This is a genomic window from Clostridium thermobutyricum (assembly GCF_000371465.1).
Lineage (GTDB): Bacteria > Bacillota > Clostridia > Clostridiales > Clostridiaceae > Clostridium > Clostridium thermobutyricum.
Window position 1 is genome coordinate 1 of record NZ_KB850956.1, and the last position, 57,671, is coordinate 57,671.

Below are 57,671 nucleotides of genomic sequence, written 5' to 3' on the forward strand. Positions count from 1 at the left end.
AGCATGGTAACATGTTCAGCTGACTAATACTAATAGATCGAGGGCTTGACCAATAAAAATATCAACAGAATTTGATGTGCAATTTTCAGAGAACATCTGATAATTTGGTGATGATGGCATAGAGGGTACACTCCTTCCCATTCCGAACAGGAAAGTTAAGCTCTATAACGCCGATGGTACTGCATGGGAGACTGTGTGGGAGAGTAGGAAGTTGCCAAGTGAGAACTTAGAAGAGTCAGTAGATTTATCTACTGGCTTTTTTTTATTAGAATATTTAAATATTCTAAAATAGAAATTTTTATGTTTTAGGATATTTAAATTTTACAAATATATATGGTTATAGTGTAAAATTTTATTTTAAATAATAAATTTTATTTATTTATTTTATAGTTACTAAATAAATAAAAAGATAAAATTTTTAGATTAGAAATTGAATAGTAACAATATGCTTCTTATTAAAATAAATATATGGTATTATTTATATGTAAGGGGGATAAGTTATGAGATATTTATGGAGTTGTATAGGAGTATTAGCTGTTATTTATTTTATAGTTATTAATATATTAGGTGGAAGGATTTATTTTAGTGAGGTATTTTTAATTTTAGGATTAATTGCAATAGTGATATCAGTTTTCTATAATAAAATACTAAATGCAGATTTTATAAAAAAACATATAAAATTTATTAGGGGATTAATTGTTGCATGTATTTCTATTTTTGTTATTTTTGAAACTATGATAATAATGTATCCCAAAAAAAGTTTGGAAAAATCAAATGTTATAATTGTTTTAGGAGCAGGACTTAGAGGATCTATTCCAAGTTTGACATTGAGATATAGATTAGATTCTACTATTGAATATGTAAATAAAACAGATTATAATGGAAAAATAATTGTAAGTGGAGGGCAAGGTCCAGGTGAGGATATTACTGAAGCTGAGGCAATGAAAAATTATTTAATTGATAAAGGAATTTCTTCTGATAGAATAATAAAAGAGGATAAATCTACTAGTACAAGTGAAAATTTAAGATTTTCAAAGGAAGTAATTAAAAATAATCTTAATTATGATGTAGGTAAAAATATAAAAACAACAATAATAACAACTGATTTTCATGCTATGAGAAGTAATATGTTAGCTAAAAGGAATGGATATGAAAATGTTGAATTATATACAACTAGTACTGAGTGGTATTTAATTCCTAATATGTATTTTAGGGAGTTTTTTGCTTTTATAAAATCATTAATTTTAGATAGGTAATGCCAATGAAGAGAGGATATTTTTATGAATAGAAACATTGAAGATTTAAAAGGAAAAGTAGTAAAACATTTTAAAGGAAAATTATATCTTGTAATAGATATAGTTAAACATAGTGAAACAATGCAAGAATTAGTTTTATATAAAGCTCTATATGGAGAGTTTGGATTATTTGTAAGACCTAAAGAAATGTTTTTAAGTGAGGTAGATAAGATTAAATATCCAAACTGTAATCAAAAATACAGATTTCAATTAATAAGTGAAATAGATATAGATAATATAAAAAATTCTATAATTGAGTAATTTAAAATTTATAACATAAAATAAGCTGTCTTTAATTTTTAGACGGCTTATTTTTTATGTTAAAAATAAAATGATCAATATTTAACATAATATATATTCATACAATTAAAATAATAAATTAGAAATAGATATAATATACATTTGTATAGATATAATATGTATTTATATTTAGCTAAAAAGAAGAAGAGTTAAATTGTCAACTTTTTATATAATTATAGTTGACAATTCAAAAAAAACAATATAACATTTTAATATAGTTTGATTATCAAAATATTATAATTATTTTTTATATAAAAGTTATTAGATGTTAATAGTGTTATTAGATGTTAATAGTATAGAAAACTTTATAATTTTTATTATGAATATATTTTTTTGTTAAATTAAGTAATAAAAATCCATTTAAATAAGATATAAAAAAATAATATTTAATATATGAATTTTATTTTTAAGAAAAATGAGGAGAAAAGTTTATGAGTTTAAAAACTAGAGATTTAGTTTTAATTTCAATTTTTGCGGCTCTTACTGCAATAGGAGCATTTATAAGAATACCATTACCAATGGTACCATTCACTTTGCAATATTTCTTCTGTGCTTTAGGAGCAATATTATTGGGAGCAAAAAAAGGCGCATTGGCTCAAGTACTTTATGTTGGAGTTGGATTAATTGGATTTCCTGTATTTACTCAAGGTGGAGGAATTGGATATGTTGTTCAACCTACTTTTGGATATTTAATAGGATTTATTTTTGGAGCATATGCTATTGGAAGAATAATAGAAAGAATGAAAGAACTTAGTGCTTTAAAAATTTATTTTTCTGGATTCATAGGACTTATGATTATTTATTTTTTTGGAGTTATATATATGTATTTCATTTATAATGGATATCTTGGGCAAGCTATGAGTCCTTGGAAGGCTGTTATAGTCGGAATGATAGATTTTCTTCCTAGTGATTTATTATTAACTTTGATAATATCATTAGTTGGAATCAGAGTAGTACCAAGAATTAAAAAATTAGGATATGTCTAAATAGACTAGGAATAATAATGAAAAAGTTGATAAAAAATAAAGACCTAATTGGAAAAGAAATAAATAAGAAGATTTAAATTTATATAATTCAGGTTTGGTGAAATGTTTTTAGTAGCAAATGATATAAGAGAAAAATTTTGTGATAATAATATTAATTTATGTTTGATTAGTAATTGGAAGATGAGATAGTTCTCTGAAAATTGAGTTTATTGTTTTTAATTGAAATATTTTGAATTAATAGAATTGTATATAAAAGCAGTTCTAATTAATTTGTTTACAGTAATAACAGATGAGAAATGGGGCATTAAAATAAGAAGTTCTTAGTATAATAGAAAGTTTTATATTTATAAATTTAAAAGTAAATGCAAGACTTTTAAGATGAAGTAATATTGGAAGTAATTAAGGAATAGAGAAAAAGTTTATAATTTAATTTTTGCAACTAATGAGAATATAATGATAAGTTTATTAATTACCTTTGGAAATAATATAAAAAAGATAAAAACAAAAAAAGTAGTTTATTTAAATAATATAATTAATTAAAAAGGCTGTAGAAATACTTGTTTTATTACAAATATTTTTACAGCCCTTTTAAATTATAATTTAAAAATATTAAAGTAACTAATATTAAATTATATCAGCTAAAGTATATTTAGAGAATTCATCAAAAAAGCGAGATAATGAAGTATTTATTATTCCTTTCAATTTACAGTTTTCTGAAAAATAAGGACAACAATCATTATTTTTAAAACATTGAACTATATTTAAATTTTCTTCTGTTATTTTTAAAATATCTCCTAAGTTTATTTCAGATGGGGATTTACCAAGTTTTACTCCACCATTTCGACCTTTTATAGAAATTATATAATCTGTCTTAGCTAATTTATTAATAATTTTTTTTAGGTGATGTTCAGATATTTCAAGGTTAGTTGCCATTTCTTCTATATTACAAAGTTTTTCACTATTTAAAGCAAGAAACATTAATGATCTAAGAGCATAGTCGCTAAATTTAGATAGTTGCATATTATTTGCCTCCTTAAATTAATATAAAGTTATATAACTATTATAAGAGTTTTTGTGGAAAAAGAAATAGAATTGATATGGTAAAATTTAAAAGAGTATTTTATTTGCACATTTTAAAGAAATATGATAATATTATTTTAGAAAATAATTATTAATTAATATGATTTATTAAAAACTTAGAATAAATAGAAATATAGGAGATAGAATTATGTTAGATCAAAAAACAAAAGATATAGTAAAAAGTACAGTTCCAGTTTTAAAGGAACATGGAGTTGAAATAACAACTGAATTTTATAAGGATATGTTCAAACGTTATCCTGAAGTAAAAAATATGTTTGATATGAGCAAACAAAAATCAGGAGAGCAACCAAAAGCTTTAGCTATGACTGTTCTTGCAGCAGCTCAAAACATAGATAATTTAGAAGTTTTAGCTCCAGCTGTTGAGAGAATAGGAAAAATACATGTTGATGCTAAAGTTAAAGCTGAGCATTATCCAATAGTAGGAGAATGTTTATTAAGAGCAATAAAAACTGTATTAGGAGATTCAGCTACAGATGAAATAATAGAAGCTTGGGGACAAGCTTATGAAGAAATTGCTAAAATTTTTATAAATGTAGAAAATAAAATGTATGAAGCAAAATAATTTTTAAATAATTACCACATAATAAAATAAAATTTTTCTCAATAAATAATAAAAAATAAGTACATAATAAATGTATAAAATAGGTGTATAAAATAAGTGCATAAAAAAGTCTAGATAATTAATATTCTAGACTTTTTATTTTTATTAGAATTATTGTATATAAAAAGTGTCACAAAATTATTGAGGAATTTTGTGACACTTTTCATTAATTGATAATTTTATTTTTTTCTGCTGTAAAATCTTTAAAATTATCAGTAAAGAAGCTATGATTACTAGTTAAGATATAATATAAATATTTTGTGCTATTAGGCTTTAATGCAGCTTCTATTGCTTGTTTTCCAGGGTTACAAATTGGTCCAATTGGTAATCCTTTATTTAAATAAGTATTATATGGTGATTGTGTTTTTAAATCTTTATTATAAACTTTAGTTACATTTTCACCAAGTTTATCCATTGAATATAAAACTGTATCATCCATTTGTAATGGCATATTAGCTTTTAATCTATTATCTATAACTGAAGAAACATTTTTCATTTGTTCAGGAGTTTTAGCTTCTTTTTCTATTATAGATGCTTTAGTAACAGTTTCATTAATTTGAGCTGGAGTAATTTTAACACCTGTTTCTTTTATAGATGCATCTAATTCAGTAACAAAAGTATTAATCATAGTTTCTATAACTGTATTAACTGATTCACCTTTTTTGAAAGCATAAGTAGTTGGGAATAAATATCCTTCAAGTTGATATTTTCTTCCTTGAACTGGTTTTATAAACTCTGGTAATTTATAATTATTTACTGCATTTATAAAATCTTGTTTGCTGAACATACCAATTTTATCAAATATTCCTGCTATTTGATTTACAGTATATCCTTCAGGAATTACAACAGTTATAGTTTTTTGATTCTTTAATATATTTAAAAATTGTTTTACAGTTACTTTTGAATTAATAGTATATTGCCCTGGCATTACATTAGGTTTACCAGTAACATTAGTATACATTTCAATAAGACTTTTATCTTTTATAATATTTTTTTCTGATAAGTCATTTAAAACATCATTAAAGTTTTCTTTTGTGTTTATTACAAAACTAACATTAGGTTTGTTTGTATTAAATGGTTTAACAGAAGGTATTATAAAGAAGAAAGCAGAAACAGTTATAATAATGATTACTACAATAGCTATAATTATTCCGATAATTAATTTTTTCTTTTTCAAAATAACAACCTCCAATTTAGATTTTAACTTAATTATACATTAATTTTAACAATGTTAATCTTAATAGAGTTATAATTAACAATAATTACATATTTTAAAAAAAATTGATTCTTATATATACTAGACATATATAGTGGAAAAATTTTTTAAGCAAATTTTATATAATTTTATAAAATTTTTATAATTATATTATTTGATTTTTATAAGGAGAGAATATAATTACATCATAAACAAAAGCGAAAGCTTAGGAGGTAGTGGAATGAATAAATTAGAAGTATTATATAAAATGTCAAAGGCTATGAAAGAAAAAGAAAAAATTTCAGGAACAGTAAATTTAGTAGGAGTTTCAGAAAAAGGTGAATTTGCTAATATAACAAATAATTTTGAGAAAGATATAAAAAATAAAAAAATGAAGGTAGATGCTAAATTAAATGTAAATACAGATGAACTTAAAGCAGAAAAGAATGTTGTAAAAGAATTTGATTTTGGAAAATTACATGAAGCACATCATGGAAAAAGTGAACATCATTGTGCAAAAGGTCATATGCATGGACACAAAGGATTTGGAAATAAATTTGAGAAATTAGAATTTTTATTTAAAACTTTAAATGATATGGAACTTTCAGAAGAAGGAGATTTAAAAGTTATAACTTTAGATATAAAAGATATTCTTAAAAAGAAAAAAGAAAAAATGAAAGAGTTCCACAGAAATCATGAACATCATGGACATCACCATCATATGGAAGATGGCAAATGCGAAGATTTAAAAGAAGTATTTAAAATCAAACATGCAATCTTCAAAGAGATTTTAAGTTGCGAAGCTGATAAAGCGGTATTAAGATTAATTATAGATAAAGATTTTACAATAAAGAGTGTTGAAGTAAAATCTGAAGGGGATAAAAAAGTAGAATTTAAAGCAGATTTAAATTACTAATATGATTTTTAGGCTATATCTTTTGGTATAGCCTAATTTTATATTTTGAAAGGAGATTATTTTGAAAGATAATTTTACGAAAAAAGATTTAATTATAGAAATGGAAAAAAGGCATAGAGAACATCGCATGCATCATCAAAAAAATTATGGACATCATAGAAAACATAATATGCATCATAGAGAATTTCATAAAGAAATGGTTGATAGGAAATTGAATGAGTTATTCTTTTTGCATAAATATATGAAAATATTTAGGAAGATAACTCTTATAGTAAGTATAGTTATTATATTATTTTTATTAAAAGTAATTGGATTTAAAATGGCTACATGGATTATAATATTAGTTCTAATAATAAATGAAGGAACAATAGTTTATATGATATCCAGAATGGAAAAAAGATTTGTAAAGCCAATGGAAAAGCTTCAATCAGGAGTAAGAAAAATTGCAGATGGAGATTATACTGTTAGATTAGAAGCAGATACGAAAAATGAAATTGGAATTTTAACTAGAGAATTTAATAAAATGGCTTCGAAGTTAGAAGAAGGAGAGAAGATAAAAATGGAATATGAAGAGAATAGAAAAGCTCTTTTAGCAAATGTGTCTCATGATTTAAAGACTCCTATAACTTGTATAAATGGATATGTAGAAGGACTTTTAGAAAATGTTGTTTCAAAAGATAATGTAGACAATTATTTAAAGGTAATAAAAAGTAATGCAGAGTATATGAACAGATTAATTGACGATTTATTCTTATTTTCTAAGTTAGATATGCAAAAGCTAGATTTTAAATTTGAAAAAACAAATATAAAATTATATTTAAATGATATAGTTGAAGAATTTAGTTTTATATTAGATGAGAAAGAAATTAAATTTAGTTATGAGGAAAGTATAGATACTGAAACTTTTGTTAATATAGATGGTAAAAGATTATATAGATCAATACGAAATATTTTAGATAATGCAATTAAATATGGATTAGGCAAAGAAAATTTAAAAATTGAAATGATGCTTTATAAAGATAAAGATAGTATATTTATAGGTATAGAAGATAATGGATTTGGTATAGAAAAAGATAAGGTTGATAAAATATTCCAAAGATTTTATAGAGTAGATAAAGAAAGAACAAAAGATCTAAATAGTACAGGGCTTGGACTTGCAATAACTAAAGAAATAGTAGATGCACATAAAGGAGAGATATATGTAAGTAGTGAGGTTAATATAGGAACAAACTTTACTATAAGATTACCTATATTTAAGGAGGACAAAAATAATGGGGAGTAAAATATTAATAATAGAAGATGATTTAAATATAGCAGAGCTAGAAAAAGATTATTTAGAGGTAAATGGATACTCAACTGAAGTAGTAACTGATGGCGCAGTTGGACTTAAAAAAGCTATGTTAGGAGTTTATGATTTAATAGTTATAGATTTAATGCTTCCTAATAAAAGTGGATTTGAGATAGTTAAGGAAGTTAGAAAACAGTTTGAAATTCCAATAATAATAGTTTCGGCTAAAGTAGAGGATATTGATAAAATAAAAGGTCTTGGATATGGAGCAGATGATTATTTAACTAAACCTTTTAGTCCAAATGAATTAGTTGCAAGAGTTAAATCACATATATTTAGATATGAAAGACTTATGGGAAAGAGAGTAAATCATGAAATTATAAGTATAAAAGCTCTTGAAATCCATAGAGATTCTCATAAAGTTTATCTTGGAGGAAAAGAAATAGTTTTAACAACAAAAGAATATGAACTTTTAGTATTTTTAGCTTCAAATCCAAATATAGTTTTTACGAAAGAACAGCTTTTAGAAAATATTTGGGATGAGAATTATTATGGTGATACAGCAACTATTGCAGTTCATATTCAAAAGCTTAGAAAGAAAATAGAAAAAGATTCATCTGATCCAGAATATATAGAAACTATATGGGGAACTGGGTATAGATTTAATAGTATATAAAATGAATATTTAATTTTAAAAAAGATATCACTAAAAATTATTATAGAGTGATATCTCTTTTTATTTATTTAAAAACATAAAAAAGTTATAGTTAATAAAATTTTAATAATAAAAATAATATAAATATCATAAATGTAACTTATGTTACAGAAGAGAAGCTTAATAGGGGGTATACTAAGAGCATAAGTTAAATAAAAAAACACGAAAGTTTTACATACATAGGAGGAATTTTAAGATGGGAATGTTTTGTTTTCAATGTCAAGAAACAGCAGGATGTAAAGGTTGTACAGTAAGAGGAGTTTGTGGAAAAACTGAAGATGTAGCTAAAATACAAGATTTATTAGTTTATGTTACAAAAGGACTTGCAACTGTAGCTGTAGAAGGAAGAAAAGTAGGAGTAGTTAGTAAAGTAGTAGATAAATACATAGTAGAAAACTTATTTATAACAATAACAAATGCTAACTTTGATTTTAAAGCTATTGAAGCTAGAGTTAAAGAAACTTTATCTTTAAGAGAAGAATTAAAAGAAGAAGTTTCAGCTAAAGGTGGAAATCCAGTAGGAGCAGACTTAAAAGGATGTGCAACTTGGATTGGATCTACTTCAGAAGAATTCTTAAATAAAGCAAATGAAGTTGGTGTTTTATCAACAGAAAATGAAGATATAAGAAGTTTAAGAGAACTTATAGTTTACGGATTAAAAGGTATGTCAGCATACATGAAACATGCTATGAACTTAGGTTTTGATGATGATAATATTCACGCATTTATGGCAGAAGCTTTAGTTAAAACTTTAGATGATGCTTTAACTGCAGATGAATTAACAGCATTAGCTTTAGAAACTGGTAAATATGGTGTAGATGGAATGGCTTTATTAGACAAAGCTAATACAGAAAGCTATGGACACCCTGAAATAACTAAAGTTGATATCGGAGTTAGAAAAAATCCAGGAATATTAATTTCAGGACATGACTTAAGAGACTTAGAAATGTTACTTGAACAAACTAAAGGAACTGGAGTAGATGTTTATACTCACGGTGAAATGTTAGCAGGTCAATATTACCCAGCATTCAAAAAATATGATCACTTTGCAGGTAACTATGGAAATGCTTGGTGGTTACAAGATAAAGAATTTGCTACATTCAATGGTCCAATATTAATGACTACAAACTGTATTACACCAGTTAAAGATTCATATAGAGGAAGAATATTCACAACTGGAGCAGTTGGATATGAAGGATGTACTCATATAGAAGCTAAAGAAGATGGAACTAAAGATTTCTCAGAAATAATAGAATTAGCTAAAAAATGTGAAGCACCAACAGAAATCGAAAAAGGTGAAATTATTGGTGGATTTGCTCACAATCAAGTTATTGCTTTAGCTGACAAAGTTGTAGAAGCAGTTAAATCTGGAGCAATAAGAAGATTCTTCGTTATGGCAGGATGTGACGGAAGAGCTAAATCAAGAGATTACTATAGAGAATTTGCTGAAAAATTACCACAAGATACAGTTATATTAACAGCAGGATGTGCAAAATACAAATATAACAAATTAAATCTTGGAGATATTGGTGGAATTCCAAGAGTTTTAGATGCAGGACAATGTAATGACTCATATTCATTAGTTGTAATAGCATTAAAATTACAAGAAGTATTTGGATTAAATAGTGTAAATGAACTTCCAATTTCATATAACATAGCTTGGTATGAACAAAAAGCTGTAATAGTATTATTATCATTATTACACTTAGGAGTTAAAAACATCCACTTAGGACCAACACTTCCAGCATTCCTTTCACCAAATGTAGCTAAAGTTTTAGTTGATAATTTCGGAATTGCAGGAATCGGAACTGTTGAAGATGATATGAAACTTTTCTTATCATAATATAAATTTTAAACCTTACTAGCTTAGCTAGTAAGGTTTTTTATTTATATTGATTTAAATAAATTTAATAAATAGATTAGTTAATATAATAGTGAACATTTATAGAAAATATTGTATAATATACAAAAATATTAATTTAAAATTAAAGGAGTTTTATATATGAATTTTTTTGATAAAATGAAGGATTTAGCTGAAGATGCTAGTAAAACTGTATCTACAACTTCTAAAACATTAACAGCTAAAGCAGATTCTAAGCTAAAAATAAGTTCATTAAATAAAGAAATAGAGGAAGCGAGAGTTAGCATAAGAAAAGTACATGAAAAAGTTGGGAAAGCCTTTTTAGATGAATATAGAAATCAAAATAAAATGGAAGATAATTTTATAATTGATTCTATAAATGAAATTAGTGGATATGAAGATAAAATTATTAAAGCAAAACTTAAAATAGAAGAAGAAGAAAATGCATTATATGAAAAACTTCAAGATATTGAAAGAGATAAGTATGATAATTAAAAATTAATAACTATAATTATTAATTAACAATTTATTTATTGAAAAAAATAATATCTATATACTATAATGAGTATAGTAATAAATGAATTTTATAGGTCATGGAGTTGACCTTTAACCGCTTTCAAAGCTGATGACTCCTGTAGAACTTTTATGTATTCTATGGGGGTATTGGCTTTTTTTTATTACATAAAATAATAATGAGGTGAAGACATATGCAAAAATTAACATTCATACTATTGGTTGGATGCGGAGGCTTTATAGGAGCCGCTTTTAGGTACATAATTTCTCTAGGTGCTACAAGAGCATTTGGAGCACATTTCCCATATGGGACATTAATAGCAAACATATTAGGAGCAATAATTATAGGATTTGTTATGAAATTAAGTTTAGACACAAGCTTAGTATCACCAAATACTAAATTATTCTTAACTACAGGAATGATGGGAGGACTTACAACTTTCTCAACATTCTCTTATGAAACAATAGGAATGCTAAATGGAGGAGAAATTGGGCTTGGAGTAGTAAACATAGGATTAAACCTAGGTCTAAGCTTAATAGGTGTTGTAGTTGGTATGGCAATTGCAAGACTTGTAGTATAAAATTCTATAAAGTTTTTAGGAGGGTTTTGTAATGGAAACTGAATATACAGGGAAACTAATTAAAATATTTATTGAAGGTAGCGATAAATATGGGCATGAGCTACTGTATAAATCAATAATAGAAGTCCTTGAAAAGTGTGAAGTTTCAGGTGCAACAGTTATACGTGGAATTGAAGGCTTTGGAGAAGAGAAAAAAATACATGAAGATTTTTTAGAAGTTCTATCAAGAAATTTACCAATAGTAATAGAAGTTGCAGTAAAAAATGAAAAAGTAGATGAGGTTATAGAAAAACTTTCAAAAATGATAACATCAGGTAAAATTGTTATTGTAGACAATGTAAAGATGATATCTTTTGAATAAAATTTAGTAAATTATAAGAAGAGCTTTCATAAGAAACTATTTAGTTTTTTATGAGAGTTCTTTTTTTAAAAAGAAAATAAATGTTAATTTATTGTTAATAAACTGGAAAGCATAATAATTAAATTGAAATTTTAGTATTAAAAGATTTAAAATCAAAATAAAAAATCTTATTTTTATTAAGGGGAGAATATGAAACGAATAGATAAAATTTATAATTATATAAAGCAAAGAAGTAACAAGTACACAAAAGATGACTTAAAAAGCAGAAAAGGAATTGATGCTATTGAGATATCTGAAGCATTAAAAATTTTAAGAAATAATGTAAATAAAGAACTTGAAGAGCTTTTGAGTAAAGGTAAAATAGTACGTTTTAATGGTAATCCTGAAAAATATTTTGATAAGAATAGATTAGAAGAAATGCTAGGTACATCTATAAATGAAATTTCATTAAATTTAGAAGATGTATTTAATATGATGAGTAGTAAAAAAAATAATATAGATAATGACCCTTTTGAATATTTAATAGGTGCTGAAACAACATTAAAGAATCAAATAGAAAAAGCAAAAGAATCAATACTACATTTACCAAAGAGTCTTCATACTTTAATAATTGGAGAAACTGGTGTTGGAAAAACACTATTTGCAAATAAAATGTATGAATATGGTAAGTATAAAGGTAAATTTACAGATGAATCTCCTTTTATAGTTCTTAATTGTGCAGATTATTATAATGATCCTCAATTATTGTTATCTCAGCTGTTTGGGCATATAAAAAGATCTTTTGCAGGAGCAGATAAAGATAGAGTTGGAGCTTTAGAAAAGGCAGATGGAGGAATTTTATTTTTGGATGAAATACATAAATTACCTCCTGAAGGAAAAGAAATGCTATTTTATTTTATGGATAAAGGGAAGTTCAATAGATTTGGAGAAACAGAAGGCGATAGAAATGCTAATGTTTTGATAATTGGATCAACTAATGAATCTAAAGATTCGAATTTAATAAAACCTTTTTTAGAAAGAATTCAATCAAATATTTTTATTCCAAATTTTTCTGATAGAGATATAGATGATAAATTAAAAATAATAAAAGGGCTATTACAAAATGAAACACTTAAAATAAATAAACCTATAAAAATAACAGCAGAAGCTATAAAAGCTCTTATAGGAATAACTAGTTTTGGGAATATAGCACAATTAAAATCAAATATACAAGTATTATGTGCAAAAGGGTTTTTAAATAGCATTAATGAAGATGGAGTAATAAGTATAAATCTTAGCATGATGCCAAGCAATATAAAAGAAGGGCTTATAACTATTAATGCAAGGCAAGAAGAAAATGATAGATTAACAAAATTATTACCAACAGAAGTTTTAGTATATCCAAATAAAAATTATGTTAGTTTAGAGAATGATGAAAAACAATTAAATTTATATAAAATAATTAGTGATGAAGTAATAATTTTAAAAAATGAAGGAATGGACAGTGATGAGATAAAGAAATTTATAACTGCAGATATAAATGTTCACGTTAAATGCCTTTATGATAAATTTAAAAATGACAAGTATTCTAAATATAATTTATATAAGATAGTAGATGCAAAAATTATAAGATTTTCAGAAGAGATAAAAAAATATGCAGAGAAAAAATTAGATAGAGAATATAATGATAGAATTTTATATGCATTAAGCTTACATTTAGCAGTGTTATTTAATAGGATAAATAATATTGATTATGAAGAAACACACGAAAATGTTTTAGATATGACATTAAAAGCACCAAAAGAATATGAAATAGCAAAATATGTTTGTAAAGAAGTAGAAAAAAGATTTGGTGTAAGAATGCCTGAAGAAGAAGTTTTATATATAACATTAATTTTAACCTCAGTTGAAGAAAAAAATAAAAAAGGTAAAATAGGAATACTTGTGATGGCTAATGGAAATAGTACAGCTAGTAGTATGGTAGAAGTAGCTTTAAACTTATTTGATTGCAATAATATAGAAGCTATAGATATACCTTTTGATGTTAAGCCTAGAGAGATAATAAACATTGCAAAAGAAAAAGTAGAAAAAGTAGATAATGGAAGAGGCGTAATACTTTTAGTTGATATGGGTTCATTAGTTAAGTTTGGGAAAATACTTTCAGAAGAAACAGGCGTAAAAATAAAAGCTCTAGGAATGGTTTCAACACCTACTGTTTTAGAAGCAGTTAGACAATCTGAGGCTAATGAAATGAATGTAGATAGGTTATATGATTATTTAAAATCTTTTAAAGGATATTATTCTTATGGTGAGGAAAATAATTAAATTTTGGTTATTATTATTTCTTGATTTTATTGAATTTTTAAAATACAATATAGCTTGGAAATAAAATAAACAGATTGACAGTTCGAAAGCCTCCTGTCGTTAAATAAAACTAAGGCATGTAATTTATAATTTAGATTATTATGCGTAGAGTCCCTCTACCTTTTTATTGATTTTTAGACCACAAAATCAATAGATAATAGTTATATTATCTTTATTTTGGAGGCAGTTAAGAAGTTCAATCTCTTATTAGGGGGAATTTTTTAATGAATAATAAAACTAAAAGAATAGTGTATTCAGCTATGATAGCTGCAATTTATGCTTTAGGGACATTATTATTAGCACCAATTAGTTTTGGGCCTATACAAGCTAGAGTGTCAGAAGTAATGGTGTTATTGGCCTATTTTGATCCATTTTATATTATTGGATTGACTCTTGGATGTTTTATAGCAAATATACTTGGTTCAACATTTGTAGATGCAATTATAGGTTCATTTGCAACTTTAATTAGTGTTATAATGATTTATCAAACTAGTAAGTTAAAAATACAAAGTGAAAAGATAAAATTATTTATTTCATCTTTATGGCCAGTTATTTTTAATGGAGCAATAATAGGGTGGATGCTAATTGAGTTCGGAACAGAAACTAAAACTATTCATGCAATGATCATAGCAGGAATGGAAGTTGCTTGTGGTGAATTTGCAGTAGTATCAATTTTAGGGGTTATCCTAGCATACAAGTTAAAAGATAGAATAAGAAAATTATTATAAAAAAGAGCTGCTTAAAAAAGCAGCTCTTTTTAATTAAGTTCTATATGACAATAACCATTTGGATTTTTCTTAAGATAATGCTGATGATATTCTTCAGCTTTATGATAAGTAATAAGTGGCTTAATTTCAGTAACTATAGGTTTTGTATATATTGCTTGTTCGTTGTCTCTGGTTAAAATTATAGTATCAATATCACTTTCTTTAGTATAATAAATACCAGTACGATACTGTGATCCTATGTCATTTCCTTGTCTGTTTAGAACAGTTGGATTGATAATTCCCCAGAATTCTATTAAAAGTTCTCTTAGAGAAATAATATCTTCATTAAAAGTAACTTTGCATACTTCAGCGTATCCAGTATCTTTTGTACAAATATCCTCATAGGTTGGGTTTTCAGTTCTACCATTTGCATATCCAACCTCTGTAGAAATGACACCGTCAAGTCTAGACATAAATTCTTCTACACCCCAAAAGCATCCGCCAGCTAAAACAATTTCTTTCATAATATAACTCTCCTATACAGATTTATTCGTTAGTATAACCAAATTATAATTTAATATTTATTTAATTATTATAATAATATATATTCATTACATCAATCATAAAAATGTTATAAAATTTTTAAATTTTTCTTTTTTTAGATAAAATATTTACAAAAGATGCAAATATAATAATTACATATCCAATAACAGAATATATATCAGGTATTTCATAAAAAATAAGTAAGCCATAAATGGCAGCGATTATAAGTCCAATATATGAATACATAGATATTTCTGAAGCTGGAGCATTTCTATAAGCTAAAGTTAAAAATATTTGACCTAACATAAAACTAAGTCCAGCAGCAGCCATTACTGAAATATTAAAAAGTGTTAATCCACTTTTGTCAGTAAATAAGGAGGGAAAGCAGGAAATAGTAGCTACTCCACTAAAGGAAAGGATAACTGTAAAGAAATTTTCTTTATCTCCAATAACTCTTATCATGGTATATGCTAGACCAGCTGTAGCAGCTGCAAATATTCCCATTAAAGCAGGAAGTATAGATGAATTAAATTGAGGTCTAACAATAAAAATACAACCTATAAAAGCAACTAATAAACAAATTAATTGTTTTTTAGTTAATTTTTCTTTTAATAATAGGAATGAAAATATGATTGTAAAAAATGGACTTAATTGATTTAACATAGTAGCATCAGATAAAAATAAATATTCAAGAGAAAAATAAAAAGCACAAATAGAAATAGTACCTGCAATTCCCCTAATTAATAAATATTTTCTGTTTTCAGATTTTCCAAAAAATGAAGCATTTTTACGTTTGATTATTATGCATACAATTATAGTTGCAACAAAATTTGTTATAAATGTTTTTTGATAAGGATTCATCCCCTCTGAAAGCTTACCAAACATATTCATAGTAGTGAAGAAAAAAGATGCTAAAATCATGAAGATTATAGCTTTTTTCTTATTGTTAATTTGCATTATTACATTCTCCTAACAGTTTCTTTATCCCAAATAAAAAGTTGTGATGAATTAGTTAAACATCCAAATAAATTCTTTTTAAATCCGGGCATTTGCTTATTTAGATTTTTAATAAGTTCTTTCATATCTTGTCTATTTGTTTTACCATCAGCAGGGCATGGATTAGTTATTACAGGATAATTATATTCACGTACTGCTCGTTTTATCATATATTCTTCTATATAAACCATTGGTCTAATTAAAGAAAGTTCATATTTATCCATATAGCTTTTTGGTGAAAAACAATTTATTCTTCCTTCATAGAACATAGACATAGCTAATGTTTCAATAGCATCATCCTTATGGTGACCTAATGCAACTTTATTACATCCTAATTTTCTTGCATTATCATTTAATGCTCCACGCCTTAAATTTGCACATAGAGAACAAGGATTTTTTTCTTTACGAATGTCAAAAACTATTTCTGATATATTTGTTTGAACTTCTTGAAATTCTACATCAATTTCTTTACAAAGTTTATGAAGAGGAGAATTATCAACATTACCTGGGTTTAGAGTAATAGCAATTAACTCAAACTTTTCAGGAGAAAATTTTTGATAATTTTTCAAAATATGTAACAAAGTAAGACTATCTTTACCACCAGATAAGCCAACAGCTATTTTATCTCCATTTTCAATTAAATTAAAATCATTAATTGCTTGCCTAGTTTTACTTAAAAGTTTTTGCATAGTCATAAAATTAATTTCCTTTCTTAAAAATAGTCGTTTTATATATTTTATAACATATGGTAAAGAAAATGAATTTAAAGATATGTTAATAATTGAATTTAGAAGAGATTTTTATAGTAAAAAGATATATTTTAATACATTAAAAGTACTTAGTATAAGCTAATAAACATTAGAATGACTTAAGAAAATATGTATTTGCAAAAGAAAATAATATAAATAGAAAAAATATATTAGAAATTATACTAAAGGCAAAAAATCTTGATAAATAGAGAGAGAAGTAGTGAAATTCAATAAGAGAGATATAAAATAAAAAAAGTAGAAGGCAATAAAAATCTTCTATTTTTTTATAGAAAATAATATAAAAGATAAATGATTATAAAATGGAGGGAAAGAGTAAATAAAGTTAATAATAATTAAAAATATGGAGGGATTTAGTATTAAAAAAAGAATATAAATAATATTAGGGAAAAATTTAAAAAAATAATAAAAATTTACATATAAATTATATTTATATAGTTTTGAACTGATATAGACTTTCTTTGACTTTTATAAAAATAAATAAAAAAATGAAAAATCCTAAGTAGATAAATACTTAGGATTTTAAATTATTCAAATTTTAAATTTTCTTATCTTTGATTCTCTGGTAAATCAGATACTACTATATCTCTAACAGTATTGTGTAAATCAGCGATTTCTTCTTTTGAAAGAGTTGTAACATCTATTGGCTCATGAAGAGTTACAGCTACATCAGCAGCTTTAATTTTACCTCCATTTGCATCAAGAAGTTTATAGGACCCATCAATAGTAACAGGAATTATTTTAACTTTTGATTTTAAAGCTAATTTAAAGCTACCAGCTTTGAATTCTTTTACTGGGCCACCTTTACTTCTAGTTCCTTCTGGAAATATAACCATAGAATGTCCAGCTTTAAGAATTTGAATTCCTTTAACAATAGCTTCGGCTGATTTTCTTATATTATCTCTATCCATAAAAACACAATGTATTTTTTTCATCCAAAAAGTAAGAATAGGTATATTTCCTAATTCTTTTTTAGCTATGAATCCTTTTGGGCAGCGAATAGCACTAAGTAATAATGGAATATCAAAATTACTTTGATGATTAGAAACAAATAAATAAGTTTCACCTTCTTTTAAGTATTCTTCGCCAGTTACAGTTATTCTTGCGCCACTTAATCTCATCATAAGTCTAGCCCATGCAGAAGAAATCCTATATACGCTTAAATTGAATTTTTTATTACTAGGTTTCGAATCTACAAATCTATATCTGAAAGATGGTATAAAAGAAAGAACCAATGTCATAACAACACAAGGATAAAATATTATGGTTCTAAGCATAAGTTTCCCTCCTAAAATTTAAAAAACATAATTACATCATAATCAAAAGTATATTATAAATTAAGGAAAAATTAAAGAAGGAATCGTTTTATTTTTAGAAAAATAGGGAAAACATAATAAAGAGGTGAGATTATGAAAAAAGGTAAATATTTATTTTTCATTAGTATGGTCTTTATAGCTGTAATAACTATTTTTATAACTAAAAATGTAATTAGTTACTCGAATGAATTAAAAAAAGATTATTATGAAATTGTTGATAACAGAATGGTTAAAATAAAAAATCATGGAGAATTTTTAGAACTAGCTTGTAAGGAAAGACAGGGGTTAACAGGATTAATAGTGTATTTAAGTAAAGAAGATGATTTGGAAAAAAGCTTAGAGTTATTAGGAAAAATAAGTGAAAGAGGTTATAATGTATATATTATAAAAGGAAATATAAAGAATAAATATTCTGTAGGAAAAATAATAGTTAGAGAAGGAAGAGAAAATATAAATTGGATTCTAAATAAAAATTCAAGTAATGTTAATGAGGTAAATGAATTAAAGACATGGATGTTAGAGAATAATTATAAAACAGGTGAAATATCTAATCATATAAATTCGTTTGAAATTAACTTAGATGAAAATAAAAGTTTAAAAGAAATAAACAATGAATTAAACGAAATAAGGAATAAAATTAATAAATAAGAAAATTTTAATATAATAAATATAAAAAATTAAGGATTAGTTAAGATTAAAATTTTAAAATATAATTAAAAAACTAAATATTTATAAGGAGTTTGAGCATGGAATGTAGATCGATAGAAAGTGAAACAAATGATATCTTAGGATTAACGGATAAACAGGTAGAAGATAGGATAAAAAGAGGCGAAATAAATACACTTCAAAAAGCTCCTTCAAAAACATTTGCTCAAATAATAAGATCTAATTTTTTTACAATGTTTAATGTTTTAAACTTAGTTTTAGCTGCAGCTGTAATTTTTGCAGGTTCTCCTAAAAATGCTATATTTGCAGGAGTAATTATAGTAAATAGTTTAATTGGAGTAATTCAGGAGCTTAAAGCTAAGGGAATTATAGAAAAATTATCAGTAATAAGTGAAGCACATTGTAATGTAGTGAGAAATGGAGAAAAGAAAACTATAGGCATTGAAGACATAGTTAAAGATGATATAGTATTTTTAACTACAGGTGATCAAATATTAGCAGATGGAGAGCTTATAGATAGTAATGAAATTGAAGTTGATGAATCTATGTTAACAGGTGAAGCTGATCCTGTTGATAAAAAGATAAATGATAATATGCTATCAGGAAGCTTTGTAGTTGCAGGTGAAGGGTATATGAGAGTTACTAAGGTTGGAGCAAATACATATTCATCTAAACTTGCAGATGAAGCTAGAAAATTTAAAATAACAAACTCTGAACTTCAAAATGCAACAAATAAAATTTTAAAAGTACTTTTATTTATGATAGTTCCAATAGGAATATTATTGGCAGTAAGTCAATTAGTATTTATAAAAACAAGTTTAGATAATGCAATATTAGGAACAGTTTCAGGAATAATAGGAATGGTTCCAGAAGGATTGGTTCTTTTAACAAGTGCTACATTTATTGTTGCTATAATAAAATTATCCAAATATGATACATTAGTTCAAGAACTTTCAGCAACAGAAGTTCTTGCGCGAGTAGATGTCTTATGTGTTGATAAAACAGGAACAATAACTGAAGGAAAATTAAAATTAGTTGGAGTTGAAAAACTTGCAAATGATTATGAAGAAAGTGAAATAGATACTATACTAGCAACTATTTCACATGAATTGCCAAGTAAGAATCCAACTCAACAAGCTATTTTGGATAGATATAAAGATAATCCTAATTTAAATATAATAGAGAAAATGCCATTTTCATCAAAAAGAAAATGGGGTGGTCTTATAATAGATAATAAGGGCACATTTATATTAGGAGCACCTGAGATTGTTATGGGTGAAAGATATTCAGAAATAGAAGAATTGGTTAATGAAGAAGCTATTAAAGGTAGAAGAGTATTAATTTTAGGTAAATCAGAACTAAAAACTGTTAAAGTAGAAAAATTATCTAAAGTTGAACCATTAGCTTTAATATTAATAGAGGACATAATAAGAGAAGAAGCCCCTGAAACATTAAAATACTTTAATGAAGAAGGTGTTGATGTAAAAGTAATTTCAGGAGATAATCCAGTAACTGTATCAGCAGTTGCAAAGAGAGCTGGAGTTTTTGGAGCAGAAAATTATATTGATGCAAGAGAACTTCCAGTAGATGAAGAAGGATTAAAAGAAGCTATGAAAAAATATACTGTTTTTGGTAGAGTAACACCTCATCAAAAGAAGGCTTTTGTCAAAGCTCTTCAAGCAGATGGGCATACAGTTGCAATGACAGGAGATGGAGTAAACGATGTACTAGCACTTAAAGAAGCAGATTGTGGAATAGCTATGGCAAATGGTTCAGATGCTACAAAGGCAGTTGCTCAATTAGTATTAATGAAATCAAATTTTAGTGCATTACCAAAAGTAGTAGCAGAAGGAAGACAACAAATAAATAACTTAGAAAGAGTAGCTCAGTTATTCTTATCAAAAACAACATATTCAATAATATTAGCAGTTGTATTTTCAATTTTAATGATGCCATTCCCAATAGATCCAATACAATTATCTTTAATAGGTAGTTGTGCTATAGGAATACCAGCATTATTCTTAGCTGTATTACCAAATACAAATAGAGTAAAAAAAGGTTTCTTAGGAAGAATATTAACAGCTAGTATACCAAATGGTATATTAATATCTATATTTGTTACAGCCACTTTCCTAATATCCTATAATCATGGAGTTGGAATTCAAAAAGCACAAACTTTAGCTGTATTAATGTTAGCTGGTGTTAGTATAGTAATATTATTTAAGGTTTCATTACCATTAACATCATTTAAAGTATTTTTAGGGCTTTTTATGAGTGCAATAATAGTATTAGCTTTCATAACACCTATAGGAAGAGAAGTATTTTCATTATCTCCTATAACAAAAAATGAGTGGTTATTGTCTGGGGCAACAGTACTTGCTTCAATACCAGTTTTAGCAGCTGTAGTAAGCCTTATAAGAACTAAGAGACATATAGAAAAATAATATATAAATAATAATGAAATAATTGACATGAGAGGCATTATATAATACTATTTAAAGTATAGATTATGCCCTCATAGTTTAATGGATAGAATAGTCCCCTCCTAAGGGATAGATACAAGTTCGATTCTTGTTGGGGGTGCCATAATTTTATAAGAAAAGCTTAACCTTTTGGTTAGGCTTTTTTTATTTGCAATAAAAATATTTATAAGATTAAATGAACTAATATAAAAAATATTTTCTAAAATATAGTTAATTTTGTATAAAAAGTATAATTAACATAATATTCCTAAAATGTACATATATTAAGGAAATGTTTGTTATATAATTACAATAATTTATACAATGGAGATGATTCATATGAAATATCTAGGGATTATATTAAATTTACCTATGTTTTTTTTATTCGTAATGCTTGGGATTGCTATGAGAAAAGGAGATTTTGATGAAAATTCAGCATTTGGATATAGAAGTAAAGATGCTAGAGTTTCAAAAGAAGCAGCTCAATATGCAAATAAGAAGTTTGGGTTATATTTAATTATAATATCAATAATTTCTTTGGTTATATCTATATTGGGATCATTTTTTTATAATTCTTCTTATAGTTCATTAGTAAATTTATTGACCACTTTTATTCCGGTAATTCTTTTGATTGTGGGTATTATAAATATGGAATATTCATTAAATTCTAAGTTTGGATTAGGGGAAAATAAGAGTAAATTATCAAGAAAATTTAGTTTAAAAGTGATAATAGCAATAGTAATAGTGATAATAGCAGTAGTAGTTGTAATAATGTCTATGAAAAATACTAATAAGTCATTTAAAGTAGAAGTTAATAATACAAATATAATAATAGATGGATGGGGCTCAGCAAAAATAAATTTAAGTGATATTAAAGAAGTTAAGTTATTGGAAAAGGCGCCAGAAGTAGAATGGAATGATGGTGGAGGGAATATTGGAAATAAAATATTTGGAGATGAACATTTGAATGAGTTAGGAAGCACAAACTGTTTTGTTGAAAATGATAATGAAGATGTGATTTATATAAAGACTGGTAATGAAAAATATTTAATAGGATTTAATAATGATAATAAAACAATTTCTTTATTTAATAAAATTAAAAAAGGAAATGATTAAGATATAAATAAAATTTTATAAAATTAAGAAAAACACCTTAAAGTAGGTGTTTTTTTATTGAAATATAATTAACATTAAAAATTATTTGTTTTGAAATTTTGAATGGAAAAAATGAATTTTTATAGTTACTAAAAAGTGCGTACTTGTTAAAAAAGGCAAATAGTTTTATAGTTGAATTAAATAATAATTATAATTAGTTAATACTATATAAAAATTAATATATAAGTTCAAAAATGAGAATTATAAATTTGTATAGAAAACACTAATTATCAAGAGGAGTTGTTAAAATGAGAAGAGAAGACATTAGAGATGCATTAAACTTCAGATATGCATGTAAAATTTTTGATGAAAGTAAAAAAATTAATGAAGCAGATTTTGATTTAATATTAGAAGCAGGAAGACTTGCTCCAAGTTCAATGGGAATAGAACCTTGGAAGTTTGTAGTTCTTCAAAATGAAAAATTAAGAGAAGAAATAGCAAATGTATCTTGGGGTGGAAAAAAACAAATACCATCAGCAAGCCATGTAGTACTTATTTTAAGCAGAAAAGCTGATGATTTAAAATATGATTCAGAATACATAAATGAACTATTAGTAAATACTAAAAAATTACCTGATGATGTTGTAGAAATTATGAAAAAGATAATGAAAGACATTGAAGATAGTAGATTTCAAAATAAAGATGATTTAATAGAACATTATTCAAAAGAGCAAGCTCATATAGCTATGGCTGATATGATGCAAACAGCAGCATTAATGAGAATTGATTCATGCCCAATTGGAGGATTTGATAAAGAATCAGTTGAAAAAATACTAATTGAAAACAATATTTTAGATCCAAAACATTTTGAATTAGCACTTATAACTGCATTTGGATATAGAGCAGAAGAACCTGCTCCAAAAACAAGAAGAGCTAAAGAACAAGTAATTGAATGGGTAAAATAATATAAGAAAAACCAGTCTAATTAAAATTAGACTGGTTTTTTATATTAATTGATCTAAATATCTTTTTAAAGAAGATATTGAAGGAACTGTTATAGTTCCACCAGAACAGTTTATTAAATTTAGAGATGATAATTCTTTAATTACTCTATTTATACTTCTTATATTAGATCCTACTCCTTCTACTATAAGTTTTTTTGTAATTTGAATACTTAAATTTTTATTTTCTATTTTTAATATAAAGTAAACTACTTTGTATTTTAGTGGAAGAGTAACGTTTTTCATTTCTCTTGACCAACTTTCATACATTCTATTTGCAAATAATTTATTTATTGAAAGGGACATATTAGGATATTTTTTTATTATTTTTAAGAAAATTGATTTAGGTATTTCTAATGTTGTACATTTAGTTAAGGGAAGAACAGTAGTAAGAGTATGATTGCCACTTAAAGCTTCAATTTCACCAAATATAGATATAGCTGCCTCTATATCTATTAAGTAGTTAATATTATATATGTCTGAATGGCAAAGCTTAACTATACCATCTAATAATATATAAACATTATCAAGTCTATTACCCTGTGTTAAAATAGGATTATCTATATTAAAATCTCTATAATTAAAATGAGATTTTAATTCTTTTGGTAAAGAATTTATAATATTTAATATGTCTATATTTTCCATGGAATTACCTTCTTTTCTTTATAATACATACAAATTATCAAATAATGGTTTTATATGTCAATCTTTTTCAGAAATATTGAAATTTAAAATATTATTAAAAAAAATTAGGACAAATGTCCTTGAAAACAATTTCCTTAAAAAAGATAATCAGATTATAAGGGAAATTACTAAAAATTATATGATGCTTTAATAATGGGGAATTTTAAATATGATTAATTAACAAAAGTAAAAATTTGAAAGAGGTGTAATTTTATGATGAGTCAGGTGGAAACCAAAAAAGGCTTCTGGGGTTCATTAAGTAATTTTCAAAAAGGATTTTTTATAATATTTATACTAGCAAGTATATTTTCGTTTATTAGTCCAGTATTATTAGGTTCTAAAATGAGTGATTTATTTACTCCGCTTGCAATAATAGGATTGATATGCTCTGTAACAGGAGTTTTAACTTCAATATATCAAGCTAGAGGAGAAATTATAGTTTATTTATTTTTAATAATAAATACATTAACTTATGCTTGGGTTTCATATAAAGGAGCTTTATATGGACAAGTAATCCAAAATATAATTTTATTATTACCAATTCAAATAGCTGGGCTTATTTCTTGGAAGAAAAGTATGAATAAGTCTACAGATAATAAGATTGAAATTAAAAAATTTAATTTTATACAGTGGGTAATAACTATAATATCACTGTTAATTTTTTGGTTTATATACTATGAGTTCTTAAGTCATTTGCCACAAATTTTACATGCTATATTTGGAGGAAAAATGATTGCGCCAGATCCAAGTCCAAAATTAGATTCATTAACTACAGTATTAACAGTAATGGCAATGTTCTTAACATCAAGAAGATTTATAGAGCAATGGTGGTTCTGGATATTCTGTAATATAGGTGCGGTATTATTTATAGAAGGATTATTTAAAACAAAAGTGTTTACAGGATCTGTTTTAGTTAGTGATTTATCAGGAGCTTTAAACTGGATTCAATATGGAGTAGGAGCTATATATGGATTCTACTTATGGAAGAAGATGTACAATGAAAGAAAAAGAACACATTCTATTTAACAGTGTAAAATCATATTAAAATAGATATGTTCTATAAAATAAAAACTCTACAATAGGTTTCTGTTGTAGAGTTTTTTATTTTAAATTGAATAATATAGCCAATAAAAGGAGAAAATTATGAAAAAGGAGGATAATGAAATGAGAAAAATTAAAAATAAATTGGCTATATTAATTTTGAGTAGTTTTATTATTATTTTAGTTGGATGCTCAAATGAATCAAATAAAAATATACAAAGTACTTCAAATGAATCAAATCTGATAGGAGCTGAACAAGCAAAGGAAATAATGGCTGATAAAGTTCCAAATGGAAAGCTTGTTGAATTTGGATATAACAATAAAGGTAGCTTAAAAATATTTGAAGGAAAGATAATTAAAAATGGTAAAGAATATGATATAAATGTAGACTCTAAAACTGGTGAAATAATAAATTATGATGAAGAGAGAATAGATAAAACAGAAGCTATATATAATGGAAATATAATAACTGAGGATGTAGCAAAAAATATTATACTAAAAAGAGCAGGAAAAGGGGCTCTAGAGAGCTTTAAGTATGATGGATATGATAGTATACCAATATATGAAGGTAAGGTTGTAAGCGATAATAAAGAAACAGAAATAATGTTAGATGCAAGAGATGGTAAGATAATAGGAATTGAAATTGGAAATATACATAAATAATTTCAAAAGGAAAAATAGAAAATTTTTAAAATTAAACCTTAAAGAGTTTTATTAGAATTAAAATTCTTTAAGGTTTTCTTTTTATAGAAGTTCTATAAAGAAAACTAAAAGATTAGAATATATAAAACATTTTAATTAGATGAAGGGGCGAGTAATATGTTTAAGAAATTTATAATATCACAATTATCTAAAATAAAAGTAGCTAGTAAAGAGAAAGAAAAAATAATTTTTAAAGTTAGTTCATTAAAATTAATTCCAGCCGAATATAAAGAATATGAGAGATTTTTATTCCAAGCATTAGAAAAATTAAAGGGGATAAAAGATGTAAAAGTAGATATGGAGAATGGAAAAATAGTTGTTATTTATGATTCTGCGATTGTTAAAGAGGAAAAAGTATTGAAATGGGCAGAAATAGTGAAAAAAGTTGGAATAAATAATTATGATTTAATTGAGAAATATGGAGAGAAAAATTTAGATTTTGTAGTTAAAACTATAGAAAAGCAATTAGATGATGAATTGAAGAATATATAAAGCATAGCCAATTTTAGAAAAAATAAAATTTCAAAATAGAGTGAGAGCGATAATTCATAATATGACAAAAATAATAAAAAAATATAGTTGAATTTTAAAAGTTAAAAAAATAACAATAAAAAATCGACATGCTATAAAGTAAGTTATATCAAGGGGTTAAGTGAAATTTTAATAAGAGGAAATTAACGATATTGTTAAATAAATAACAATAGTGAAAAAATAGGTTAAAATTTTAACAAAGATAACTTTAAAACTAAAGTCATCTTTGTATAAAAAATTCATAGTATATGATATAATGGAAAAAATATATAATTGAGAAAATTTAGGAGAGTGATTATTTTTGGACTCTAGTTATACGGGGCAGATTGTTTTATTAATTGTACTTTTAATATTATCAGGATTTTTTTCAATGTCAGAAACAGCTCTTATGGCCTTAAGCAAAATAAGAATAAGGCATTTAGTTGAAGAAGGCGTTAAAGGAGCTAAATTAGTTGAAAAGCTTACTGAAAATCCTAATAAATTATTAGGTGGAATACTTATAGGAAATAATATTGTAAATATAGGAGCTTCTTCTATTGCAACTTCATTGGCAGTTAGAATATTTGGAGCAGATAGTGATATGGCTATTGCAATTTCTACTGGGGTTATGACAGTTTTGGTACTTATATTTGGGGAAATAACTCCTAAATCAATAGCAAAACAAAAGTCAGAGCAAGTTGCACTTAAGGTTTCTAAACCAATACAATTTTGCGTAGGAGTATTTAAGCCATTTGTAATAATATTTACTACAATATCATCTATATTTATAAAAATATTAGGTGCAGATCCTAAAGCAACAGAGCCTTTTATTACAGAAGAAGAGTTAAAAACTATGGTTGGTGTTAGTGAAGAAGAAGGAGTATTAGAAGATGTTGAAAAAGAAATGATTTTTAATGTCTTTGATTTTGCTGATTCACAAGTTAAAGATGTAATGATACAAAGAGTTGATGTTACAGCTATAGATATAAATGATGATTATAAAGAAATTTTAAGAGTCATAAAGGAAGAGCAATTTTCAAGAATTCCAGTTTATGATGATAGTATAGATAACATAATAGGTGTTTTAAATGTAAAAGACCTTATAATAGCTGGTGAAAGAAAAGGTGAGTTTAAAGTTAAAGATTATATGAGAGAAGCCTTTTTTACTTTTGAATTTAAGAAAATTACCGAATTATTTAATGAAATGAAAAAGACTAGAAATCATTTAGCCATAGTTTTAGATGAATATGGTGGAACAGTTGGAATAGTAACTATTGAAGATTTAATAGAAGAAATAGTTGGAGATATAGAAGATGAGTATGATCAAGAACGAGATATGATAGAAGTCATTAAAGAAGATGAATATATTGTAGATGGAAGTTCTAGATTAGATGATGTAAGTGAACTTATTGGAGTTAATATGGAATCAGAAGAGTTCGATTCTGTAGGTGGACTTATAATAGGAGCTCTTGGTAGGATTCCAGAAGATAAAGAAGAAGTAATAATAGATAGAATAAAGTTTATAGTAGAAGAAGTAGATAAAAATAGGATTAAAAAAGTTAGAATATATACTTAGGATTGGGGATAGCAATTTTTGCTGTCCCAATTTTTTTGAGAGGATGATGTTAATGAAGTTTTTAGATTTAGCTATATTAGAAGCAAAAAAAGCTTTAGAAGAAGGAGAAGTTCCAGTTGGAGCTGTAATTGTAAAAGATGGAGAAGTTATTTCAAAAGCACATAATATGAAAGAAACTTTAAAAAATCCTCTTGCTCATAGTGAAATCATTGCAATAAATGAGGCTTGCAAAAAGAATGGAGATTGGAGATTAAATGGATATGAAATGTATGTTACTTTAGAGCCTTGTTCAATGTGTGCTAGTGCAATAATTCAAAGTAGGATTTCAAAATTATATATAGGTACTTTTAATATAGATATGGGGGCTTGTGGAACTGTTATAGATATAACTAATAATAAATATTTAAATTCAAATTTAGAGGTTGAATGGAGGTATAATTTAGAATGTAGTGAACTAATAAAAAGATTTTTTGAAGCGAAAAGAAAAGTAAAAAAGAGTAAATAAAAGTAAAAAAGAGTAAATAAAATACAGAAAAAGTAATTTATTTTCTAAAAAATTACAAAAAAATAGCTCCTAAAATATTAAAATACACAAAAAATTCATAAAATTAACTATATTAATAAAACTTAGAATCGCAAAAATAGTTTAATTTAACAATTAAGGTAAGATAACTCTTTTAAATAGATAGTAGACAAAAACAATTTAAACTGAAATAAAATTAAAATAAAAACTAAAAATGTATTAATTACATTAAAATAGAATAAATTGTTGAAAATTGGATAAAAACAATTTAAAAATTAGGAGAAATATATATTATTAGAATTTTAAGGAAAAGGATTAAGCCGTTGTTAAGTATTTAATAAAGGATAAATAAAGGGTTAAATTTACCTGTAAATTATTGAAAGTTTAACCTTAAACAAGTATATTTAGCTTGTCGAAACATTATTAGTTTATTTTGAAAATAATTAAATTCTGTTAGGTTTGATATATTAAAATATACTAATTTCTAAAGAGGTTATGTATGTAACTTAACAGAATTATAATTATCTATTTAGGAGGGATAATTATGAAACAGTTAAAGATTGCTTGTACAGCTGTATCAAAAGACTTCTTCAAAACAGAAAGACCAACAGTATGCGTTGAAGATACTGATTTTACAGATGTAGCTGCGATAGTAGTAACAGCTTCTGAAAAAGAAGTAATTAAAAAGGCTTATGCAACTAAATTAGGAATTCCAGTATTCGTTAAATTAGAAGCTGGTGAAAGTCTTGATAGTGAATTAGTACCTATGGTATATCACGTTATTGATGATAACAAATTTGATGAAACTCTATATAACAGAAAAATTGAAGCAGCAGCTAATGAATATGAAGAAAGAGTATTACCACCTTTCTTTGGTAGTTTAAAAAAATATGTTGAAAAAGGAAATATACAATTTGATTGTCCAGGTCACCAAGGTGGACAATACTTCCGTAAACATCCAGCAGGAAGAATGTTATATGAATTCTACGGAGAAAATGTATTTAGATCAGATATATGTAATGCAGACGTTGCATTAGGAGATTTATTAATCCATGAAGGACCAGCAGTTGCAGCAGAAGAACATGCAGCTAAAGTTTATAATGCAGATAAAACATATTTTGTTATGAACGGAACTTCTTCATCAAACCAAGTAGCTATTAAAGCAGCTGTAGCACCTGGGGATTTAATATTATTTGATAGAAATAACCATAAATCAAACTATATTGGAGCATTAGTTCAAGCTGGTGGTATTCCAGTTTATTTAGAAACTGCTAGAAACCCATTTGGTTTCATTGGTGGTATTGATGCACACTGTTTTGATGAAGAGTATATTAGAGCTGAAATAGCTAAAATAGATCCAAAAAGAGCTAAAGAAGAAAGACCTTTCAGATTAGCTATTATCCAATTAGGAACTTATGATGGAACAATTTACAATGCTAGACAAGTTGTAGATAAAATAGGACATCTTTGTGATTACATCTTATTTGACTCAGCTTGGGTTGGATATGAACAATTCATACCAATGATGAGAGATTGTTCTCCATTATTATTAGAATTAAATGAAAATGATCCTGGTATCCTTGTAACTCAATCAGTTCACAAACAACAAGCAGGATTCTCACAAACATCACAAATTCACAAAAAAGATAGTCATATAAAAGGTCAAAAAAGATATATTGACCATAAACATTTTAATAATGCATTTATGGCTCAAGCTACAACAAGCCCATTTTATCCTTTATTTGCAGCATTAGATGTAAATGCTAAAATGCAAGAAGGTGAAGCTGGAAGACAATTATGGCATGATTGTGTAACTTTAGGAATAGAAGCTAGAAAAATGGTACTTGCTAACTGTGAAATGTTTAAACCATTTATACCAACTGAAATTAACGGAAAGAAATGGGAAGAATATCCAACTGAAGAAATTGCAAATAATATTGAATTCTTCAAATTCCACCCAGGACAAAAATGGCATTCATTTGAAGGATATGGTGAAAATCAATACTTCGTTGATCCTAACAAGTTCATGTTAACTACACCAGGTATAAATGTTGAAACTGGAGAATATGAAAGTTTTGGTATACCAGCAAACATACTTGCTAACTACTTAAGAGAAAATGGAATAATACCAGAAAAGAATGACCTTAACTCAATATTATTCTTAATGACTCCAGCAGAAACTATGACTAAAATGCAAAATTTAGTATCTCATTTAGTTAGATTTGAACAATTAGTTAAAGAAGATGCACCATTAAGTCAAGTTATACCAACACTTTATGCTAAAAACGAAGAACGTTACAGAGGATATACTATAAGACAATTATGTCAAGAAATGCATGATTTCTACAGAGAATCAAATGCTAAAGAATATCAAAAACAAATATTCAGAAATGCTTCATTCCCAGAAAGAGTAATGAATCCATATGATGCAAACGTAGAATACTTAAGAAACAACTGTAAATTAGTTGCTTTAGAAAAAATTGTTGGAGAAGTAGCACTAGAAGGAGCTCTTCCATATCCACCAGGAGTATTCTGTGTTGTTCCAGGAGAAAGATGGACAGAAACAGTTCAAAAATATTTCTTAATACTTGAAGAAGGAATAAATAAATTCCCTGGATTTGCGCCAGAAATTCAAGGTGTATATTTAGAAGAACAAGCAGACGGAAAAGTTAAAGCTTTCGGATATGTATTAGATAAATAATTCTAATTTTTAAATCAGAGAATCTAGACACTGAATATTAAGTGTTTAGATTCTTTTATATTAAGTAATATCAATAATATTAGATAATTAATGCTGAATTCACAATTATATTAAATAAGCTATATAATAATTTTAAAATTATTATATAGCTTATTTTTTTATTTATAAAAATTAAAAAAAAATATATAATATATAATAAATATGAATAAAAGGTTATAATTATTAAAAAAGATAAGTGGGAGGATAAATATGAATAATCCAGTAGCTTTTGAAATTTTTGGATTTAAAGTTATGTGGTATGGAGTTTTAATTGGAATAGGTATAATATTAGCTTTTATATTAGCTTATTTTAATGCAAAGAAAAAAGGATTAAACTTCGACACATTAATAGATGTATTTTTAATTGCTTTTCCTTGTGCCATTATAGGAGCAAGGGTTTATTACGTAATATTTGAATGGGATTATTATAGAGGAGACATAGGAAAAATACTAGATATAAGACAAGGTGGGCTTGCTATACATGGAGGACTTATAGGAGCATTTTTAGTAGCTTTTATATATACAAGAATAAAGAAAATTAAATTTTTAGCATATGCGGATTTAGTTGCACCATCTATAATTTTAGCTCAGGCTATAGGAAGATGGGGAAATTTTATGAATAGTGAAGCTCATGGAGATGTAGTTACTAAAGAGTTTATATCTCATTTCCCTAAGTTTATACAAGATGGTATGTATATAGGAGGTCAATATTATCATCCAACCTTCTTATATGAATCTTTATGGGACATATCAATGTGTTTAGTCCTTATATTCATACTTTATAAAGTTAAAAAAGGGTATGAAGGAGTATGTATATGTAGCTATATGATATTATATTCTTTAGGTAGATTTTTTATAGAGGGACTAAGAACAGATAGTTTAATGCTTTTAGGACTAAGAGTAGCACAACTAGTTTCTTTAGCAGGAATAATTGTTGGATTAATAGGGATATTAAGTATTTATGTAAAAAATAAAAGAGTAAAATTATCATAATTAAAATAAGAACTTGAATATATAAATTCAGGTTCTTTTTATATAAAAAAATTGGATCAATAAGGAAATTAAATTTTATATTGGTATTTTATATGAATAAAATTATAACAAATATATGTAAAATAAGCATTTAAATAGAAAAGTAAATGATTACAACACATAATGTTAAAAAAGTTAATAAAATAATAATTATTATATATGCTTGTCCTCTTGTATTATAAGAAAGATAGTATTAAGAATGACAATTAAGGGGAGGCAATAAATGAACTTTTTTAAATCATTTTCTAAATTTCATAAGATTTATTTTGTAGTATTCCTAGTGTTAAATATTGTACTTTTCTTTGTTCCAGCAATTCAATCTGGTTCATTAGATTCAATTTTAACTTTAACAGGAATAATAGGATTAGTAGCAACAATTGCAGGGCTTTTTGCAGCCATATATACTGCTAGAGCAAGTGTAGTATGTTATATATGGGGATTATTAAATACATCATCATATGCATTTGTAGCATATCACAGTCATGTATATGGGCAAGTGATTTTATATGTATTTTTCCAAATCCCAATGCAATTTGTAGGTTTTTATTTATGGAATAAAAGCTTAAAGAGCGGAAATACTGGTGAAATAGAAGTTAAAAGAATGACTGGGAAGAATTGGGCTGTATTAGCAATATTCTTCATAGTAGTATGGATTTTATATGGAATATTCTTAAAATACTTACCAAATATATTCCAATGTTTATTCCACACACACATTGATTCAGATAAACAATATATAGTAGATGCATTAACTTCAACATTAATGATTTGTGCTGTTATAATGGCGACTAAGAGATATGTTGAACAATGGTATTTCTGGATAGCGTCAGATGGAGTTGGGATAATATTATTTATACTTTCCTTAATAAGTACAAAACATTTTTCATTAAATTCATTATCAGGAGCAATAATGTGGACTCAATTCACTTTAAATGCTGTTTATGGATTTATTAACTGGAAGAGATTAAATAAAAATAAATAATAATATTTAGGATAGAAATTTTAAATTTCTATCCTTTTTTTATTGAAAGATATTTTATATTTACTGTTGTTCTAATTTTAATTTTTTTGCCATCATTAAAATTAAATTTAATGTAGAATAATAAGTACAAGCTTAATTATGATTTAATTTTTATATATCATATAATTTTATAAATTACTTTTTAAAAAGTGATTTATATTGTTTTTAAAATTAGATTAAAATTGATTTAGATTGAGAAATAAAAATTATTATTAGTAAAATTTTATAGTATAAAAATATGCGGAAGAATATAAAATAGGAGAAAGTTAAGATGAATAGTACAAATAAAAGAAAAATAATAATATCTATTATTATATTATTAATTGTTGTAATAATAGGAATATCTACTTTTATATATTTTAAAGGGCAAAGTAAATATCAATACATTAATAGCAAAGGTGATAAATTTACTAGTAATGAAATATCAGAGATAACTATAAATAATTCAAGAATAGAGATTTTAAAAAATCAGTTAAAAAACGAAGAAGAGAAAAATTTAGGTACTATTACTAACGAGGGAGCTAAAGATTTACAAGCTTCTATTCCAAGTATATCTGGTGATAGTGCAAAAAATATATTAGCTTTACAATATCAGCTTTTACAAAATCTCCAACAAGATGTAAGCGCAAATTAGTTTTAGAGAAAAAAGTTTCATTTATTTAATGAGGCTTTTTTTATTTAACAATATTATTTGGTAAATTTATATAATGCATAATAGTATTGAACTATATAGCTATTTATGATAGAATGAAACAGAATTAAAAAATGCGTTTTAATATTTATATTAAAGCAATCAATTTTTATAGCATTATGGAGAGATGTCCGAGTGGTCGAAGGAGCACGCCTGGAACGCGTGTATAGGGGAAACTCTATCGTGGGTTCAAATCCCACTCTCTCCGCCAGAACCGTGCTAGATGGGGAGTTAGCGGTGCCCTGTAACCTGCAATCCGCTATAGCAGGATCGAAGTCCTCAGGGAGGCCTTAACTTGTTTGGTCTGCCCTATGCAAGTGGTGTTGATGGCTGGGTCCCACGCAATGGAAGCCCATGAACCTTGTCAGGTCCGGAAGGAAGCAGCAATAAGTGGTGTCTTTCCGTGTGCCGTGGATAAATCTGGCCTGAGCTAACTACATAGGTAACGCTTATAAGTTATTGTCGAAGTGAGGTGCACGGTTTTTTAATGAAAAAAATTAAACGTACATAAATATAAATTTTTGGACGCGTTTTAATAAAATCAAAGTAGGTTACTCTTCAATAGGATTAACATATAAAAACAATAGGACAAGAAAAAGAGGGATTATTGCCACACAATAAGATCCCTCTTTTTCTTGCCCAAAAATATATATAGATATTAAATATTATTTTTAGAATTAGTTTTTATATTATAGTTTATTAATGCTGTTTGATCTTCTTCTGGAAAATCAAATTGAATTTTCCATTCACCTTTAAATGTATAATTGACTTTATTTTCAATTAAAATTCCTTCATCCATAGTTATTCCTTTAGGATTAATAATTTTATAGTTTAAATTTTCTACGTTACTTTTATCTTCAATTCTTGATGATAAATGAATATATTTATCAAGGTATCCACAGTTAAAAGTTATAGTATTATCGGATTGAGTTTTTAATTCAGCTGCTATAGTGGAAGTATCATAAAATTCTCTAATTATTAGAATTCCTGAGCCAAATATAATTAATGCTAATAAAGGAATTATTAGAAACTTAAATTTTTTATTATTTATCATTTTAAAACTACTCCTTTAATAATTAAATAGAATTTTTTTAAATTAATATGATAGCATTTAAAACTTTAATTTTTTGCTGTTTTTTGTAGTATAAATATAAGTTTCCTTCGACATTTTTTTCATATAAAAAAAGATAATCTAATTAAATATTAGATTATCTTTAAAATAAATAGACTATCTTCTTTTTAAATCCACAAATTCAAAAATTAATCCACTGTTTTCATCTGCTAATTCACCTGAATTGTGGATAGTTTCCCATTTAGAATAATCAATCTGTGGAAAAAATGTATCTGCTTCAAAATCTTTTTTTACATTAGTTAAATAAAGTTTACTGCAATATGGATTAAGGAGATTATAAACTTCTCCTCCTCCTATAACAAATACTTCTTCTTCTGAATCTTTAAAATTAGATATAGCTTCTTCTAAAGAATGTATAACAGTTACTTTATCAGAATCTACTTTAAAATTTTTATCTCTAGTTAAAATATAATGATGTCTATTTGGTAAAATTCCAGGAAGAGATTCAAAAGTTTTTCTCCCCATAATAAGGCTATGGCCTGAAGTTATAGATTTAAATCTTTTTAAATCTTCAGAGATATGCCATAAAAGCTTATTATCTTTTCCAATAGCATCATTAGATGCCTTAGCTACTATAATTGATAGCATTAAACAGATACCTCCATTTTTATAGATGGATGATGTTCATATCCTTCAAGCTTAATATCATCAATAGTGAAATCATAAAAATCTTTTATTTCAGGATTTATCCAAAGTTTTGGAGCTTCAAAAGCATCATCTTTTCTAGTTAATTGAAGTTTCATTCCTTCAACTTGGTTTTCATAAATATGAGCATTATTTATTACATGAGTAAATAAACCAGGTTTAAGTCCTGTAACTTGTGCAATTAAATGTACAAGAACTGCATATTGAGTAGTATTAAATGGTACTCCAAGTGGAATATCTCCTGAACGCTGAACTAACATACAATTTAATTTACCATCTGTTACATCCCACATTGTTAAGAAGCAACAAGGGTGTAGTGCACCAGTATCTAAATATGGAATTTGCCATAAGTTTATCATCATTCTTCTATCCTGTGGATTTGTTTTTAATGCATGGATTAATTTATCAAGTTGGTCAAATTTTTTAACTACCCAACCATAAGATGTTCCTATTGTTCCATCTTCCATCATCCATTCATTCCATATATTTACGTTTTGCTCTTGTAATTTTTTTACGCTGTTTGATTGATCTTTATATATCCAAAGAAGTTCTTTAACAGCTGTTTTAAATGCAACAAATTTAGTTGTAAGAATAGGGAATTCTTTTTCTAAATTAAATTGCATAATTTGGTGAGGTAATTTATAAGTTGCTACACCGGTTCTATTTTGGTCATAATATCCGTTTTCTAATATGTTTTCAACAATATTTAGATATTGTTTATCATAAAGACTCATAATATGACACCCCTTTCTAAATTATCATCTAATTTTAACATAATATGACCTTAAAGAAAAAAATAAAATTTAAAATATAAAAATATATAAAAATAAAGACGTATCCTAAAAATTTTTAAGATACGTCTTTATTTATATAAAAAGTACGTGTAATAAAGTAAGAATAATGAAACTTACTCCTAAATATTTATGTGTTTTAAAACCTTTATTAAATATTCTAAGAATACCTGATATAAAAAGTATTAATAATACTATGGCAGCTAATGAGCCCAAAATATATCCTAAATTCCACTTAAATCCCAAATGTATAAATATATATACATGAATAGAAATAACTGCAAATCCAATAGCTGATAGAGGAATGTGCAATTTTTGAACTATTTTTGATATATATATTAAAAATTTTTTTAATTCATTTGTTAGAAAACTTGAAATAAAATCTTTTGAGGTTTTAGAAAGTCTAAACTTTGTTTTATCAATTAAGTTCCAAATAAAATTAAATGTTTTAGGATTTATATATTTTAATATTAATCTAATACACCAAAGACTTATTACTATAAGAAATAATATCTCACAAAATGTACCAAGATTTGAACTAAAATGTTTTAAAAATCTATAACTAAAATTTGATAGATAATTTTTACTAAATGAAAAAGCAATGAATATAAAAGCTATAATTGGAAGTATTAAACCAATTAGAAAAGTATTTAAATTTTGCTTTTGAAATTTTGATAATTTTTTCATAGAAATCCCTTCTTCTGAGTTGATGATTTAATTATATATTTCAACAGATGATTAAAAAAAATAATTTACTTAATATTTTCATAAAAATAAATTAAGAAATTAATGTATATATTAGTTTTTTCATAAAGTAGTATAGTTTATAAAAGCTTGTATACACTATAAAAATATAAATTTAAGGTTAACATATAAAAACTATGATAATAATTATAAAGAAGAGTAAATATTAAATTATATAATTTTTATATTAATATCTTGAAAGTTTAATTGGTTTATAAGAATACTCTTAAAATAAAAGTAGAACATGAATTCTCATGTATAGTATAATTAAGTTATATAATTTACTTAAAAAGGTGGTGCAGATATTTTGGCATATACTGCTTTATATAGAGAATGGAGACCAAAGACATTTGAGGATGTCATAGGACAAGAACATATAACAACAACACTTAAAAATCAAATATTAAATGATAGAATTGCACATGCATATCTTTTCTGTGGAACTAGAGGAACAGGTAAAACTTCTACGGCTAAAGTTTTTGCAAAAGCTTTAAATTGTCTTAATTTAAATGAAGGTGAACCTTGCAACGAATGTGAAAATTGTAAAAGAATAAATGAAGGGTTACTTATGGATGTTACTGAACTTGATGCAGCTTCAAACAATGGAGTTGATAAGATTCGTGATATTATTGATGATGCAAAATATCCTCCACAAGAAGCAAGATTTAAAATTTATATTATGGATGAGGTTCATATGCTTTCTACTGGAGCTGTAAATGCATTTTTAAAAACATTAGAAGAACCTCCACAAAACGTAATATTTATTCTAGCAACTACAGACCCTCAAAAATTACCTATAACTATACTTTCTAGATGTCAAAAATTTGACTTTAGAAGAATAAGTAATGATGAAATTGTTAGTAGGCTTAGAAAGATAGTTGAAGCAAAAGGAGTTTTTGCAGAAGATAAAAGCTTACAACTTATATCAAGAGTATCAGATGGTGCAATGAGAGATTCGCTTAGTATATTAGATCAGGCAATAGCTATGGGAGATGGAAATGTAAATTATAGCGAACTTGTAGCAATGTTAGGGCTTGTAACTAATGAATATTTATTTCAAATAGTATCAGCTTGTATAGAAAGAGATATAGAAAAAACAATGCAAATAATTGATAAGATTGTTTTTGCAGGAAAAGATGTATACTTATTTATAAAAGATTTAATAGCACATTATAGAAATCTTCTTATGGTTAAAGTTACAAATAATCCAGATGAAGTTTTAGATATGTCTCTTGAAAATATTCAACTTTTAAAAGAACAGGCAGAGAGAATAAGAGTTGAAGAAATTATGAGATGCATAAGAATTTTTCAAGAGTGTGAAAGTGATGCAAAAGCTACTAAACAAGCTAGGCTTTATTTAGAATTATCAGTTATAAAGGTTTGTAAAATACAATATGATACTTCTAATGAAGTAATATTAGCAAGAATAAATAAATTAGAAAGTACATTAAAATCTGGAAAAATACAAGTTTCTAAAGTAGAAGCTGAAACTGCTGTAACTTCTATGCAAAAGAAAGTTCAAAATGTAGTTAAAGAAGCTCCTAAAAGACCAATTGATAATACTCCAGTAGATGAAAATAGTACTTTAACTGTTAATGATGTTCGAAAAGCTTGGAAAGATATATTAGAAACATTTAGAAATAGAAGACTTATGGTTATATATGCTTCTATAACAACAGGTAAAATTACTGCTTGTTCAGGTGGAGTAATAACTATAAATTATGATAATCAATATTCATTTAATAAGGATAGACTTGAAAAACCAGAAAATAATAAGCTTGTAAATGAAGTATTTACTGAAATTCTTCGTTCAAGAGTTAGAGTACAATTTACTGTTGATGAAGGAGAGGAAAAAGTGAAATCAACAGAAGAGGTATTAACAGATGTAATTGGCTCAGATTTTTTAGAAATTATAGATGAATAGTAGCAAAAATAAATGATAATCATAGTATAGAATAAGCAGAGCTTGTAGGTGAATGTACAGATTTGCTTAAATATAGAAAAGTTTAAATAAATACTATATAATAAGAATATATTTTGTTATAAGAAGGAGGAATTATATATGGCAAAAGGTGGATTCCCAGGTGGAATGGGTAACATGGGTAACTTAATGAAGCAAGCTCAACAAATGCAAAAAAGAATGGAGCAAATGCAAAGAGAAATGGAAGAAAAGGAATTCGAATCATCAGTAGGTGGTGGTGCTGTTACTGTTAAAGCTAATGGTAAAAAAGAAATCCTAGCTATAAACATAAAACCTGAAGTTGTTGACGAAGACGATGTAGAAATGTTAGAAGACTTAGTACTAAGTGCTGTAAATGAAGTATTAAGAAAAGCAGATGAAGAAACTGCAAATCAAATGGGGAAAGTAACTGGTGGAATGAACATACCAGGATTATTCTAATAAATTTAAAGCAGATAAGAGGTTTTACTTCTTATCTGCTTTTTGTTGTATATAAATTATACTTTAAGAGGTGAAATTAAAATGGATTTTAAGATAAAAAAATTTAATGAGCTTGATATAAATGAACTATATGAAATTTGTAAAGCCCGTTATGAAGTTTTCGCTTGTGAACAAAAGATATTTCAAGAAAATGACTTTGATGATATTGATAAAAATGTTTTTCATATATTTTTAGAAGAAAATAATAGAGTAATTGCTTATGCTAGACTAATAAAAAGTGGAATAAAAGGCAATTATGCTTCGATAGGAAGAGTGTTAGTAATAAAAGAATATAGAAGAAAAGGGATAGCAACTGAACTTATGAAAAAATGTGTGGAGTTTTTAAAAGAGCATTGTAATGAAGAAAAAATAAAAATTTCAGCTCAGCTTTATGCTAAAAAGCTTTATGAATATGTTGGATTTAAAATAATTTCAGATGTTTATGATGAAGTTGGAATTCCTCATGTTGAAATGAAATATATAGGAAGTAAAGGAGAAAAATAAATGAATTTAAATGCTATACACCATATTGCAATAATAGTTTCAGATTATGAAAAATCAAAAGATTTTTATGTAAATAAATTAGGATTTTCTATAATAAGAGAAAATTATAGAGAGAGTAGAGATGACTATAAATTAGATTTAAAATTAGGTGATGTTGAATTAGAAATATTCGGTATAAAAAATAGTCCAAAGAGAGTTTCAAGACCAGAAGCATGTGGATTAAGACATTTAGCCTTTAAAGTAGAAAATATAGAAGAAGTTATAAAAGAATTAAATTCTAAAGGTATAGAAACAGAGGAAGTTAGGATTGATGAATTTACTAATAAAAAAATGACTTTCTTTAGAGACCCTGATGATTTGCCATTAGAATTACATGAATAGTTAAAATAGGGGATTTTATAAGAGAAAATAAGTGTAATAAGATATATTGTTAAAAAGGGTGGTACCGCGAAAATTTTTGCCCCTTGAGTATTATTATACTCAAGGGGGTTATTTTTAGGAGGGAATTAGTAATGAAAAGAAATAGAATAAGGTTAATAGCATAAATAAATAAGATAATAACTTAAAATTTTTTTAATAAAGAAAGATATCATTTTTTATTACATAATATGGTAAAATTAGTTGTGAGAATTTTTAAGAGGGTGAGAATTATGAATATTTATGGGAAAATAATTGTTTTTATTTGAATAATAGCTTTACTTATTTATTGTACTGTTAAGTTTATTAAATATAAAAATGGGAAGAAAGTAAATTTATTAAGAGAATTGGTGAATTGTACTTTCTACTTCTATCTTATAGTAGTTTTATATTATACATTTGGGGCAGTGTATACAACTAGTTATGAGATAACATTTAACTTTATTCCGATAAAAAAAAGTATAAATATGATAAATACTAATTTAGGAAATGCTATTTATCAGATAGTAGGAAATATATTGATGCTAGTTCCATTTGGATTTTTTATTTCCTTATTATATAAGAGAGCTAGAAATATTTTAGTAGTAGGATGTTTAGGATTTTTATTTTCTTTTTTAATAGAAATCATACAGGCTCTTTTGGGAAGAGTTGGAGATGTAGATGATTTAATATTTAATACTATAGGAGCTATGATTGGATTTATAGGATATAAGATTATATTTTTAATCTTAAAAAAGCCATTTGAAAAATATTTTAAAGTAATAACATCTGAAAGAGAGATTTTAAAATCATTATTTCCAGTAGCTTTATTAGGGCTTTTTATAGTTATACCAATAAATTTAAATAATATATATTCATATTATAGAGATAATTCAATTAAAGTCTCAGCTATTCCGGAAATAGTACAAAAAGATAATTATAAGATTGTAGCAGAAAATAAAGATGAAAATAATTATGTTGAAATTATGTCAGAGGATAATAACGGAAATTTAAAAATTAGTGAATATATTGATAATGGGAAAAAGCGTATTTTAGAATTAGTAGAATCTATAATAACAGATAATATAAGTGAGATTTATACTTATAGAGATGATGAGGGTACATTTATAAATTATTTCACAAGTTTTAATTATGATAGTGAGATAATAACAAATATAAGATTTTATTCTAGGTGTAAAGAAGGAAAAATTGTAAAGCTTGAAAGTGAAAAAGATATTATAGAAGTTAAGATTGAGAAACCGTATATGATTAAAAATATAGATGTAAGTGATTTAAAAATGAAAGATACTACTAAATTAAAAATTAAATTAGAAAAATAATTTCTAATAATATTAGATATTTATGGGAATAAAATAATATGAGTAATTAACATAAGGAGTAAATCTTTTATGTTTTTTATGGACTGTAAATAGATAATAAAAGGAGAAGTTAATTTTATGAAGAGGCTTAAATTGAATTTTATTAGTATAGTATTTTTAGTGCCAATTGTACTTATAATTTCAGGATGTTTTCTAATCAAATCAGAAGAATCGAAAGAAGTAATATCAATTGATACTCTAGAAAATACTATAATTCCTAAACCTTTAAGCTTTGAAAAAACTGAGGGTGAATTTACTTTAAGGAAAGATACTATAATTTATGTAAAAGGAAATACAGATGAAGAAACAGAAGAAATTTATAATATAGCACAATTTATGAAAAGTAAAATAGAGCCAGCTACTGGATATAATTTAAAAGTTAAAAAAGAATATCCTAAAAATAAAAAAAATTTTATTTATTTAACTACGACAGGAGCAGAAAAGGAGCTTGGAAGTGAAGGGTATTTATTAAATTCTTCAAAAGATAATATTAAAATAATAGGATATAAACCAGATGGAATTTTTAAAGGAATTCAAACATTAAGACAGCTTTTTCCTTCAGAAATAGAAAAGCCTTGTGTTGTAAAAGATATAGAATGGACTATTCCAGCAGTAAATATAAAAGATAAGCCAAATTATGAACATAGGGGAATAATGATTGATGTAGTAAGACATTTCTTTACTGTAGATGAGGTAAAGCGTCAAATAGATATGGCAGCAGCATATAAAATAAATAGAGTTCACTTACATTTAAGTGATGACCAAGGTTGGAGATTAGAAATAAAAAAATGGCCAGAGCTTGCTTTAAAAGGTGGTCAATTACAAGTAGGTGGGGGAATTGGAGGCTTTTATACTCAAGAAGATTTTAAAGATATAGTTAAGTATGCTCAAAGTAGATATGTAGAAATTATACCTGAATTTGAAATGCCAGGACATTCAAATGCAGCATTAGCATCTTATGGTTTTTTAAATCCTGATGGAAAGCCTAAAGATTTATATACTGGAACTAAAGTAGGTTTTAGTTCGTTTATGACTAGAGATGAAAAAACTTATTCATTTATAGAAGACATAATAAAAGAAATTTCAGAAATATCTTCTTCTAAATATATTCATATAGGTGGAGATGAAGCATACGCAACAAGTAAAGAAGATTATAACTATTTTATGGGTAGAGTATCTAAAATAGTTCAAAAGTATGGAAAGACACCAATAGTTTTAGATCCAGCAGATACTTCACCAGATATAAATTCTGATACTATACTTCAAAACTGGAAAAATTCAAATAAAAGTGCCGTAGAGAAAAATATGAAAATGATAATATCTATTGCAGAAAAATCATATTTAGATATGAAGTATAATGAAAAAACTCAATATGGATTAACTTGGGCAGGACTAATTCCAATAGATAATGCATATAATTGGGATCCAATAGATTATGCACCAAAAGAACTTATATTGGGGTTAGAATCACCACTTTGGACAGAAACAATTGAAATAGAAGAAGCTATGGATTTTATGATATATCCTAGACTGCTCGGATATGCTGAAATAGGTTGGACTCCAAGAGAAATGCGAGATTATAACGAATATAAAATTAGGCTTTCAGCTCATGGAGAAAGAATGGAGAATAAGGGAATAAATTATTATAAAGATCCATCTATTTGGAATTAAAATATTTATAAATAAAAAAGAGCATTGTAATATGATTTTTAATCATTTTATAATGCTCTCTTTAAATTAAGGATGTTTTTCATTTAACTCTGTGAATAAAGAAATCAAAAGATCTAATTTTTCTGATCCCATAGCATTAGATAATTCTAAATACCAATCATCTAATATTTTATTTATAATTGGTATAAGTTTTTTACCTTCTTCAGTAAAGTATATATTTAAGCTTCTTTTATCAGCTTTATTTTTAACTCTCATTATCAAGTTTTTATTTTCTAAAGTTTTCATTACTCTACTTGCTGCGGCCTTATCCATACATGTATTCTGGACTAAAACATCTTGGATTGAACCTTCATTGTGCATAAGCTCTTTTAAGTAAGCAAATTCAGCTGAACTTATATTTAAGTCTTTAATATAATTTGCTACATAAGCATGATATTTTTTTCTAAAAAGGGCAGAATTTTTTATTAAATCTAGATTCTTAATACTCAACTTGAAAACTCCTTTATATTAAATTACTAATTTCCTATCACTAATTATAGCATATATTGAAACTAATAACGCAACTATGCAAACTATACAAGCTCCAAATAGACTTCCAGTTACATTTTGTATATTTAAAGTTTTAGATAAGAATTGTAAAATTAATGGTGATACGAATTCTCCAAAATATAATCCTGTAGTTACTATAAGTATTGCTAAAGCTGTATGTGTTTTATGTACTAAGTTTGATGCAAATAACATTCCAAAAGGAATTACATCACCAAATCCAAATCCAACAAATATTGCTCCAAGTAATATCATTGGCATACTATGTGAAGTTCCTAATATAATAAATCCTAAAAACATAGATATAAAAATAATTAATGAGAAATATCTTTTAAATATTTTTATTAGTTTTGGGAATATCATTGCAGAAATTAATGAAGTTAATGTACCTATTGAAACTATATTAGCTGCAGTAGATGCACCACCTAAATTTCTTAATTTAACTAAAAAGTCCATATTTGTAGGAATAGCATAAAATGCAATAAGTCCTAAAAATACTAAAATAGCATATTTAAAAATTCCTTTATTAAGTTTAATATCTTCTTCAAGATTTCCTGTGCTTAATTTTTCTTCATTATTTTCGTAGTCATTTGGTAAAAAGAATACAATTAAAAAAAGTACTATAATTGCTACAGCATAAACTAAGAAAGAATATCTCCAACCTAAACTTACAAGGAAACCTACAAATAAAGTAGAAATTATTCCACCTAAGTTAGTAGTTGCAGTTGCGAAACCCATAAATTTAGCTCTTTCTTTTCCATGAAAGAAATCGCCTATTAAAACTAAAGAAAGAGGAGCTGTTACTCCAAGTCCTAATCCAAGAATAACTTTTGTAAATAGAAGTACATATATATTGGGGCTTAAACTAGAAGATAAACCTCCTATAGTATATAAAAGTAATCCTATAATTATTAAATTCTTTTTTGATATAAATTTCATAAATGCTTTATTTAATAATCCAATAGGAATACATATTAAAGCTGGTAATGTAACAACTAGCTTTATAAGTGTTTCAGGAGCATTTATGAAATGTGATTGAATTCCGTTAAGTGCAGGTGCCATGGCGGCAGTTGCTATAAGGGATATGAATGATAATGATAATATAGATAATTTTTGCATTTTATTCATAATGATTTCTCCTTTGTTATTATTGTTGTAAAGTCAACTAAATTTTTTTAAAAATAAAAAGTTGATTTATCAACTAAATGAAGTTTAACATAGCTTTGTTGACTTGTCAACTATATTAAAATTTTTTAGGCATAAATAAAATACAGTGTGGAAAACTTAGTGTATAATATATAGTAGATTTGAGCTTAAATGCTTCATTAAATATTATAATTTTTTTGAAAAGGAGATATATTATGGACTTTTATCCAGTTGCTATAGAAAAATTAATTGGAGAGTTTGCTAAACTTCCAAGCATTGGGCAAAAAACTGCTCAAAGATTAACTTTACATATCTTAAATTTACCTGATGAAGAAGTTAAAGAATTTGCAGATGCTCTTGTAAAAGCAAGAGGAACTATAAAATATTGTTCAGTTTGTGGTAATTTTACAGATACTGATCCTTGTTCAATTTGTGGAAATCCAAATAGGGACAAGAGTACAATTTGTGTTGTTGAGCAACCAAAAGATATTATGACAATGGAAAAAGTTAAGGAATTTAATGGACTTTATCATGTTCTTCATGGAAATCTTTCTCCAATGCAAGGAAGAGGGCCACAAGACATAAAAATAAGAGAATTAGTTGCAAGAATGAGTGATGCTGTTAAAGAGGTAATAATTGCAACAAATCCTAACATTGAAGGTGAAGCAACAGCTATGTATATAGCTAAAATATTAAAGCCATTAGATGTTAAAGTAACAAGAATTGCTGCTGGAATACCAGTAGGTGGAGATTTAGAATATGCCGATGAAGTAACTTTATCTAAAGCACTTCAAGGAAGAACTCAAATATAAAAGAAGGACTCAATTATAATAATTGAGTCCTATATAGATGGGAGTTAGAAGTTTTGTTTGAGAATGAGTGAAAAGCTTCTTATAGTTCTAATTTATGATTAAGAGAAAAAAGTGTTACAAATAAAAATAAAAAAGTGAATAAGCTTGTCCATATTGGTAATAATAAAAATAAGATAAATTTTTTTAATATGGAGGGGAACAAAAATGAAAAAAAGTAACATAAAGGAATATTTTAATAATATATTAGGAAATAGAAGTGAAAAAGATTATATACTAGAGCAAATAAGTGCCATAAAGGCAGAAATGGAAATTGCAAGCAGTGCATTTGATAATGTTAAAGATCCACTTCTTATAGAAGTTGCTATATATGCAGAGAGAGCAGCTATGAAAAGATATTCTTATTTTATTGAACTTGCAAAAAAGAAAGGGATTGTTGCATCTAATGGATATATTATAGAAAATTGTACTAGACTTGCGGAATATTAAGTTTTATAGTACTTTAAAGTGGCTATATAAAAGGTGAGGTGAGTTTATGGATATTGGACTATTTGTTTATGGTATTATTGGATTAATAATATTATATGTAATAATAAAACTTCTAAAATGGCCTATAAAGTTATTAATAAATGGTATTATAGGAGTTATACTTCTATATGTAGTCAATTTATTAGGTGCTGGATTTGGAATTCATATAGGAATAAATATTGTAACTTCATTAATTGCAGGTATTTTTGGAATACCAGGAGTTATTGTTATGATAGTATTTAATTTTTTTGTTTAAAAACATAAACTATCTTAAAGATTATTATATAAAAATCTTTAAGATAGTTTTTTTATTTATATTTATTAATAAACAGTTAAGAAAATATTAAGGTTTTGAACAGTTAATATTAAGATTTTTTCTCTATCATTTAATTATAAGTTAATAGGGGGAAAGGAAATGAGAGTTTTAGAGGTTAAAAATCTTAAAAAGTCTTTAAGTAAAAGAGAAATAATAAAAGACTTAAGTTTTACTGTAGAAGAGGGAGAGGTATTTGGATTTTTAGGACCAAATGGTTCTGGTAAAACAACTACTATAAGAATGTTAGTAGGTCTTATAAAACAAAACTCAGGAACTATTGAGATTTGTGGAAAAGATTTAAATAGAAGAAGAGAAGAAGCGTTAAGAGAGGTTGGAGCAGTTGTAGAAAATCCAGCACTTTATAAATTTTTATCTGGAAAAGAAAATCTTATGCAAATTGCTAGGGTTAGAAAAATTCCAATGAGTGAAGTGGAAGATTTAATAAAGCTTGTTGGATTAGAAAACAGAATAAAAGATAAGACAAAAAGATATTCTTTAGGAATGAAGCAAAGACTTGGAATTGCAGCAGCCTTATTAGGTAATCCAAAGCTTTTAATTTTAGATGAACCTACAAATGGATTAGATCCATCAGGAATTATTGAATTTAGAGAATTAATAAAAAAGATAGCTAAAGAAAGAAAAATAGCGGTATTTGTTTCATCTCATATATTAAGTGAGATAGAGCAAATGTGTGATAAAGTAGCTTTTTTAAAAGATGGTTTAATAAAATCAGTAGAAACAATGGGACAATCTGTTTATGGAGCAAATAAAGAAAACTTTGTATTAGTTCATAAATCAGAAGAAAAAGTAGTTTTAGAAATTCTAAATAGACAACCATTTATTGACTCAATTCAAGTTGTAGAAAAAAAGATTCATATGACTTTACATGAAAAAACATCACCAAAGCTTATAAAAGTATTAATAAATAATGATATTTTAATTGAAGAAATTTATAAGAATAGAGATGGATTAGAGCAAAGATATATGGAGCTTGTTGAAGGAGGAAATAAATAATGATATTAACTTTAATTAAAAATGAATTTATAAAATTATTTAAAAGACCTAAAACTTGGGTTTTATTAGGATTATTTTTTCTTTCTGCAGCAGGTCTTACTGGACTATCTTATCTAGAAGAGAAAAATACTCTTGATAATATTAATCCCAAATATAGAATTGAAATTGAAAAAAGTAATCTTGAACATTATAAAGAAAACGTAAAAATAGCAGAAAAAGAATGGAAAAATTCTAAAAATGCTCAAGAAAAAGAAAGTAATTTAAAATGGTTAGAACAATCAAAAATAGATTTAGAAAATGTACAAGATGAAATTAAAAGATTAGAAAAATTAATTGAAAATCCACCAACATGGCAAGAGGAGTTAAAAGAACAAATCAAAGCAAGAGAAGAAAGTCTGAAATATATGGAATCAGATGGAGTTTATAGTAAAGCACAAATTGAAGCTGATAAAGAGTGGTTAGAACTTGATAAATATTATCTTAAAAATAATATAAAGCCAGTAGAAATGTGGGAGTTTAATCCTATAATGGCTCTTTTAAATTTTGCATTTATACTTAGTGTTGCGATTCCAGTTTTTATAGCCGTGTTTGGAAGTGATATAGTTTCAGATGAATCTACAAATGAAACTTTTAAGTTCTTACTTATACAACCAGTTTCTAGAGGGAAAATACTTTTATCAAAATTTTTAACTTTTTTAATTACATCAGTAACTTTAATATTTGGTGCTCAAGGAATAATATTTGGTATTATAGGAGCTATAAGAGGTTTTAAAGGATTTGACCAATTTACTAAAGTTGGTCTTAGATATGAAATAGATAAAGAAGTACTCCTTAAAGAAGGTTATGAAACTTTAAAACAAATAGAAGGTACAGGAGAATGGATTACTTACGGAGAACTTTTAGGGCAAAGTTTATTTTTACAACTTTTATTTGTTATAGCATGTTGTGCTGTAGTATTTATGATTTCAACTTTAGTTAAGAGTAATATGGTTGGAATGGCAGTGTCTATAGTATTAGTAGTTGGAGGTTCTGTATTGCCTTTAATGATACCTAAAATTGCTAAATTGGCACATTTAACTTTCTTAGGTTATGGAAATGCGCCAGCAATAATAAATGGAGATATAGCACATGTATTTAATACAAATGTAAATTTTAGACCAGGAATGGGAATGGTGATATTATTAGTAACGACTATAATTTCATATATAATAGCACATATAGTATTTGAAAAAAGAGATATTTTAGTATAATGATATATTAATAAAAAATATTAAAAGGTTCTAAATTTTTATATGAATTTAGAGCCTTTTATTTTATAAAAATTAAAATTTGATATAATAAGGTAAAATAAATATTTAAAAAAATAGGAGGGACTAATTATGGCAGCAGGAGTAGGAGTAAACTGTGAAGAGTGTCCAGAAAAGAAAAGTGGGGATTGTGATGGAAAAGATTTAGGATGTGTTTGTTTTAAATGTCCAAGAAAATTAAGTGTATGTATGATTACAAAGTATTGTAGAGAAACTGAATCTGTACTTTATTTTGGACCAGAATGGTAGGTAAGTATATGGAAGAGAAATTAAAAGAATTAAAACTAGAATTAGATAAAATCGGAAAAATGAATTCAGCTTTAGAGCTTATATACTGGGATATGCAAACTAAAATGCCAAAGAAAGCTATAGAACAGCGTTCTGGAATTATAGAGCATATATCTGGAGAAATATTTAATATGACAACATCTGATAAAATTGGAGAAATTCTTGAATATTTCTCAGGAAATATTGAAGAATTATCAGATAAAGACCAAGCAATAATTAAGTATGCAAAAAAGAATTATGAGCAAACTAAGAGAATACCGGATAAAAGATATAGAGAATTCATAGTTGCGTCAGCTATTTCAGAAGGAGCTTGGGAAGAAGCAAAAGAAAAGAAAGATTTTGAAATATTTAAACCATACTTAAAGAAAATGATAGATTTTCAAAGAGAATTTGCAGAATATTATGGTTATAAAGAAGAGAAATATGATGCTTTATTAGATAGGTATGAAGAAGGTTTTACAGTAAATGAATTAGATAGAGTTTTTTCAGAATTAAAAGATGGAATATTTAAAATTCTTAAAAAAATTGAGAAAAGTGGAAAAATAGTAAATAAAGATTTCTTTATAGGAAACTTTAGTAAGGAAGAGCAAGAAAAGTTTTCTTTATTTGTTTTAAATAAAATGGGATATGATTTTGAAAAGGGAAGACTTGATGAAAGTATGCATCCATTTACTATAGGATTTGGAAACAAAGATGTTAGAATAACTACTAATTATGATAATCCTGATTTTACAAATGCATTATTTAGTTGTATCCATGAGGGAGGTCATGGAATTTATGATCAAAATATTCCTGATGAACTTCAAAATACAGGATTAGATACAGGACTTTCAATGAGTATTCATGAATCACAATCTAGATTTTATGAAAATATAATAGGAAGAAGCGAAGAGTTTTGGGAATACTTTTTTCCATATGCAAAATATCAATTTAAAGAATTTGAAAATATAAGTTTTAAAGAATTCTATGAAGGAATAAATAAAGTTAGTTCTTCTCTTATAAGAACAGAAGCTGATGAGTTAACTTATAGTATTCACATAATAATAAGATATGAAATAGAAAAAGAACTTATTTCAGGAGAATTAGATGTTGATAATGTGAAAGAAGAGTGGAATAAAAAGTATAAAGAATATTTAGGAGTAGAACCCAAAGATGATAGTGAAGGAATTTTACAAGATGTACATTGGTCAGATGGTTCATTTGGATACTTCCCAAGTTATGCATTAGGAAATCTTTATGGAGCTCAAATGTTAAATGCTATGGAAAAAGATTATAAAGAGCTTTATAATGATTTAAAAGTTGGAGAGTTAAGTTATATTAAAAAATGGCTTAATGAAAATGTCCATAAATATGGAGCAATATATTCACCAAAAGAATTAATAAAAAGAATTTCAGGAGAAGAATTAAATCCGATATACTTCTTGGAATATTTAAATAAAAAATATAGCAGGATATATAAATTTTAAAAAAATAAAGGGTAAAAGATAACTGATTCAGAAATTCAATTTTTTAGAAATTTATATAATTAATTGATAGAAATGTTTAAAATTTCAAGCCTTTTTCTTAGATGTTAATAAATTGTCAAAAAAATAGATTTTTTTATGACATAGACTATTAAATTATTATGATATAATCTTTAAATATAGCTAATAAACAAAAAAGTTTTTTAGCTATTTAATTTTACATTTATTTAGAAAAATAAAGTCAAAAGGAGCAAAAGAAAATGAAAAAGAATGTGGTCACTATTGGATCATTACTTGTTGCACTTGGAATTGTGTATGGTGATATAGGAACATCACCTCTTTATGTAATGCAAGCAATACTTTCTACAAATAACAATTATTCATCGGCCAACGTTATTTTAGGAGGAGTATCCTTAGTGTTTTGGACATTAACTTTACAGACTACTATAAAGTATATTATTTTTACTTTAAGAGCTGATAATAAAGGTGAGGGAGGAATATTTGCCCTATATACTTTGGTTAAGAGATACGCTAAGTGGCTTATTGTACCAGCTATAATAGGTGGAGGAGCATTACTTGCAGATGGTATATTAACACCACCAGTTTCAGTAACTTCAGCTATTGAAGGGTTAAATGTACTTTTCCCTATTAAAGACGAGGTTACTATAGTAATTGTAATAGCAATAATTTTAGTGTTATTTTTATTCCAAAGGTTTGGAACTGAAAAGATAGGAAAAATATTTGGTCCTATAATGCTTATATGGTTTTTAATGATAGGTATACTTGGATTAGTTCAACTAACTAAAAATCCTACTATAATAAAAGCTATAAATCCTTATTATGCAATAAGATTAATATTACATGGAAATAGTGCAGTATACATTTTAGGAGCAGTATTCCTTTGTACTACAGGAGCTGAAGCTTTATATTCAGATCTTGGTCACTGTGGAAGATCAAATATTTATTATACATGGGTATTAGTAAAGATTTGTTTAGTACTTAGTTATTTAGGGCAAGGAGCATATCTTCTAGCTCATAATGGGGATCTTATTACAGAAAGTCCATTCTTCTTAATAATGCCTCATTGGTTTATTATAATAGGAGTTATAATAGCTACACTTGCAACAATAATTGCCAGTCAAGCTTTAATATCTGGTTCATTTACACTTGTTTCAGAAGCAATAAAACTTAATATTTTCCCAAGACTTCATATTAGATATCCTAATGGAGAAAAGGGGCAATTATATATAGCAGCTGTAAACTATGCTTTATGTATAGGATGTATAGCAATAGTATTAATATTTAAGAAATCTGAAAACATGGAATCAGCATATGGTCTTGCAATAACAATAACTATGCTTATGACAACAATACTTTTATCACAATATATGAGATATAAGAAGAAGAAAAAAGTTTTATCAATTATTATTTTAGTGGTATTTGGAACTATAGAAACAAGTTTCCTATATGCAAATAGTTTTAAAATAATAAGTGGTGGATATATTACATTACTAATTACAGCAGGTTTAATATTCTTAATGTATATTTGGTCATATAGTTCACAAATCAAAAAGAAATATAGAAGATTTGTCAGTCTTTTTGACTATGAAGAAAAATTTAATTTAATAGAAGAAGATAAAGAACTACCTCTTTATGCAAGTAATATTGTTTATTTAACTAAATCAAGAAAATGGAGTGAAGTTGAAAATAAAATAGTTTATTCAATATTTAATAAACAACCAAAGAAAGCACAATATTATTGGTTCATACATATTCAGGTTACAGATGAACCATACACAAAAGCTTATAAATTTAAAACTATTAAAGAGAATAAAGTATTTAGACTTGAATTTAAACTTGGTTTTAGATTATCTCAAGGAATAAATGGTCTTTTAGCTGAAGTTGTAGAGCAACTTATGGAAAGTGGAGAAGTACAATTTAAACCAAAAGATTATATGATAACTTCAAGAGGCAGAAAAGCAATAGGTAACTTTAAATTTATCCTTATAGAAGAAATACTATGCAGTGAAAGTGTATTTACAGGATGGGATAAATTTATATTATCTGCAAAATTACTTATAAAGAGACTTACTGTTTCACCTGAAAAATGGTATGGAATAGATACTAGTGTAGTTGAAGTTGAAAAAGTTCCAATATTAGTTGGAAATAATTCAAATAGTAAAAAAATAGTTAGAATTTACGATTAATAAAAAATGGATTGATTTTTAATCAATCCATTTTTTTATTATTTTATTTGAAAATAATTACACTGATGTGAAGAGAATGCATAAGCTAATTTTCTATAAAAAAAGATGTGTGTTTATAAAATACAAGAGAATTAAATATGTTTTTAAAATAATATATTAATTGTATTTAATTACAAAAAGTAGTAAAATTAACAATAAATTAAAGTTAATAAACATGTTTTAAAAAATTGGGGGATGATTTAAATGCATAAAAAATTATTTATACCTGGTCCAGTTGAAGTACGTAAGGATGTATTAGAAAAAATGGCAACACCTATGATAGGTCATAGAAGTGCAGACGCATCATTTTTACAAAGAAGAATAAGTGATAATTTAAGAAAAATTTTCTATACACAAAGTGAAATTCTTTTATCAACTTCTTCAGGAAGTGGATTAATGGAAGGTGCTATAAGATGTTGTACAGCTAAAAAAGCAGCAGTATTTTCAGTAGGAGCATTCGGGAAAAGATGGTATGAAATGGCTTTAAATAATAATGTTAAAGCGGACTTATTTGAAGTACCTATGGGAGAAGCCGTAACTCCAGAAATGGTAGATAAAGCATTAAGTACAGGAGAATATGATTTAGTAGCTGTAACTCATAATGAGACATCAACTGGAGTTATGAATCCAATTAAAGAAATTGGTAAAGTAGTTAGTAAATATGATGACATTATATTTATTGTTGATGCTGTAAGTTCAGCAGTTGGAACTAAAATAGAGGTTGATGAATGGGGAATTGATATATTAATAACTTCTACTCAAAAGGCTATAGGATTACCTCCTGGAATGTCAATTTGTACTTTTTCAAATAAGGCAAAAGAAAGAGCAGAAAAAGTTCCAAATAGAGGATTCTATTTAGACCTTTTAGCATTATATAAATATATTCAAAAAAAGGATTATCAATATCCTTCAACACCTTCTTTATCACATATGTTTGCACTAGATTACCAGTTAGATTATATATTGAATAAAGAGGGAATTGAAAATAGATATGCAAGACATATAGAGCTTGCAAAAATGGTTAGAGCATGGGCAAAGAAGCATTTTGAATTATTTGCAGATGAGAAACATCTTTCAAATACAGTAACAGCTATAAAAAATACTAGAGCAATTGAAGTAGGAGCTTTAAATAAAGAATTAGCAGCAAGAGGATTTGCTATTTCAAATGGATATGGAACTCTTAAAGATAAAACTTTTAGAATAGCTCATATGGCTGATTGTACTATAGAAGATATGAAAGACTTACTAAAAAATATAAATGAAATATTAAAATTAGAAGATTAATTTGGGGGAATAATCTTTAATTTAGAGGGGGCTATAAAATGTATAGAGTTTTAACAAATGATGGTTTACAAGCAGGAGCAATTGATAAACTAAAAGAGCTAGGCATAGAAGTAGTAAACCAACACTTTAATCAAGAAATACTTGGGGAAAAATTAAAGGAATTTGATGCTGTAGTTATAAGATCAGCAACAAAATTGACAGAAGATGTTTTAAAAGAGGCTAAAGGTGGAAAGCTAAAATTAGCTATTAGAGCAGGAGTAGGAATAGATAATATAGACATAAAATATGCGCAAAGTATAGGAATAGATGTCAAAAATACTCCTAATGCTAGTTCAAATTCTGTTGCAGAACTTGCTTTAGGGCATATGTTTGCAGTATCAAGATTCATAGGAATATCAAATTTTACTATGAGAAATGGAGAATGGAATAAAAAATTATATCAAGGTAGTGAATTGTCAGGAAAAATACTTGGTATTATTGGTATGGGGAGAATAGGAAGAAGTTTAGCTAAGAAAGCTGATGCTTTGGGAATGAAAATAATATATTATACTATGGAGGGAAAACATGAAGATTTAAATTATGAATTTTTAAGCTTTGAAGAGGTACTTAAAAATTCAGATTTCATATCATTACATGTTCCATATGATAAAGAAAAAGGGGCGTTAATTGGGGAAAATGAATTGAACATTATTAAAGATGGATCATATATTATAAATTGTGCTAGGGGAAAAGTTGTTGATGAAAAAGCTCTTTTAGAAGCTTTAAATAGTGGCAAAATTAAAGGGGCAGGAATAGATGTTTTTGAAAATGAACCAACAACAAATAAAGAGCTTATAAATAATTCTAGAGTTAGTGTTACACCCCATATTGGAGCAGCAACAGATGAAGCACAAAATAGAATAGGTGAAGAAGTTGTGGAAACATTAAAAAATTTCTTTAATATATAACTTAAACTATAGAAATATAGTTTAAAAATTGGGGGTAAAGCATAAACCTTTTGAAATCTATTAGATTTAAAAATTACGAATGAGGGTTTATACTTTGCCCCTAAAATATTTAAATAAAGATTTATAATAAAATTAAAATATAAATAGGAGGTTTTTTTATGGCAAAAATAAAAGGTTTTAAAGGAATAAGACCGGTTATAGAATTAGCATCAAAAATTGCAGCACTTCCTTATGATGTAATGGATAGTGATGAAGCAAGAGAAAGAGTTGTAGGAAATAAATACTCATTTTTACATGTTGATAAAGCTGAAATAGACTTAGATAAAGATATTGATATACATGATAAAAGAGTTTATGAAAAAGCTAGAGATAATCTTAAAGAAATGATTGATAAAAAATATTTTATACAAGATAAATCAGATTGTCTTTATATATATAGACAAATTATGGATGGGAGAGCTCAAACTGGATTAGTATTTTGTGCATCAATAGATGATTATATAGATAATGTTATAAAGAAACATGAGTTTACAAGAGAAGAAAAAGAACAAGACAGAATAAATCATGTAGATTATTGTAATGCTAACACAGGACCTATTTTTTTAACTTATAGAGAAGATGAGATAATATCAGCTGTTATAAATGCATGGAGTAATAGAGAACCTGAATATGATTTTTATGCAGAGGATGGAATAAGACATATAACATGGGTAATAGATAATCCAATAATAGTTAGAGAAATAGTTGAATTATTTAAAGGTATAAAATATATGTATATAGCTGATGGACACCATAGAACAGCTTCAGCTGCAAAAGTTGGATTAATGAGAAGAGAGAAAAATCCAGATTATACAGGAGAGGAAGAATTTAATTATTTCTTAGCTGTTGCATTTCCAGATAAAGATTTAATGGTCATGGATTATAATAGAGTTGTTAAAGATTTAAATGGTCATTCTAAATATGAGTTTTTAGAAAGAGTTTCAGAAAAGTTTAATATAGAAAAATGTAAAAATAATGATGGATTTAAGCCAACAGAAAAACACACTTTTGGAATGTGTATAAAAGGAGAATGGTATAAAATTTCAGCTAAAGAAGGAAGCTTTAATGAAAATGATCCAATTAAAAGATTGGATGTTTCAATACTTCAAGAAAATATTTTAACACCTATATTAGGTATAGAAGATGTTAGAAAATCAGAAAGAATAGATTTTATAGGTGGGATAAGAGGAATAAAAGAAATAAATAAAAGAATAGATAAAGATATGCAAGTAGGTTTTTCAATGTATCCAACAGATATAAGTGATATAATGGCAGTTGCAGATATAGGAAAAGTTATGCCACCAAAATCAACTTGGTTTGAACCAAAGCTTAGAAGTGGGTTATTTATACATCATTTATAAATTTCACTTAAATTTAATATAGATTATTTAAATATGATGGATTTGATTTAAATATCTAGAGGATTCTAATAAAAATATTAAAAAAAAGTTTTAAATTAATAAAAGTGAAATTAATTGTAACAATTAGTAATGTTATAATTTATATTATAAATAAAAACAGAGTGGATAAGGATAACAAGTGATGAAAGTTGTAGATTTAAAAAATATAAAATTTAATGAATGTAAAACATATGAAAAATCAGCTAAAATGCAATATAGCTTACAACAAAAAGAAGTAACACCTATTGATAAGGTGAAAATGAAAAAAATATCTTATAAACAAAAGCAAAGAATGGCTCCAGTAAAGCATAAAACAATAAGCAGTAAACTTAGTTATAAGAAGAGAAATGGAGATGCGTATACAGTAGGAGAAATAATATTAATAATTCTTATTGTATTATTAGTAATCGGAATAATAATAGCTGGAGTAACAATATTTCTTAACTATAGTTTAAGATAATTATTTATTCTTAAGAACATCTAAGGATGTTCTTTTTTTTATAATTT

The 57,671-nt window shown here is 26.1% G+C and carries 57 protein-coding genes, 2 tRNA genes, 1 rRNA gene, 1 other RNA gene and 1 riboswitch; of the genes, 48 read left to right on the plus strand and 13 right to left on the minus strand.

Translation table 11 applies throughout. From position 1 onward, the window contains the following. Window positions 1–103: 103 nt before the first annotated feature. The 4 genes from rrf (at window position 104) to HMPREF1092_RS00025 (ending at window position 2,581) form a co-directional block, all read left to right on the plus strand. Window positions 104–220, plus strand: a 5S ribosomal RNA gene (rrf, locus tag HMPREF1092_RS00010). A gap of 280 nt (window positions 221–500) precedes the next feature. Further along, a complete protein-coding gene (locus tag HMPREF1092_RS00015; RefSeq protein ID WP_002596521.1) occupies window positions 501–1,256 on the plus strand; it encodes a YdcF family protein in 756 nt (251 codons plus the stop codon). Between the two features lie 24 nt (window positions 1,257–1,280). Continuing rightward, window positions 1,281–1,556, plus strand: a complete 276-nt coding sequence (locus tag HMPREF1092_RS00020) for a DUF1653 domain-containing protein (protein WP_002596522.1) — start codon at window positions 1,281–1,283, stop codon at window positions 1,554–1,556. Between the two features lie 470 nt (window positions 1,557–2,026). Beyond that, complete coding sequence (locus HMPREF1092_RS00025) at window positions 2,027–2,581, plus strand: biotin transporter BioY (RefSeq protein WP_002596523.1); 555 nt, start codon at window positions 2,027–2,029, stop codon at window positions 2,579–2,581. Window positions 2,582–3,205: 624 nt separating this feature from the next. On the opposite strand, the gene HMPREF1092_RS00030 is transcribed toward HMPREF1092_RS00025, so the two are convergent. Further along, the gene (locus tag HMPREF1092_RS00030; protein WP_002596524.1) at window positions 3,206–3,601 is read right to left on the minus strand and encodes an RrF2 family transcriptional regulator; all 396 of its coding nucleotides are present in this window, start codon (window positions 3,599–3,601) and stop codon (window positions 3,206–3,208) included. Between the two features lie 208 nt (window positions 3,602–3,809). On the opposite strand from HMPREF1092_RS00030, the gene HMPREF1092_RS00035 reads away from it, so the two are divergent. Continuing rightward, window positions 3,810–4,244: a globin domain-containing protein gene (locus HMPREF1092_RS00035; RefSeq protein ID WP_002596525.1), complete on the plus strand. Its 435-nt coding sequence runs from the start codon at window positions 3,810–3,812 to the stop codon at window positions 4,242–4,244. Between the two features lie 205 nt (window positions 4,245–4,449). Here HMPREF1092_RS00035 and mltG read toward each other — a convergent pair whose 3' ends face one another. Next, window positions 4,450–5,460 carry an endolytic transglycosylase MltG gene (mltG, locus tag HMPREF1092_RS00040; protein ID WP_002596526.1) on the minus strand — a complete coding sequence of 337 codons (1,011 nt, stop codon included), beginning with the start codon at window positions 5,458–5,460 and terminating at the stop codon, window positions 4,450–4,452. A 259-nt stretch (window positions 5,461–5,719) separates the two neighbouring features. Between mltG and HMPREF1092_RS00045 the strand changes: the two genes are divergently transcribed. The 9 genes from HMPREF1092_RS00045 (at window position 5,720) to HMPREF1092_RS00085 (ending at window position 14,784) form a co-directional block, all read left to right on the plus strand. Then, window positions 5,720–6,394, plus strand: a complete 675-nt coding sequence (locus tag HMPREF1092_RS00045) for a hypothetical protein (protein ID WP_002596527.1) — start codon at window positions 5,720–5,722, stop codon at window positions 6,392–6,394. Between the two features lie 61 nt (window positions 6,395–6,455). Further along, a complete protein-coding gene (locus tag HMPREF1092_RS00050; RefSeq protein WP_002596528.1) occupies window positions 6,456–7,676 on the plus strand; it encodes a sensor histidine kinase in 1,221 nt (406 codons plus the stop codon). Beyond that, the gene (locus HMPREF1092_RS00055) at window positions 7,666–8,358 is read left to right on the plus strand and encodes a response regulator transcription factor (protein WP_002596529.1); all 693 of its coding nucleotides are present in this window, start codon (window positions 7,666–7,668) and stop codon (window positions 8,356–8,358) included. The genes HMPREF1092_RS00050 and HMPREF1092_RS00055 overlap by 11 nt, the downstream gene beginning before the upstream one ends. Before the next feature lie 235 nt (window positions 8,359–8,593). Then, window positions 8,594–10,240 (plus strand): hydroxylamine reductase, encoded by a 1,647-nt coding sequence (hcp, locus tag HMPREF1092_RS00060; RefSeq protein WP_002596530.1) that lies wholly within the window; start codon window positions 8,594–8,596, stop codon window positions 10,238–10,240. A gap of 159 nt (window positions 10,241–10,399) precedes the next feature. Then, window positions 10,400–10,753 (plus strand): coiled-coil domain-containing protein, encoded by a 354-nt coding sequence (locus HMPREF1092_RS00065; RefSeq protein WP_002596531.1) that lies wholly within the window; start codon window positions 10,400–10,402, stop codon window positions 10,751–10,753. Between the two features lie 85 nt (window positions 10,754–10,838). Beyond that, a riboswitch (Fluoride riboswitch) is annotated at window positions 10,839–10,900 on the plus strand. 65 nt (window positions 10,901–10,965) lie between these two features. After that, window positions 10,966–11,352, plus strand: coding sequence for a fluoride efflux transporter CrcB (gene crcB / locus HMPREF1092_RS00070; protein WP_002596532.1), 387 nt, complete (start codon window positions 10,966–10,968; stop codon window positions 11,350–11,352). Window positions 11,353–11,383: 31 nt separating this feature from the next. After that, window positions 11,384–11,713, plus strand: a complete 330-nt coding sequence (locus HMPREF1092_RS00075; protein ID WP_002596533.1) for a DUF190 domain-containing protein — start codon at window positions 11,384–11,386, stop codon at window positions 11,711–11,713. 189 nt (window positions 11,714–11,902) lie between these two features. Beyond that, on the plus strand, window positions 11,903–14,017 hold the full coding sequence (locus HMPREF1092_RS00080) for a sigma-54-dependent transcriptional regulator (RefSeq protein WP_002596534.1): 2,115 nt from the start codon (window positions 11,903–11,905) through the stop codon (window positions 14,015–14,017). A gap of 263 nt (window positions 14,018–14,280) precedes the next feature. Further along, window positions 14,281–14,784, plus strand: coding sequence for a QueT transporter family protein (locus HMPREF1092_RS00085; protein ID WP_002596535.1), 504 nt, complete (start codon window positions 14,281–14,283; stop codon window positions 14,782–14,784). Window positions 14,785–14,813: 29 nt separating this feature from the next. On the opposite strand, the gene msrA is transcribed toward HMPREF1092_RS00085, so the two are convergent. The 4 genes from msrA to HMPREF1092_RS00105 all read right to left on the minus strand — a co-directional run bounded on the left by msrA (window position 14,814) and on the right by HMPREF1092_RS00105 (window position 18,346). Further along, entirely contained in the window at window positions 14,814–15,287 is a 474-nt protein-coding gene (gene msrA / locus HMPREF1092_RS00090; RefSeq protein WP_002596536.1) for a peptide-methionine (S)-S-oxide reductase MsrA, read from the minus strand. Between the two features lie 118 nt (window positions 15,288–15,405). Then, entirely contained in the window at window positions 15,406–16,263 is an 858-nt protein-coding gene (locus HMPREF1092_RS00095) for a DMT family transporter (protein WP_002596537.1), read from the minus strand. A 2-nt stretch (window positions 16,264–16,265) separates the two neighbouring features. Further along, window positions 16,266–16,991, minus strand: a complete 726-nt coding sequence (locus tag HMPREF1092_RS00100; protein ID WP_040413754.1) for a tRNA 2-thiocytidine biosynthesis TtcA family protein — start codon at window positions 16,989–16,991, stop codon at window positions 16,266–16,268. A gap of 626 nt (window positions 16,992–17,617) precedes the next feature. Continuing rightward, window positions 17,618–18,346, minus strand: a complete 729-nt coding sequence (locus HMPREF1092_RS00105) for a lysophospholipid acyltransferase family protein (RefSeq protein WP_002596539.1) — start codon at window positions 18,344–18,346, stop codon at window positions 17,618–17,620. A 132-nt stretch (window positions 18,347–18,478) separates the two neighbouring features. Here HMPREF1092_RS00105 and HMPREF1092_RS00110 point away from each other — a divergent pair, with 132 nt between their 5' ends. The 5 genes from HMPREF1092_RS00110 to HMPREF1092_RS00130 all read left to right on the plus strand — a co-directional run bounded on the left by HMPREF1092_RS00110 (window position 18,479) and on the right by HMPREF1092_RS00130 (window position 23,573). Next, window positions 18,479–19,033: a hypothetical protein gene (locus tag HMPREF1092_RS00110; protein WP_002596540.1), complete on the plus strand. Its 555-nt coding sequence runs from the start codon at window positions 18,479–18,481 to the stop codon at window positions 19,031–19,033. A 98-nt stretch (window positions 19,034–19,131) separates the two neighbouring features. Further along, window positions 19,132–21,495 (plus strand): cation-translocating P-type ATPase, encoded by a 2,364-nt coding sequence (locus HMPREF1092_RS00115; RefSeq protein WP_002596541.1) that lies wholly within the window; start codon window positions 19,132–19,134, stop codon window positions 21,493–21,495. Between the two features lie 67 nt (window positions 21,496–21,562). After that, window positions 21,563–21,637, plus strand: a tRNA-Arg gene (locus HMPREF1092_RS00120). 215 nt (window positions 21,638–21,852) lie between these two features. After that, window positions 21,853–22,629, plus strand: a complete 777-nt coding sequence (locus HMPREF1092_RS00125; protein ID WP_002596542.1) for a PH domain-containing protein — start codon at window positions 21,853–21,855, stop codon at window positions 22,627–22,629. 287 nt (window positions 22,630–22,916) lie between these two features. Continuing rightward, complete coding sequence (locus HMPREF1092_RS00130; RefSeq protein ID WP_002596543.1) at window positions 22,917–23,573, plus strand: NAD(P)H-dependent oxidoreductase; 657 nt, start codon at window positions 22,917–22,919, stop codon at window positions 23,571–23,573. Between the two features lie 39 nt (window positions 23,574–23,612). On the opposite strand, the gene HMPREF1092_RS00135 is transcribed toward HMPREF1092_RS00130, so the two are convergent. Then, complete coding sequence (locus HMPREF1092_RS00135; protein WP_002596544.1) at window positions 23,613–24,254, minus strand: Crp/Fnr family transcriptional regulator; 642 nt, start codon at window positions 24,252–24,254, stop codon at window positions 23,613–23,615. A 252-nt stretch (window positions 24,255–24,506) separates the two neighbouring features. Here HMPREF1092_RS00135 and pnuC (HMPREF1092_RS00140) point away from each other — a divergent pair, with 252 nt between their 5' ends. From pnuC (HMPREF1092_RS00140) to ffs, 11 genes are all read left to right on the plus strand, one after another. After that, window positions 24,507–25,319 (plus strand): nicotinamide riboside transporter PnuC, encoded by an 813-nt coding sequence (gene pnuC / locus HMPREF1092_RS00140; protein WP_002596545.1) that lies wholly within the window; start codon window positions 24,507–24,509, stop codon window positions 25,317–25,319. 138 nt (window positions 25,320–25,457) lie between these two features. After that, complete coding sequence (locus tag HMPREF1092_RS00145) at window positions 25,458–25,997, plus strand: PepSY domain-containing protein (RefSeq protein ID WP_186003701.1); 540 nt, start codon at window positions 25,458–25,460, stop codon at window positions 25,995–25,997. Window positions 25,998–26,153: 156 nt separating this feature from the next. After that, window positions 26,154–26,528, plus strand: a complete 375-nt coding sequence (locus tag HMPREF1092_RS00150) for a heavy-metal-associated domain-containing protein (RefSeq protein WP_002596547.1) — start codon at window positions 26,154–26,156, stop codon at window positions 26,526–26,528. A gap of 340 nt (window positions 26,529–26,868) precedes the next feature. Beyond that, the gene (locus HMPREF1092_RS00155; RefSeq protein ID WP_002596548.1) at window positions 26,869–28,122 is read left to right on the plus strand and encodes an HlyC/CorC family transporter; all 1,254 of its coding nucleotides are present in this window, start codon (window positions 26,869–26,871) and stop codon (window positions 28,120–28,122) included. A 52-nt stretch (window positions 28,123–28,174) separates the two neighbouring features. Further along, window positions 28,175–28,627: a nucleoside deaminase gene (locus tag HMPREF1092_RS00160; protein ID WP_002596549.1), complete on the plus strand. Its 453-nt coding sequence runs from the start codon at window positions 28,175–28,177 to the stop codon at window positions 28,625–28,627. Window positions 28,628–29,189: 562 nt separating this feature from the next. Further along, window positions 29,190–31,346, plus strand: coding sequence for an ornithine decarboxylase (locus HMPREF1092_RS00165; RefSeq protein ID WP_002596550.1), 2,157 nt, complete (start codon window positions 29,190–29,192; stop codon window positions 31,344–31,346). 249 nt (window positions 31,347–31,595) lie between these two features. Continuing rightward, window positions 31,596–32,378 (plus strand): prolipoprotein diacylglyceryl transferase, encoded by a 783-nt coding sequence (gene lgt / locus HMPREF1092_RS00170; RefSeq protein ID WP_002596551.1) that lies wholly within the window; start codon window positions 31,596–31,598, stop codon window positions 32,376–32,378. Between the two features lie 262 nt (window positions 32,379–32,640). Further along, window positions 32,641–33,399, plus strand: a complete 759-nt coding sequence (gene pnuC / locus HMPREF1092_RS00175; RefSeq protein ID WP_002596552.1) for a nicotinamide riboside transporter PnuC — start codon at window positions 32,641–32,643, stop codon at window positions 33,397–33,399. 310 nt (window positions 33,400–33,709) lie between these two features. Beyond that, entirely contained in the window at window positions 33,710–34,072 is a 363-nt protein-coding gene (locus HMPREF1092_RS00180; protein WP_002596553.1) for a hypothetical protein, read from the plus strand. A gap of 178 nt (window positions 34,073–34,250) precedes the next feature. Further along, window positions 34,251–34,340: transfer RNA gene (locus tag HMPREF1092_RS00185), tRNA-Ser, on the plus strand. A 3-nt stretch (window positions 34,341–34,343) separates the two neighbouring features. Beyond that, window positions 34,344–34,609: signal recognition particle sRNA large type (ffs, locus tag HMPREF1092_RS16705), an RNA gene on the plus strand. Between the two features lie 178 nt (window positions 34,610–34,787). Here ffs and HMPREF1092_RS00190 read toward each other — a convergent pair. The 4 genes from HMPREF1092_RS00190 to HMPREF1092_RS00205 all read right to left on the minus strand — a co-directional run bounded on the left by HMPREF1092_RS00190 (window position 34,788) and on the right by HMPREF1092_RS00205 (window position 37,384). Continuing rightward, the gene (locus tag HMPREF1092_RS00190; protein WP_002596554.1) at window positions 34,788–35,183 is read right to left on the minus strand and encodes a hypothetical protein; all 396 of its coding nucleotides are present in this window, start codon (window positions 35,181–35,183) and stop codon (window positions 34,788–34,790) included. Window positions 35,184–35,357: 174 nt separating this feature from the next. After that, window positions 35,358–35,849 carry a dihydrofolate reductase gene (locus tag HMPREF1092_RS00195; protein WP_002596555.1) on the minus strand — a complete coding sequence of 164 codons (492 nt, stop codon included), beginning with the start codon at window positions 35,847–35,849 and terminating at the stop codon, window positions 35,358–35,360. Continuing rightward, window positions 35,849–36,640, minus strand: a complete 792-nt coding sequence (locus tag HMPREF1092_RS00200; protein ID WP_002596556.1) for a thymidylate synthase — start codon at window positions 36,638–36,640, stop codon at window positions 35,849–35,851. The genes HMPREF1092_RS00195 and HMPREF1092_RS00200 overlap by 1 nt, the downstream gene beginning before the upstream one ends. Window positions 36,641–36,772: 132 nt before the next feature. Beyond that, window positions 36,773–37,384, minus strand: a complete 612-nt coding sequence (locus HMPREF1092_RS00205; protein ID WP_002596557.1) for a hypothetical protein — start codon at window positions 37,382–37,384, stop codon at window positions 36,773–36,775. A 364-nt stretch (window positions 37,385–37,748) separates the two neighbouring features. Between HMPREF1092_RS00205 and dnaX the strand changes: the two genes are divergently transcribed. The 6 genes from dnaX (at window position 37,749) to HMPREF1092_RS00235 (ending at window position 43,831) form a co-directional block, all read left to right on the plus strand. Then, window positions 37,749–39,365: a DNA polymerase III subunit gamma/tau gene (gene dnaX, locus HMPREF1092_RS00210; protein ID WP_002596558.1), complete on the plus strand. Its 1,617-nt coding sequence runs from the start codon at window positions 37,749–37,751 to the stop codon at window positions 39,363–39,365. Between the two features lie 138 nt (window positions 39,366–39,503). After that, window positions 39,504–39,842, plus strand: coding sequence for a YbaB/EbfC family nucleoid-associated protein (locus tag HMPREF1092_RS00215; protein WP_002596559.1), 339 nt, complete (start codon window positions 39,504–39,506; stop codon window positions 39,840–39,842). An 81-nt stretch (window positions 39,843–39,923) separates the two neighbouring features. Next, window positions 39,924–40,385, plus strand: coding sequence for a GNAT family N-acetyltransferase (locus HMPREF1092_RS00220; RefSeq protein ID WP_002596560.1), 462 nt, complete (start codon window positions 39,924–39,926; stop codon window positions 40,383–40,385). Then, window positions 40,386–40,766: an SMU1112c/YaeR family gloxylase I-like metalloprotein gene (gene gloA2 / locus HMPREF1092_RS00225; RefSeq protein ID WP_002596561.1), complete on the plus strand. Its 381-nt coding sequence runs from the start codon at window positions 40,386–40,388 to the stop codon at window positions 40,764–40,766. It abuts the gene before it with no gap. Window positions 40,767–41,152: 386 nt separating this feature from the next. After that, window positions 41,153–42,121 (plus strand): VanZ family protein, encoded by a 969-nt coding sequence (locus HMPREF1092_RS16330; protein WP_002596562.1) that lies wholly within the window; start codon window positions 41,153–41,155, stop codon window positions 42,119–42,121. A 117-nt stretch (window positions 42,122–42,238) separates the two neighbouring features. Continuing rightward, complete coding sequence (locus HMPREF1092_RS00235; protein WP_002596563.1) at window positions 42,239–43,831, plus strand: beta-N-acetylhexosaminidase; 1,593 nt, start codon at window positions 42,239–42,241, stop codon at window positions 43,829–43,831. A 66-nt stretch (window positions 43,832–43,897) separates the two neighbouring features. Here HMPREF1092_RS00235 and HMPREF1092_RS00240 read toward each other — a convergent pair whose 3' ends face one another. Both HMPREF1092_RS00240 and HMPREF1092_RS00245 read right to left on the minus strand, forming a co-directional pair. After that, window positions 43,898–44,320, minus strand: coding sequence for a MarR family winged helix-turn-helix transcriptional regulator (locus tag HMPREF1092_RS00240; RefSeq protein ID WP_002596564.1), 423 nt, complete (start codon window positions 44,318–44,320; stop codon window positions 43,898–43,900). An 18-nt stretch (window positions 44,321–44,338) separates the two neighbouring features. Next, the gene (locus HMPREF1092_RS00245; RefSeq protein WP_002596565.1) at window positions 44,339–45,505 is read right to left on the minus strand and encodes an MFS transporter; all 1,167 of its coding nucleotides are present in this window, start codon (window positions 45,503–45,505) and stop codon (window positions 44,339–44,341) included. A gap of 233 nt (window positions 45,506–45,738) precedes the next feature. Here HMPREF1092_RS00245 and recR point away from each other — a divergent pair, with 233 nt between their 5' ends. The 12 genes from recR (at window position 45,739) to HMPREF1092_RS00305 (ending at window position 57,624) form a co-directional block, all read left to right on the plus strand. Then, complete coding sequence (recR, locus tag HMPREF1092_RS00250) at window positions 45,739–46,335, plus strand: recombination mediator RecR (protein WP_002596566.1); 597 nt, start codon at window positions 45,739–45,741, stop codon at window positions 46,333–46,335. Window positions 46,336–46,539: 204 nt separating this feature from the next. Then, window positions 46,540–46,821: a DUF2508 family protein gene (locus tag HMPREF1092_RS00255; RefSeq protein WP_002596567.1), complete on the plus strand. Its 282-nt coding sequence runs from the start codon at window positions 46,540–46,542 to the stop codon at window positions 46,819–46,821. A 46-nt stretch (window positions 46,822–46,867) separates the two neighbouring features. Then, window positions 46,868–47,116 (plus strand): pro-sigmaK processing inhibitor BofA family protein, encoded by a 249-nt coding sequence (locus HMPREF1092_RS00260; RefSeq protein WP_002596568.1) that lies wholly within the window; start codon window positions 46,868–46,870, stop codon window positions 47,114–47,116. Window positions 47,117–47,275: 159 nt separating this feature from the next. Next, on the plus strand, window positions 47,276–48,190 hold the full coding sequence (locus HMPREF1092_RS00265) for an ABC transporter ATP-binding protein (protein ID WP_002596569.1): 915 nt from the start codon (window positions 47,276–47,278) through the stop codon (window positions 48,188–48,190). Beyond that, window positions 48,190–49,440 (plus strand): ABC transporter permease subunit, encoded by a 1,251-nt coding sequence (locus HMPREF1092_RS00270; protein WP_002596570.1) that lies wholly within the window; start codon window positions 48,190–48,192, stop codon window positions 49,438–49,440. The genes HMPREF1092_RS00265 and HMPREF1092_RS00270 overlap by 1 nt, the downstream gene beginning before the upstream one ends. A gap of 129 nt (window positions 49,441–49,569) precedes the next feature. Further along, window positions 49,570–49,746 carry a hypothetical protein gene (locus HMPREF1092_RS17015; protein ID WP_002596571.1) on the plus strand — a complete coding sequence of 59 codons (177 nt, stop codon included), beginning with the start codon at window positions 49,570–49,572 and terminating at the stop codon, window positions 49,744–49,746. A gap of 8 nt (window positions 49,747–49,754) precedes the next feature. Continuing rightward, a complete protein-coding gene (locus HMPREF1092_RS00280; protein ID WP_040413586.1) occupies window positions 49,755–51,251 on the plus strand; it encodes a carboxypeptidase M32 in 1,497 nt (498 codons plus the stop codon). Between the two features lie 257 nt (window positions 51,252–51,508). Beyond that, window positions 51,509–53,455: a KUP/HAK/KT family potassium transporter gene (locus HMPREF1092_RS00285; RefSeq protein WP_002596573.1), complete on the plus strand. Its 1,947-nt coding sequence runs from the start codon at window positions 51,509–51,511 to the stop codon at window positions 53,453–53,455. Window positions 53,456–53,698: 243 nt separating this feature from the next. Next, complete coding sequence (locus HMPREF1092_RS00290; protein ID WP_002596574.1) at window positions 53,699–54,778, plus strand: pyridoxal-phosphate-dependent aminotransferase family protein; 1,080 nt, start codon at window positions 53,699–53,701, stop codon at window positions 54,776–54,778. A 38-nt stretch (window positions 54,779–54,816) separates the two neighbouring features. After that, entirely contained in the window at window positions 54,817–55,725 is a 909-nt protein-coding gene (locus tag HMPREF1092_RS00295) for a D-2-hydroxyacid dehydrogenase (protein ID WP_002596575.1), read from the plus strand. Window positions 55,726–55,883: 158 nt separating this feature from the next. Further along, window positions 55,884–57,125, plus strand: coding sequence for a DUF1015 domain-containing protein (locus HMPREF1092_RS00300; RefSeq protein WP_002596576.1), 1,242 nt, complete (start codon window positions 55,884–55,886; stop codon window positions 57,123–57,125). A 181-nt stretch (window positions 57,126–57,306) separates the two neighbouring features. Beyond that, window positions 57,307–57,624 carry a hypothetical protein gene (locus HMPREF1092_RS00305; RefSeq protein ID WP_002596577.1) on the plus strand — a complete coding sequence of 106 codons (318 nt, stop codon included), beginning with the start codon at window positions 57,307–57,309 and terminating at the stop codon, window positions 57,622–57,624. Window positions 57,625–57,671: the final 47 nt, after the last annotated feature.

What these genes read in the sequence shown, in the direction of transcription:
- HMPREF1092_RS00145 (WP_186003701.1), top strand. Translation starts at nt 25,458, where the DNA reads ATGAGAAAAATTAAAAATAAATTGGCTATATTAATTTTGAGTAGTTTT.
- HMPREF1092_RS00080 (WP_002596534.1), top strand. Translation starts at nt 11,903, where the DNA reads ATGAAACGAATAGATAAAATTTATAATTATATAAAGCAAAGAAGTAAC.
- HMPREF1092_RS00035 (WP_002596525.1), top strand. Translation starts at nt 3,810, where the DNA reads ATGTTAGATCAAAAAACAAAAGATATAGTAAAAAGTACAGTTCCAGTT.
- HMPREF1092_RS00015 (WP_002596521.1), top strand. Translation starts at nt 501, where the DNA reads ATGAGATATTTATGGAGTTGTATAGGAGTATTAGCTGTTATTTATTTT.
- HMPREF1092_RS00130 (WP_002596543.1), top strand. Translation starts at nt 22,917, where the DNA reads ATGAGAAGAGAAGACATTAGAGATGCATTAAACTTCAGATATGCATGT.
- HMPREF1092_RS00205 (WP_002596557.1), bottom strand. Translation starts at nt 37,384, where the DNA reads ATGAAAAAATTATCAAAATTTCAAAAGCAAAATTTAAATACTTTTCTA.
- HMPREF1092_RS00165 (WP_002596550.1), top strand. Translation starts at nt 29,190, where the DNA reads ATGAAACAGTTAAAGATTGCTTGTACAGCTGTATCAAAAGACTTCTTC.
- HMPREF1092_RS00110 (WP_002596540.1), top strand. Translation starts at nt 18,479, where the DNA reads ATGAAAAAAGGTAAATATTTATTTTTCATTAGTATGGTCTTTATAGCT.
- HMPREF1092_RS00285 (WP_002596573.1), top strand. Translation starts at nt 51,509, where the DNA reads ATGAAAAAGAATGTGGTCACTATTGGATCATTACTTGTTGCACTTGGA.
- HMPREF1092_RS00085 (WP_002596535.1), top strand. Translation starts at nt 14,281, where the DNA reads ATGAATAATAAAACTAAAAGAATAGTGTATTCAGCTATGATAGCTGCA.
- HMPREF1092_RS00200 (WP_002596556.1), bottom strand. Translation starts at nt 36,640, where the DNA reads ATGAGTCTTTATGATAAACAATATCTAAATATTGTTGAAAACATATTA.
- HMPREF1092_RS00265 (WP_002596569.1), top strand. Translation starts at nt 47,276, where the DNA reads ATGAGAGTTTTAGAGGTTAAAAATCTTAAAAAGTCTTTAAGTAAAAGA.
- HMPREF1092_RS00215 (WP_002596559.1), top strand. Translation starts at nt 39,504, where the DNA reads ATGGCAAAAGGTGGATTCCCAGGTGGAATGGGTAACATGGGTAACTTA.
- HMPREF1092_RS00245 (WP_002596565.1), bottom strand. Translation starts at nt 45,505, where the DNA reads ATGAATAAAATGCAAAAATTATCTATATTATCATTATCATTCATATCC.
- HMPREF1092_RS00045 (WP_002596527.1), top strand. Translation starts at nt 5,720, where the DNA reads ATGAATAAATTAGAAGTATTATATAAAATGTCAAAGGCTATGAAAGAA.
- HMPREF1092_RS00195 (WP_002596555.1), bottom strand. Translation starts at nt 35,849, where the DNA reads ATGCTATCAATTATAGTAGCTAAGGCATCTAATGATGCTATTGGAAAA.
- HMPREF1092_RS00180 (WP_002596553.1), top strand. Translation starts at nt 33,710, where the DNA reads ATGAATAGTACAAATAAAAGAAAAATAATAATATCTATTATTATATTA.
- HMPREF1092_RS00295 (WP_002596575.1), top strand. Translation starts at nt 54,817, where the DNA reads ATGTATAGAGTTTTAACAAATGATGGTTTACAAGCAGGAGCAATTGAT.
- HMPREF1092_RS00095 (WP_002596537.1), bottom strand. Translation starts at nt 16,263, where the DNA reads ATGCAAATTAACAATAAGAAAAAAGCTATAATCTTCATGATTTTAGCA.
- HMPREF1092_RS00300 (WP_002596576.1), top strand. Translation starts at nt 55,884, where the DNA reads ATGGCAAAAATAAAAGGTTTTAAAGGAATAAGACCGGTTATAGAATTA.
- HMPREF1092_RS00115 (WP_002596541.1), top strand. Translation starts at nt 19,132, where the DNA reads ATGGAATGTAGATCGATAGAAAGTGAAACAAATGATATCTTAGGATTA.
- HMPREF1092_RS00055 (WP_002596529.1), top strand. Translation starts at nt 7,666, where the DNA reads ATGGGGAGTAAAATATTAATAATAGAAGATGATTTAAATATAGCAGAG.
- crcB (WP_002596532.1), top strand. Translation starts at nt 10,966, where the DNA reads ATGCAAAAATTAACATTCATACTATTGGTTGGATGCGGAGGCTTTATA.
- HMPREF1092_RS00290 (WP_002596574.1), top strand. Translation starts at nt 53,699, where the DNA reads ATGCATAAAAAATTATTTATACCTGGTCCAGTTGAAGTACGTAAGGAT.
- pnuC (WP_002596545.1), top strand. Translation starts at nt 24,507, where the DNA reads ATGATGAGTCAGGTGGAAACCAAAAAAGGCTTCTGGGGTTCATTAAGT.
- pnuC (WP_002596552.1), top strand. Translation starts at nt 32,641, where the DNA reads ATGAACTTTTTTAAATCATTTTCTAAATTTCATAAGATTTATTTTGTA.
- hcp (WP_002596530.1), top strand. Translation starts at nt 8,594, where the DNA reads ATGGGAATGTTTTGTTTTCAATGTCAAGAAACAGCAGGATGTAAAGGT.
- HMPREF1092_RS00150 (WP_002596547.1), top strand. Translation starts at nt 26,154, where the DNA reads ATGTTTAAGAAATTTATAATATCACAATTATCTAAAATAAAAGTAGCT.
- HMPREF1092_RS00025 (WP_002596523.1), top strand. Translation starts at nt 2,027, where the DNA reads ATGAGTTTAAAAACTAGAGATTTAGTTTTAATTTCAATTTTTGCGGCT.
- msrA (WP_002596536.1), bottom strand. Translation starts at nt 15,287, where the DNA reads ATGAAAGAAATTGTTTTAGCTGGCGGATGCTTTTGGGGTGTAGAAGAA.
- HMPREF1092_RS00255 (WP_002596567.1), top strand. Translation starts at nt 46,540, where the DNA reads ATGAAAAAAAGTAACATAAAGGAATATTTTAATAATATATTAGGAAAT.
- HMPREF1092_RS00260 (WP_002596568.1), top strand. Translation starts at nt 46,868, where the DNA reads ATGGATATTGGACTATTTGTTTATGGTATTATTGGATTAATAATATTA.
- HMPREF1092_RS00030 (WP_002596524.1), bottom strand. Translation starts at nt 3,601, where the DNA reads ATGCAACTATCTAAATTTAGCGACTATGCTCTTAGATCATTAATGTTT.
- HMPREF1092_RS17015 (WP_002596571.1), top strand. Translation starts at nt 49,570, where the DNA reads ATGGCAGCAGGAGTAGGAGTAAACTGTGAAGAGTGTCCAGAAAAGAAA.
- HMPREF1092_RS00020 (WP_002596522.1), top strand. Translation starts at nt 1,281, where the DNA reads ATGAATAGAAACATTGAAGATTTAAAAGGAAAAGTAGTAAAACATTTT.
- HMPREF1092_RS00305 (WP_002596577.1), top strand. Translation starts at nt 57,307, where the DNA reads ATGAAAGTTGTAGATTTAAAAAATATAAAATTTAATGAATGTAAAACA.
- HMPREF1092_RS00270 (WP_002596570.1), top strand. Translation starts at nt 48,190, where the DNA reads ATGATATTAACTTTAATTAAAAATGAATTTATAAAATTATTTAAAAGA.
- gloA2 (WP_002596561.1), top strand. Translation starts at nt 40,386, where the DNA reads ATGAATTTAAATGCTATACACCATATTGCAATAATAGTTTCAGATTAT.
- HMPREF1092_RS00220 (WP_002596560.1), top strand. Translation starts at nt 39,924, where the DNA reads ATGGATTTTAAGATAAAAAAATTTAATGAGCTTGATATAAATGAACTA.
- HMPREF1092_RS00075 (WP_002596533.1), top strand. Translation starts at nt 11,384, where the DNA reads ATGGAAACTGAATATACAGGGAAACTAATTAAAATATTTATTGAAGGT.
- lgt (WP_002596551.1), top strand. Translation starts at nt 31,596, where the DNA reads ATGAATAATCCAGTAGCTTTTGAAATTTTTGGATTTAAAGTTATGTGG.
- HMPREF1092_RS00065 (WP_002596531.1), top strand. Translation starts at nt 10,400, where the DNA reads ATGAATTTTTTTGATAAAATGAAGGATTTAGCTGAAGATGCTAGTAAA.
- HMPREF1092_RS00125 (WP_002596542.1), top strand. Translation starts at nt 21,853, where the DNA reads ATGAAATATCTAGGGATTATATTAAATTTACCTATGTTTTTTTTATTC.
- HMPREF1092_RS00100 (WP_040413754.1), bottom strand. Translation starts at nt 16,991, where the DNA reads ATGCAAAAACTTTTAAGTAAAACTAGGCAAGCAATTAATGATTTTAAT.
- HMPREF1092_RS00190 (WP_002596554.1), bottom strand. Translation starts at nt 35,183, where the DNA reads ATGATAAATAATAAAAAATTTAAGTTTCTAATAATTCCTTTATTAGCA.
- HMPREF1092_RS00105 (WP_002596539.1), bottom strand. Translation starts at nt 18,346, where the DNA reads ATGCTTAGAACCATAATATTTTATCCTTGTGTTGTTATGACATTGGTT.
- HMPREF1092_RS00135 (WP_002596544.1), bottom strand. Translation starts at nt 24,254, where the DNA reads ATGGAAAATATAGACATATTAAATATTATAAATTCTTTACCAAAAGAA.
- HMPREF1092_RS00160 (WP_002596549.1), top strand. Translation starts at nt 28,175, where the DNA reads ATGAAGTTTTTAGATTTAGCTATATTAGAAGCAAAAAAAGCTTTAGAA.
- recR (WP_002596566.1), top strand. Translation starts at nt 45,739, where the DNA reads ATGGACTTTTATCCAGTTGCTATAGAAAAATTAATTGGAGAGTTTGCT.
- HMPREF1092_RS00235 (WP_002596563.1), top strand. Translation starts at nt 42,239, where the DNA reads ATGAAGAGGCTTAAATTGAATTTTATTAGTATAGTATTTTTAGTGCCA.
- HMPREF1092_RS00280 (WP_040413586.1), top strand. Translation starts at nt 49,755, where the DNA reads ATGGAAGAGAAATTAAAAGAATTAAAACTAGAATTAGATAAAATCGGA.